Source organism: Pseudomonas sp. WS 5411, from assembly GCF_012985595.1.
GTDB lineage: Bacteria > Pseudomonadota > Gammaproteobacteria > Pseudomonadales > Pseudomonadaceae > Aquipseudomonas > Aquipseudomonas shahriarae.
Window position 1 is genome coordinate 167,070 of the sequence record NZ_JAARMC010000003.1, and the last position, 56,321, is coordinate 223,390.

Genomic DNA, 56,321 nt, shown 5'->3' on the forward strand with positions numbered 1-56,321 from the left:
CTACAACACCCTGGGCCTGGGCGTCGAAGGCACCGACATGCCGTCGTTCGCCGACCAGTTGGATGACCGGCAGCGCTGGGACCTGGCCACCTACATCGCCGGCTTTACTGCCGACCCGGCCGCCGCGAAAAGCGAAAAATCCTTCAACCTGGCCGACCTGGCACGCCAGACCCCGGAAGAAGTGCTGGCCGCCGAGGGGCCGGACGCGGTCCGGGTGTTCCGCGCCCAGCGCGCCCAGCCGCCCCAGGTCCAGCGTGGCCCGGCGCAGTTGCTGGAGTACACCGCTGCCACCTTGGACAAGAGCCTGGCAGCGTTCCGCAGCGGTGAGCACGAACAGGCCTACGACCTGTCGGTAGCGGCGTACCTGGAAGGCTTCGAGCTGGTGGAAAGCTCCCTGGACAACGTCGATGCCAACGTGCGCAAGGACACCGAGAAAGCCCTGATGGCGTATCGGCAGTCGTTGCAGGATGGCTTGCCGATCGAGCAGGTCCAGCAGCGCCTGGACGTGGCCAAGGGCAAACTCACTGAAGCGGCCGGCCTGTTGGGCGGCGACGGCCTGAGCTGGTCGTTGAGCTACATCTCGGGCTTGCTGATTCTGCTGCGTGAAGGGTTGGAAGCGATTCTGGTGCTGGCGGCAATCCTGGCCTTTTTGCGTAACACCGGCCAGCAATCGGCGGTGCGCAGTGTCAACGTCGGTTGGGCCCTGGCGTTGGTCGCCGGTGCGGCGACCTGGGCCCTGGCGGCGTATGTGATTGACGTCAGCGGCGCCCAGCGTGAACTGCTCGAAGGCTGTACGGCGCTGTTTGCCAGCGTGATGGTGCTGTGGCTCGGGGTGTGGATGCACGACCGGCGCCACGCGGCGGCCTGGCAGGACTACATCAAGAGCAGCCTGGTCGGCGGTGGTGGGCGTTTTGGGTTTGCGGTCCTGGCGTTCTTCTCGGTGTACCGCGAACTGTTCGAAGTGATCCTGTTCTACGAAACCCTGTGGCTGCAAGCCGGTCCTGCCGGGCATAACGCGGTACTGGCCGGTGGCGCCACGGCGCTGGTGCTGTTGATGGGCTTGGCGTGGATCATCCTGCGCGGCTCGGCGAAGCTGCCGTTGGCGCTGTTCTTCGGGATTAACGCGGCGTTGCTGTGCGCGCTGTCGGTGGTATTTGCCGGGCATGGCGTGAAGGCGTTGCAGGAAGCCGGCATCTTCGGCACCCGGCCGGTGGCGTTCTTTGACTTCGACTGGCTGGGCATCCATGCCGATGCGTATTCGTTGAGTGCCCAGGCCGTGGCGATCATTGCGATTGTGGTGCTGTACAGCCGCAGCCGGTTGGCCGATAAGCGCCGGGTGGCGGCTTCCTGAAGGTCCTGGCGGTCAAATCGTGGGAGCTGGCTTGTGTGGGCGCTGGCTCCCACACAAGCCAGCTCCCACATTTTTAATCGGTGTCGCCCATTCAGTCGCTCTCGTGGGTCAGCTCCAGCACCCGGTCCACCAGCTTGTTGATCCCCGATGCCACTTCGCTGATGTTTTTGCCCAGCATATAGGCCGGCGTGCTCACCAGCTTGCGCGCCTTGTCTTCGACGATTTCGTCTACCGCGCATTCCTGGTGGGTGGCGCCCATCTTGTCCAGGGCGGCCGCGGTGTCGGCGTCGTTGCCGATGGTGCAGGTCACGCCTGGGCCGTAGATTTTTGCCGCCAGGGCCGGCGAGATGCAGATCAGCCCCACGGGCTTGCCTGCTTCGGCAAAGGCTTCGGCCAGTGCCAGTACGTCCGGGTTGACGCTGCAACCGGCGCCTTCGATGGCAAAGTTCGACAGGTTCTTCGCCGCGCCAAAACCGCCGGGCACGACCAGCGCATCGAACTCTTCCACGCGGGCCTCGCGAATGTCTTTCACCTCGCCTCGGGCGATGCGCGCCGACTCCACCAATACATTGCGCGACTCGGGCATTTCTTCGCCCGTGAGGTGATTGATCACATGCAGCTGCGCGATGTCCGGGGCAAAGCACTGAACCTGAGCGCCGCGCTGATCCAGGCGCAGCAGCGTGATAACACTTTCATGGATTTCAGCGCCGTCGTACACGCCACAGCCGGAAAGGATCACTGCAATCTTTTTGCTCATGGGCATTTCTCCTGATTTATGGCGTTAAATGTCTACTTATTTGTCTCGCATTGCCATTGGGATATCCGGTCACTGGCCTAACCTTGATGTAACAATAATTGACCGGACTGGCCCATGGACTTCGTCCCTTACGCGGTACCGTTTTTCATTGCCTTGATTGTGGTCGAACTGTTGGCTGACCGTTGGCGCGGCGAGCGCAACTACCGGGTGGCCGACGCCATCAACAGCTTGAGCACCGGTGTATTGTCCACCACCACTGGGCTGCTGACCAAAGGCGTGGGCCTGCTGACCTACGCCTTCGCCCTCAAGCATTTGGCACTGTTCGAGCTGCCAGCCCAGAGCGCCTGGACCTGGGTGTTCGCCTTTGTCCTCTACGACTTCTGCTACTACTGGCTGCATCGCTGCGGCCACGAGCGCAATATTCTGTGGGCGGCGCACTCGGTGCATCACCAGAGCGAGGACTATAACCTCACCACCGCCTTGCGCCAGACCAGCACGGGCTTTTTGCTGAGCTGGATCTTCTATCTGCCACTGGCTGTCGTCGGCGTGCCGCTGCTGGTGTTTATCAGCGTGGCGTCGCTCAACCTGTTGTATCAATTCTGGGTGCATACCCGCCATGTGCCCAAGCTCGGTTGGTTTGAGTGGTTTTTCGTCACCCCGTCCAATCATCGGGCCCACCATGCACAGAACGCTCTCTACATGGATCGCAACTACGGCGGGGTGTTCATTATTTGGGACCGTTTGTTTGGCTCGTTCCAGGAAGAAGACGAAAACGAGCCGGTGATCTTTGGCGTGACCACGCCTCTGGCCAGTTGGAATCCGCTGTGGGCCAACCTGCAGTTCTATGCCCAGCTGTGGAGTGATGCCCGACGTACCGAAAGTGGGTGGGACAAACTGCGCATCTGGTTCATGCGCACCGGCTGGCGCCCGGCGGACGTCAAGGCCAAGTACCCACTGGCCAAGCCGGACTTGAGCCAGTTCCGTAAATTCGAGGTGCCCCTGGACGCGCGCCAGCAGATTTACATCGCCCTGCAATTTGCCGCGTATGTGGGTTTGGGCAGCTATCTGATGAATGTTGGCGAGGGCATGCCGACGGCTGCGCTGGTGCTGGGTTGGAGTGTGATGGCGCTGGGCCTGTTTACCCTGGGCGTGGCCCTGGAAAATCGCCCGTGGGCCTTGAAGGCCGAGCTGCTGCGGTTGGGGCTGAATGTGCCGCTGGTGTGGCTGGCGCCGCTGGTCGGGTTGTGGCCGGCCAGTGCGTTGGGCTGGCCGGGGCTGGCCAGCTATAGCCTGCTCAGTGTCATCGGCCTCTACTGTTGCAGGGGCCGGCTTACTCGATGGGTGTCGTAGGCTCGGGCTTTTTCGGCTCGGCCAGTTGCTCCTGCTCCAGCCGGGCTTTTTCGGCCGCGCAGTTTTCCCGGGTCAGGCGGGCGTTGCGGATGCGCCGGCGCAGCCACAAGCCCAGGCCGAGTACCAGCAAGGCACCCAGCACCCACAGCTCATATTTCTTGACGCTACCCAGCATGCCTTCGAGCACGGCGCCGAAGTGGTAGGCCGCCGCGCCCAGTGCTGCTGCCCAGATCGCCGCGCCGATGCCGTTGAGCAACAGGTAGCGCCCCGGCGGGTAGCCGGACAAGCCAATGGCCACGGGCATGACCGTGCGCAGGCCATAGACGAAGCGGAAACTCAGAACCCAGATATCGGGGTGTCGGCGGATATGCTCCAGTGCCCGATCGCCCAGCAGTTGCCAGCGTGGCCTGCGCGCCAACAATTTGCGCCCATGCTTGCGGCCCATGAAGTACCAGAGCTGGTCGCCGGCGTAGCTGCCGAAGAACGCCACCACCACCACCACGTTGATATCCATGTATCCGCGGAACGCAAGGAAGCCTGCGAGAACCAGGATGGTCTCACCTTCAAAGAACGTCCCCAGGAAGAGGGCAAAGTAGCCAAAGTCATTCAGAAATTGTTGGAGCATTGTCTGGGTGCTGGCGAAATGAACGCGCAGCCTACGCCTTCGTGAACATTCATGAAAGTATCGAGATGTGTCACGAAGTGAACATTTCCTACGGAAAGCATGAATGCGACTACAGGTCACATGCCGGTCGTATGAGTAAGCACAACTGTCATTCCTTCGTCATAATGGCCGCTTATAACTGTCACGCTCGCCCGTCAAGCCGGGCTCAGGAGTCTGCCGTGAGCTTTACCCCCGCCCAACGCCTGTTTCCCGCTACCCGCCTGCGCCGCAACCGTCGTGATGATTTTTCCCGTCGTCTGGTGCGTGAAAACGTCCTGACGGTGAATGATCTGATCCTGCCGGTGTTTGTGCTCGACGGTGAAAATCGTCGGGAAGCGGTGGCGTCGATGCCGGGTGTCGAGCGTTTGACCATTGATCTGCTGCTGCAAGAGGCGGCGCAGTGGGTTGAACTGGGTATCCCGGCGCTGGCGCTGTTCCCGGTCACACCCGCCGGGCTCAAGTCCCTGGACGCCGCCGAGGCCTGGAACCCCGAAGGCATTGCCCAGCGTGCGACCCGCGCCCTGCGCGAGCGTTTCCCGGAGCTTGGGGTGATTACCGACGTGGCGCTGGACCCGTTTACCACCCACGGGCAGGATGGCATCCTGGATGAAGAAGGCTATGTGCAGAACGACATCACCGTCGACGCACTGGTCAAGCAGGCGCTGTCCCATGCCGCTGCGGGCGCCCAGGTGGTGGCCCCGTCAGACATGATGGACGGCCGGATCCAGGCGATCCGCGAGGCGTTGGAACTGGCCGGGCACGTCAATGTGCGGATCATGGCCTATTCAGCCAAGTACGCCAGCGCCTACTACGGCCCGTTCCGCGATGCGGTCGGCTCGGCGCTGAACCTGGGCAAGGCCAACAAGGCCTCGTACCAGATGGACCCGGCCAACAGCCACGAAGCCCTGCACGAAGTGGCGGCGGACCTGGCTGAAGGCGCTGATATGGTGATGGTCAAGCCCGGTATGCCATACCTGGACATCCTTTATCGGGTCAAGGAGGAATTCAAGGTGCCGACCTTTGTCTATCAGGTCAGTGGTGAATACGCCATGCACATGGCTGCGATTCAAAATGGCTGGTTGAGTGAAGGCGTCATCCTGGAATCCCTTACCGCCTTTAAACGTGCGGGTGCCGATGGCATCCTGACTTACTTTGCCGCCCGTGCCGCCCAATTGCTTAGAGAGCAACAATAGCCCTCACAGGAACACTCGATGAATACCGAAGGACTCACAGAAGTTGCCGTAAAAGATGCGCACCCGGTAGTTGAACAGGTCGCCGAAACCCCGCCGGAGCTTGCGCCTGAGCAGCCTGCCGTGGTCGCGGAGCCGGTGGTGGTGGCACCGCCTATCGTGATTCCGAACCTGGATGACAGCAGCCTGTACATCCATCGCGAGCTGTCGCAACTGCAATTCAACATCCGCGTGTTGGAACAGGCGCTGGATGAGTCCTATCCGTTGCTGGAGCGTTTGAAGTTCCTGCTGATCTTCTCCAGCAACCTGGACGAGTTCTTCGAGATTCGTGTCGCCGGCCTCAAGAAACAGATCACCTTTGCCCGTGAACAGGCGGGCGCCGACGGCCTGCAGCCGCACCAGGCCCTGGCGCGCATCAGCGAGCTGGTGCATGGCCATGTGGATCGCCAATACGCCATCCTCAACGACATCCTGCTGCCGGAGCTGGAAAAGCACCAAGTGCGCTTCATCCGTCGCCGCAACTGGACCGTCAAGCTCAAGACCTGGGTCCGTCGCTATTTCCGTGACGAGATCGCGCCGATCATCACCCCGATTGGCCTGGACCCGACGCACCCGTTCCCGCTGCTGGTGAACAAGAGCCTGAACTTTATCGTCGAGCTCGAAGGGATCGATGCCTTCGGCCGTGATTCGGGCCTGGCGATCATCCCCGCACCGCGCCTGTTGCCACGCATCATCAAGGTACCGGAAGAGGTCGGGGGGGCTGGCGATAACTATGTATTCCTTTCGTCGATGATCCACGCCCACGCCGATGACCTGTTCCAGGGCATGAAGGTCAAGGGTTGCTACCAGTTCCGCCTGACCCGAAACGCCGACCTGGCGGTAGACACCGAAGACGTCGAAGACCTGGCCCGCGCCCTGCGTGGCGAGCTGTTCTCGCGGCGCTACGGTGACGCGGTGCGCCTGGAAGTGGCGGATACCTGCCCCAAACATTTGTCGGACTACCTGCTCAAGCAATTCAACCTGGCCGAGACCGAGCTGTACCAGGTCAACGGCCCGGTGAACCTGACGCGCCTGTTCAGCATCACCAGCCTGGACAGCCATCCGGAGCTGCAATACACGCCGTTCACCCCGCAGATTCCGAAACTGCTGCAAAACAGCGAAAACATCTTCAGCGTGGTCAGCAAGCAAGACATTCTGCTGCTGCACCCGTTCGAGTCGTTCACCCCGGTGGTCGATCTGTTGCGTCAGGCCGCCAAGGACCCCCATGTCCTGGCCGTGCGCCAGACCCTCTACCGCAGCGGTGCCAACTCGGAAATCGTCGATGCGCTGGTGGACGCCGCGCGTAACGGCAAGGAAGTCACGGTGGTGATCGAGCTGCGTGCGCGGTTCGACGAAGAGTCCAACCTGCAACTGGCCAGCCGCCTGCAAGCGGCCGGTGCGGTAGTGATCTATGGCGTGGTGGGCTTCAAGACCCACGCCAAGATGATGCTGATCCTGCGCCGCGAGGCCGGTGAGATCGTGCGTTACGCGCACCTGGGCACCGGTAACTATCACGCCGGCAACGCTAAGCTCTACACCGACTACAGCTTGCTGACTTCCGACGACGCGCTGTGCGAAGACGTCGGCAAACTGTTCAGCCAGTTGATCGGCATGGGCAAGACGCTGCGCATGAAAAAGCTGCTGCATGCGCCGTTCACCCTGAAGAAGGGCATGCTCGACATGATTGCCCGCGAGACCCAGTTCGCCCTCGACGGCAAGCCGGCGCACATCATCGCCAAGTTCAACTCGCTGACCGATCCGAAGATCATCCGCGCGCTGTACAAGGCCAGCCAGTCCGGCGTGCGTATCGACCTCGTGGTGCGTGGCATGTGCTGCCTGCGCCCGGGCATTGCCGGGGTGTCCCACAATATCCACGTGCGTTCGATCATCGGCCGCTTCCTGGAGCACACGCGGGTGTTCTACTTCCTCAATGGCGGTGAAGAGCAGATGTTCCTCTCCAGCGCCGACTGGATGGAGCGCAACCTCGACAAGCGTGTGGAGACCTGCTTCCCGGTGGAAGGCAAGAAGCTGATCATGCGGGTCAAGAAAGAGTTGGAGAGTTATCTGACCGATAACACCCACAGCTGGAGCCTGCAGTCCGATGGGCGCTACGTGCGCAACACCCCGACGGGCAACCAGAACCCGCGCAGTGCCCAGGCCACGTTGCTGGAGCGGTTGGGCAGCCCGTTGCTGGCGGTTCGCTGATATCGACTAGACCTACATCCCTCACTGGGAAATCGGACAGGACCGTCAGATTTCCCAGGTTGGGGATCCCATGCTCCCGTTCCTAGACTGACCTTGGGCTATCAGACGATAGCCTGTACAGGGCAGTTAAGGAGTTTTCGATGGTGGGATCAGGCATAGGTATCGGGTTCGGAACTGCGGGGCTATTCGAGGCGCTGGCCTTGCCGCCGAAGGGCTACCGCAGTGCACAGGCCATGGCGTCCGATATGGCTGGGGCGGTAGTCACTTCAGAGTCCCTGGTGCGGGACTCATTAAAAAGTATTGCCAACATCGATCAGGGTCTGCAGGGCGGCAATGCCTTTGTGCAGGTTAACCCCGATGCGCGTGAACAGGCTCGGGCGCGTGACCAGGAGCGAGCCAGCGGTACCGTGCGCGGTTTTTTGCACGGCGTGCCGATTGCCCTGAAAGATGTCTTCGAAACCAGTGGGAAAATGCACACCAGTGCCGGTTCCCGTGCGCTGGTCGGCTCACCGACGAGCAAAAACGCCAAGGTTGTGGATAACTTGCTCAAGGCCGGGGCCGTGATCGTGGGCAAGACCAATATGAGCGAACTGTCCAACTTCCGCTCCAGCGTGCCGGTGGATGGCTGGAGCTCCCGTGGTGGGCAAACGCTTAACCCCCATCGGCTGGGAGGGCAGGTGGCAGGGTCCAGTTCGGGATCGGCGGTGGCGGTCGCCCAGGGGCTTGTGCCGCTGGCATTGGGCATCGAGACCAATGGCTCGGTGATTGCTCCGGCGGCCTACAACGGCGTGGTCGGTTTGAAAACCACGGCCGGGCTGGTGAGTACCGAAGGGGTGATGACCAGTTCAAAACTGGACGCGGTGGGCACCTTTACGCGCAACGTGCGCGATGCTGGCGAAGCACTCAATGCCATGACCGAAACAACGGCCTACACCGCCGGGCTCACACCGGATGCCTTGCAGGGCAAGCGCATTGGCTACACGCCGCTGCCGGTGCTGTCGCCTGAAGACGCCAGGGACCCGGCCCTGCGTGCGGACCGGAAGCACTTCGAAGACGCGATCGCGATGCTCAGGGTCAAGGGGGCAGTCATGGTGCCGATAGGCAGGCTGGACGCGGGTGTCTCACGTGAGGCTTACGATCAATACAGTGACGCGCTGCTGGCCGGGATCAAGCAAAACCTGGACAGCTACCTGGCCGCCCGGGAAGGGCTGCCAGTGAAGTCGCTGGCTGAACTGATTGCCTTCAACGAGCGCGACAAGCAAGCCGGGGAACCGGACCAGGCGTTGCTGGAGCACATCAACAGCCTGGACGTGACGGATGAGCAGCGCGAGCAACTGTGGGCGGCCGTTCTGCCGATTTTCAAAGGCACCCTCGACAAGCCGCTGAGCGAACACCGCCTCGATGCCATCGTGTCGAACTTTCGCGCCGACAGTTACTACTTTGCCGCCGCCGCCGGTTACCCCGGCATCTCGGTGCCCTCGGGCATGGATGATGAGGGTATGCCGACCGCGCTGCACTTTTACGGTACGGGCAACAGTGAAGCCACACTGCTCTCGGTCGCCTATGGTTATGAACAGGCCACGCAGGCTATTCGTGAGCCGGCGTTCCTGCCGGGGGCGCCGGTGCCGTCCGAGAGCGTCTAGGGGTTAGTGCACATTCAGGCTGAAGCCCACTCGCGTCAGCCACTCGGCTTCCTGGGCGAAATCCGCCTGGGTCAGTTGGTTCTCATCCAGCCAGCCTTTAGGGAACACCACATCCAGGCTGTCGCCGTTGGCGCGCAGGGTGACTTGCGGCATCTGCTGAGTGCCGCGAATGTGGTGGAACAGGATCGCAAAGCGCAGCAGGGCACACAGGCGAATCAGCTTGATGCCCTCGGCGCCGAATTCGGCGAACTTGTCCCTGGGGATGTTACGGCGATGGCCGCGCACCAGCAGCGCCAGCATCTGCTGGTCCTCGCGGGAAAACCCTGCCAGGTCGGAGTGCTCGATCAGGTACGCACCGTGTTTGTGGTAATGGTAGTGGGCGATATCCAGCCCTACTTCATGGACCTTGGCGGCCCAGCCCAGCAGTTCACGCCAGACCCCGTCTTCCAGTTCCCAATCTGCAGCGACCTGGTCGAAGGCATGCAACGCTTTGCGCTCGACCCGCGCCGCCTGTTCCAGGTCGACGTGGTAACGCTCCATCAGCGAGCCCAGGGTGCGTTCACGCACGTCTTCGTGGTGATGGCGACCCAGCAGGTCGTAGAGCACGCCTTCACGCAGGGCGCCATCGCAATGGTCCATGCGTTGCAGTTCGAGGGCGTCGAAGATGGCTTCGAGGATTGCCAGGCCTGCAGGGAAGATGGCCCGGCGGTCGGGCTTGATGCCGTCGAAGTCGATTTTTTCGGCATCCCCGAGCTTGAACAGTTTGCGCTTGAGCCAGGCCAGGCCTTCGGCATTCACCTCACCGGTGCCATGGCCGCCGGCCTTCAGGGCCAGGCCGATGGCGCGGATAGTGCCGGATGAGCCGATGGCTTCATCCCAGGTCAGGCGGTGCAGGGCGTGTTCGATGCTCATGATCTCCAGCCGCGCCGCCGTGTACGCCTGGGCGTAGCGGGCCGGGGTGATCTTGCCGTCCTTGAAATAGCGCTGGGTGTAGCTGACGCAGCCCATTTGCAGGCTTTCGCGCAGCAACGGCTCGAAGCGCTGGCCGATGATGAACTCGGTGCTGCCGCCGCCAATGTCGGCCACCAGGCGCTTACCGGGGGTATCGGCCAGGGTGTGGGAGACGCCGAGGTAGATCAGGCGTGCTTCTTCACGGCCGGAAATCACTTCTACCGGGTGCCCGAGGATCTCCTCGGCGCGGCGGATGAATTCGCCGCGGTTACGCGCTTCGCGCAACGCGTTGGTGCCAACGATGCGCACGGCGCCCTGGGGCATGCCGTTGATCAGTTGGGCAAAACGCTTGAGGCAATCGAGCCCGCGCTGCATGGATTCTTCGTTGAGCTTGCGCTCGTCGTCGATTCCGGCAGCCAGTTGTACCTTTTCGCCGAGCCGCTCAAGGATGCGGATCTCACCGTTCTGGGCCTTGGCCACGACCATGTGAAAGCTGTTGGAGCCCAGGTCGATGGCGGCGATCAGGGACAGATTCTTGGCTTGGGATTGCGGCATGGGTAGGGGATCTCGGTCGATAACCTCGCCATCGTGCCACGATCAAACGCTGACGCCAACGCGTAGTGCGCAGAGGAGTTCTCCTACGGAGGTTCGGGACACAGGTTTGTAGGGAATGTAGGGGGGCTCCATTGGTTCCTTGTAATTATTCCGTAGGATCTATGGGAAACAGTAGAATTTCAAAGTTTGGAAACTTCTCTTGATTTAACCTACATCTTAAGATCAGTTATACCCATTGGTTATTTGTTTGGTACTACTCTTGAGTTGGGTTAAGGCGACGATTGTTTTTTATTGTTCTGACAGTAATCAGGGTATTGTCTTATTCTTTAGTGGGGTGCATGCGGGAGAGACTGTCACTCGGCAATTCTGCCTTGGTGTTATTTATTTACAGCTCATTTGTCACGGATGGCGGGATGTTGGGCAATGCAATTGCCCGGGTAGGAATAAAGGCACCTGATAACTTCTAGTGACAGGTTCAGCATGAAAAAAATATCTGGTTTGGTAATGGGTGTTGTCTGTTTGGCCGCAAGCGTGGTTGCACACGCCGATACAAGTGGTTCGGGGAACTTGAGGGTCATTGGTACTATCAAGCCAGCGCCCTGCACTGTCAGTATCAGCAGCGGCGTCATTGATTATGGTCAGATCAGTGCAGCTTCTATCTTGCCAAATGCTTTCAACCCCTTGCAGGAGAAAACCCTGCCGCTGTCCGTGAACTGCGGCACCGCGGCTACGCAGATGGCGCTGTCGGTATCTGACACGCAGGCGGCCAGCACCGTTGCGGGTATCCTGGGAACCGGCTTCGCTGAATCCCAGAACTTTGGCCTGGGTGCGGTGGATGGCCGGCGTACCGGTGGCTATTCGGTCAGGCTTTCGAACCTGTCCAGCGCCGGTGCCAGCCTGCTACCGCTCAAAAGGACCAGCTCTGTCGCAGCCTGGATGTATAGCGCCGATGGCCGGGTCGACAAGTTCCCGTACCAGCACTCCTGGAGCCGCACCACCAGCCCGGTTCCAGCACTGGTCAACGTTGTCAGCGGCACGATCAACGTCAAGGCCGTCATCAACCGGGGCAGCGCCCTGGACCTGAGCAAGGATGTTCCTTTGAACGGCCTTGCCACCTTAGTCGTTACTCGTATCTAAACAGGTAGTAAATCCGCACTGCAGTCGTAACTAGCTGTTGCGACTGCGTGCGGGCTGCTTACAGTTCTGGGTGTATTGACGGTCTCTTAAATTGTGTGTGGGTAGAACTTGATGAGTTTTCTTTTCAATACAGTTGCTGCCCTGCTAGGGGGCGTAAGTCTTTCTCTGCTACTACATGGCAACGTACTGGCTGACGGTATGGAGCCTGAAACATCTGTTGTAATTCTTTATGAAGAAAATGGCGAAGCGACTATTAATGTCAAGAATACCGATGCCGGTCCGGCTTTATTACATTCGGTCATTCAAAATCTTGCTGAAGACCCGGAACCATTATTGATTGTTACGCCGCCGATTGCGCGCGTGGAACCTGGCGAAACACAACTAGTGCGCTTTATCGCAACACTCAAGGAACCACTCAAGACTCAACGCTTGAAGCGGGTCACTTTTGAAGGGATTCCCCAGGCCAGGGCCGAAGGGCGTGCGACCATTGGTATCACCATTCGCCAGGACCTGCCGCTGATCCTGCACCCCCAGGGTTTGCCGCGGCTTGAAGATCCCTGGAAGTTGCTCAAGTGGACCCTGCAAGGCAATCGCCTGGCCGTGCAGAACGACAGTGCCTACGTTGTCCGCTTGGGTTTACAGGTGCAGCTGCTGCCGGCCAAGCGCCCGGCAATATTGTCGCGCACCTATGTGCTGCCTGGCGAAACGCTTTGGACCACGGTCGAGGGCAATGTCGCAGGGGTCAATGCCGTCGAGATTCAACCGGCGACGGTCTACGGCTATTCGACCTCCGTCTACCAGGCTCCCGTTGTTGTCGAGGCGGGTTGATCGAGCTATGAGAACTGTCGACAAAGCCGGTTGTTTCAATCAGTCCGCATCGTTCTTCCGGGCCCCGGGCTCCCTGGCGTATGGCTCGGGCATTGTCATCGGGCTGGCCTCACTGTGCAGCGGGCCTGCCCATGCCTTGGAGCTGGGAGAGGGGTTTGATCTTGCCGTACTCTCTGCGAACGGTATTGACCCGAAGGTTGCCCATTATTTTCGCAGTGCGGCGCGCTTTCGCGAGGGCGTCCATGTGGTCGGGTTGAGGGTCAACGGCAACCCACTGGGCTTGGTGGAAGCGCGTTTCGACTATGAAGGGCAGCTGTGTTTCACCCCCGGCCTGCTGGAAAAGGCCGGGCTGCGCGTCCCGGCGACCGTCACTCGGCAGGGCATCGCGCGCGATCAGGCGTGCCATGATTTTGTCGGTGAGTACCCGGCGACCCTTGTGCGGCTGAGCCCTGGTAGCGATGAAGTCTCCCTGGTGGTGCCCACCCAGTCGATGCGCGAATTTGAATGGGGCGGGGGCAATGCTTCCCAGGGTGGCATGGCGGCCTTGTTCAACTACGACGTGCAGGGTTTTGAGGATCATTTCAACAGTGGCTCTTCTCGCTCCGTCTCCGCCTATACCGAGGCGGGGTTCAACCTGGGCAACTGGATTGTGCGCAGTCGCCAGTTTTATATCTCCGATAATGGCAAGGCCAGCAGCGAGCATGTGAACGCCTACGCCCAGCGTGATTTCGCGGGCCTGCGCTCGACCTTCCAGGTGGGTCAGATCTCCAGCAACAACCCGGTGTTCGGCGGGCTGCAGCTCTCCGGCCTGCAACTGTTCCCCGATGGGCAGTCGCGCGCGGCCGGCGGCAGCGCGGTGGTGGTCGAAGGGCTGGCTCGCAGCCCGTCCAGGGTTGAGGTGCGCCAGTCAGGGGTGTTGATCCATACCACCCTGGTACCGGAAGGCCCTTTTTCCCTGACTGACCTGCCGTTGCTCAATGGCACCAGCGACCTGGAGGTAAACGTGATTGGCACCCGTGGCGGTGGGCACAGCTTCAGGGTACCAGCGGCGTCCTTTGGCGCGAGTGTGCCGGTGGTGCCGGGCTACTTCTTTTCCATGGGCAAGGTGCGGGGCGCAACGCTGGACGAGCGGGAGCCCCCGGTGGTGGCGATGGCCAGTGGTACCTGGGGCCTTGGGCGCAGTTCTTCGCTGGGTTTTGGCCTATTGAGCACTGACGAGTACCAGGCCGCGGGCGGAACATGGAGCAGCGTTTTTTTCCAGCGGCTGGCAGTGGGCGGGCGTCACAACCTGTCTCGCGATGGTTCAGGCAATGTCAGCGGCGCTCGCAGCTCCATTTCATTGAGTAGCCCGCTGTCTGCCAGCCTTGAGGCCAACCTCAGCGCTACACGCCAGACGCGGGGGTATCGCGAAGTCACGGAGGCCGGGCTGTCGAGCGCCCGCGGCGACCTGGACGCGCGCTTCAAGAACCAATACACCCTGGGCCTGAGCTGGGCTGACCCGCTGCTGGGTGGCTTCTCCATCAGCTACTCGCACAGTGCGCAATTTGACGGGCAATCGGCTGAACATGTCTTTGCCTCCTGGAACCGAGACTTCAGTGGCACCCAGGTGTCGTTGATCGCCGACTCCCGGGTGGGTGGGGCTCGACCGCGCAAGGAGCGGAATATCCGCCGCCACGAGCGCAATGATGCTCTCGAGACAGGGCTGTCGCTGCGATTGCAAGTCACCATGCCATTTGGCGGCGAACGTCGTGTCACTTCCTATGCCAGCCGGCGCGGGGGCGAGGTGGAGTTCGGCAGCGCGTTCAGTGATCGGGTGAACGACTATGTGAATTATGAGGTGGGTGTTGCCCGGGAGCAGACGAGTGGTGATCAGTCGGTTCAAGGCCGGGTAAATGCCATACCGCGTTACACCCAGGTTGGCTTGGGCATGCGTCGCGACTCTTTCAGTACCAGCTACACCGGGCAATTGCAGGGCGGCGTGGTGGCCCATGAACGCGGTGTGACGTTCTCGCCCTACGCCGTCCAGGACACCTTTGGCATCGTCTCGGTGGGCGATGTTGGCGCGGTCAAGGTCGCGACCCCCCAGGGCCCGGTCTGGACCGATTATCGCGGGCAGGCGGTGATCGCCGGTTTGCCGGCCTACCTCAACAGTAACGTTGAGGTGCAGACCCGCTCCCTGCCCAGACGTGTCGACCTGAAAAACGGCACCAAGGCACTCACGGCGGGTCGTGGATCCTTCAATACCGTTGATTTCGAGGTGGTGAAAGTGCGCCGCCTGCTGCTGGAAGTGCGTGACGAGCAAGGGCGCCCCTTGCCTCAAGGGGCCTCGGTATTCGGCCCGGACAATGCCTTCCTGACCAGCGTGGTGGGTGAGGGCATGGTGTTCCTGAACAATCTGGACGAGTCGCAAACCCTGAGCGTCTCCCTGCCGGATTCAACCTCCTGTGTATTGCAACTCAACCCTGAGCCAGAAACCGATGACGACAAACTCTACGAAACAGGTTCGGCAGTCTGCCGTGCGCAGTGAATCCCTGAACCGCCTTGGGCCTGGCCTCGCTCTGTGCAGCGTGCTGCTGTGGGCGGGGCTGATGCCGGGGGAAGCGCTGGCGGGTGAATGCCGTATGTCCTTGAGCCAGCCCCGGGTCGACTACGGTTTGATCCGCAGCGCGGAGCGGGCGGGAGACCAGTTGGCCCTGGGGAAACGCACGTTGCAACTGAACATCGCCTGTGCCGAGTCGGCACCCATGGCCCTGCGTTTCACGGGGGTGTCTGCCGGGTCGAAAGGCTTTCGGTTCGGCCGCCAAGGCTATTTCACCCTGAGCCTGCAGCATCCTCAGGTGGATGGGCAGGCGGTGGAGTTGCGGGTGTCGGGAGAGCCGCCAAGCGGACAGTTGTTGCCCGGCCAGACGCTGGTCGCACGGGCAGGCGGCGCCCCGATACACGGGCGCCGATTTACAGCGCTGGTGAATATCGAGACCTTTGTGCCAGCGGTCGGGCTGGCAGTGCGTGACGAAACGGCCTTCGAGGGGCAGGGCAGTTTCGAATGGGTACCCGGCGCCTGAAGCCTCAGCCTGGTTGTTCCACCGAGCCTATAAAGTTAGCCAATTCGGGCGTGCGCGGTTGGGCAAACAGGACGTTCGGGTCGCCGACTTCATGCACCTTGCCCTGATGCATGAACACCAGCTTGTCGCCGACCTCACGGGCAAAGCGCATTTCATGGGTGACCATGATCAGGGTCATGCCGTCCTTGGCCAGTTGGCGCACCACGCTGAGGACTTCATTGACCAGTTCAGGGTCCAGCGCCGAGGTGATTTCATCGCACAGCAACACCTTGGGCGACATCGCCAGCGCGCGGGCGATCGCCACCCGTTGCTGCTGGCCGCCGGACAGGCGATCGGGGAATGCATCGAACTTTTCCCCCAGGCCGACCCGTTCCAACATCTGCCGGGCCAGCTCCGCAGCCTTGGCCTTGGCGACTTTTTGCACGACCTGGGGCGCGAGCATGACGTTTTCACCCACGGTCAAATGGGGGAACAGGTTGAATTGCTGGAACACCATGCCGACTTTTTGCCGCAGGCTGCGCAGGTCGGCGCGGGCCGCGTCGAGGTATTCGCCGTCGACCTCAATCACCCCGTCATTGATCGACTCCAGGCCGTTGAGGGTGCGCAGCAGCGTGGATTTTCCCGAGCCGCTGCGGCCGATGATTGCCACCACCTGGCCTTCCTCGATACTCAAGTCGATGCCCTTGAGCACATGGTGATCGCCGTAATACTTATGCAGCGCGGATATTCTAAGCAGAGGCATGCAGTCTCCTTTCCAGGTAGCGGGCACTGAGGGACAAGGGGTAGCAGAGCAGGAAGTAACCGAGCGCCACCAGGCCGTAGACCATGAAGGGCTCGAAGGTGGCATTGGCGAGCATGCCGCCGGTCTTGGTCAGTTCGGTGAAGCCGATGATCGAGGTCACCGCTGTGCCCTTGACCACCTGCACCGAGAACCCCACCGTCGGCGCCACGGCAATTCGCAGGGCCTGGGGCAATATCACGTAGCGCAGTTGCTCATAAGGGTTGAGGGCCAGGCTGGCGGAGGCTTCCCACTGCCCGTGGGCGATGGAGTCGACACAGCCGCGCCAGATCTCGGCCAGGTAGGCACTGGTAAACAGGGTCAGGGCAATCGCGGCGGCCAGCCACGGCGAGATATCAATCCCCAGCAAGGCGATGCCGAAAAACACCAGGAACAGTTGCATCAGCAGCGGTGTGCCCTGGAACAGTTCGATATAGGTCCGGGCAATATTGCGCGGTAGCGCCTTTTTGCTGATGCGCAGGGTCATTACCAGCAGGCCAATCAGCCCGCCGCCGACAAACGCCACCAGCGACAGCAGCAGGGTCCATTGCAGGCCGGTCAGCAGGTTGCGCACGATGTCCCAGAACGAAAAATCACTCATCGACTGTTCCTCATCACATAGCGGCGACCGATCCAATTGAGCAACTGGCGGATCATCAACGCCATGCACAGGTACACCAGCGTGGTCAGGGCATAGGTTTCAAAGGCGCGGAAATTGCGCGATTGAATAAAGTTGGCGGCAAAACTCAACTCTTCAGTGGCGATCTGCGAGCACACCGCCGAGCCGAGCATCACGATGATGATCTGGCTGCTCAGGGCCGGCCAGACCTTGCCCAGCGCCGGCAGCAGCACCACATGGCGGAACGCTTCGAAGCGGGTCATCGCCAGCGCTGCCGCGGCCTCCAGCTGCCCACGAGGGATCGCCTGGATCCCGGCGCGGATGATCTCCGTGGAATAGGCCCCCAGGTTGATCACCATCGCCAGTACTGCGGCCTGCCATTCGGAAATCTGTACTCCCAGTGAAGGCAGGCCGAAGAAGATAAAGAACAACTGCACCAGAAACGGCGTGTTGCGAATCAACTCGACATACACCCCGAAGAGCCAGCAGAACGGCTGGATTTTCCATGCCCGCACCACGGCGCCGACGATGCCCAGGGCCACGCCGAGGAGGGCGCCGATGGCTGTCAGCTCCAGGGTGAACAGCGCGCCGCGCAACAACAGGTCGGTATTGGCCAGCACCGGCACAAAGTCGAATTGATAGGCCATCAATCAGCTCCGCTTCAGAGATCGGCAGGCAATGGTTCTTTGAGCCACTGCAGCGCGTTCTTTTGCAGGCTGCCGTCAGCCTTGGCGGCGACCAGGATCTGGTTGACCTTCTCCAGCAGTGCCGGCTCGTTTTTGTTCACGCCGACATACACCGGCGAATCCTTGAGTTTGACTTTCAACGCCGGCACCCGCTTGGGGTTGCGCTCGCTGATCGCCACCATCACCACGTTGCCACTGGCGATCAGGTCCACCTGGCCGGCGAGGTAGGCGGCGATGGTCGAGTTGTTATCCTCGAAGCGCTTGATCGTGGCTTCCTTGGGGGCGACGGCGCTCAACTCGATATCTTCGATGGCACCGCGGGTCACGCTGATGGTCTTGCCCTTGAGATCGTCCAGGGTCGCAATCGCCGCCTCAGGCGGGCCGAACACGGCGAGATAGAACGGCGCGTAGGCCTTGGAGAAGTCGATGACCTTCTCGCGATCCGGGTTCTTGCCCAGGCTGGAAATCACCAGGTCCACTTTGCCGGTGGTCAGGAACGGGATGCGGTTGGTGCTGTTGACCGGGGTCAGTTCCAGTTTGACCTTGAGCTGCTCGGCCAGCAGTTTTGCGGTGTCGATGTCCAGGCCGCGCGGCTTCATATCGGGGCCGACCGAGCCGAAGGGCGGGAAGTCCTGGGGCACTGCGACCTTGAGGGTGCCACGGGCGACGATATCGTCCAGGCCATTGGCCTGGGCTGGCGTCTGGCTGAGCATCAGGCTGGCAAACAAGGCAGTGAGCAGGGTGCTGCAATGCTTGGTCATGGCAACTCTCCGAAAAGGGCGAAGGGATTTTCTGAGTTTTGCCAGTGCACAGCCCATGCCATGCCGCGCCAAAGCGGCTGCAAGGCAGGGTTTTACAGGTGTACAGCGGTCTTACTGGTCTGAACAGTCAGAAGCGATTGCGCACCCTTTTCGAGCGCCCGCAAAACCCGGCGAGCCCCTTTGGGGCGTGGCTTGCCGGCCAGCGAGAATAGATTTAAAACTAGCCTCACTGTTGACCGAAATCTTGAGTTTTTTATGAATTCCATCGCCCAAGCCGTACCGGAAGCGGCTTTGCAAGCCATCCGCAAACTGATCAAGCAACGGGGCTTCGGGCCAGGTGATGCACTGCCTTCCCAGCGCGACCTGGCATTGCAGTTGGGGGTCAGTCGGGCCTCGTTGCGCGAGGCCTTGTCTTCGCTCAGTGCACTGGGGCTGGTCAGCGTGCAGCCGGGCAAAGGCGTGTTTGTGCAAGCGCCACCGACGGCCGACATGAGCGGGGTGGCCTGGCCCTTTACGGCGCAGGCCAGCCCCCTGGATATCTTCCAATTGCGTTATGCCCTGGAGGGCTTTGCGGCGGGGCTGGCGGCCATGACCCTGACCACCGAGGAACTGGATGGGCTCGAAGACAATGTCCAGGCCATGCGCCGGGAACTCAAGGCCGGGGATTTCGAGGCCGCTGCGCGGCTGGACTTCGCGTTCCACCAGCGTATCCTGTTGGCCAGTGGCAATCAGGCGATGATGAGCATCCTCAGCGCCAGTGCCGAGGTGTTTCTGGAAAGTCAGAAGCTACCGTTCATCCGACCGGAACGGGCGATGGAAACCTGGCAGGAGCATCGCAAGATCCTCCGGGCCCTGGCCCGGCGCAGCAGCGCGGCGGCGCACAAAGCTATGCAGGAACACGTGCGTAACGCTGCGTTGCGCACGGGAATAGCCTTTGTGACTCCGACGGCCTCTTGAACCCGCCATATCCAAAATGATGACGCTCCATAGCAAGAGTCAATCAGCAGCGGCTTCCTGAACGCAGGAAGGGCGGCTATGATGGGCAACGTTTTTTTTGCTTACAACCCGGAGACATCCATGAGCAACGATCTTATCAAGCACGTCACCGACGCGACCTTTGAGGCCGAAGTACTGCAGGCCCAGGGCCCGGTGCTGGTTGACTACTGGGCTGAGTGGTGCGGTCCTTGCAAAATGATCGCTCCGGTCCTGGACGACATCGCAACCACCTACGAAGGCAAACTGACCATTGCCAAGCTGAACATCGACGAGAACCAGGAAACCCCGGCCAAGCATGGCGTGCGTGGTATCCCGACGCTGATGCTGTTCAAGAACGGCAACGTCGAAGCGACCAAGGTCGGCGCACTGTCCAAGTCGCAATTGGCTGCATTCCTCGACGCCAACATCTAAGCGTCGTCAAAAAGCCCCGCAAATTGCGGGGCTTTTTCGTAAAGCAGGGCTAGACGCTCTGAAATTCAGGTGGTACATTCGGCCCCGCACTGGTTTCTCCACTGCCCCCTGCAAGCCGTCGCCGACGCATTCCTTTCGATTAGTACGCGATCCTGTCGCCTTCTCTGCGGCGCGGCCTCATTAAGCCAAAAGCTTAATTCCCCCCCTCTATAAATGATTACGTCATTCCTATATGAATCTGACTGAACTCAAGCAAAAGCCGATTACCGACCTGCTCCAACTGGCCGAAGAAATGGGCATAGAAAATATGGCCCGTTCGCGCAAGCAGGACGTGATTTTCTCCCTGCTGAAAAAGCACGCGAAAAGCGGCGAGGAAATCTCCGGTGATGGCGTGCTGGAGATTCTCCAGGACGGCTTCGGCTTCCTTCGCTCTGCAGACGCGTCCTATCTCGCCGGCCCAGACGATATCTACGTCTCGCCGAGCCAGATCCGTCGCTTCAACTTGCGCACCGGTGACACCATCGTTGGCAAGATCCGTCCTCCAAAGGAAGGCGAGCGTTATTTCGCCCTGCTCAAGGTCGACACGATCAACTTCGATCGTCCTGAGAACGCGAAGAACAAGATTCTCTTCGAGAACCTGACGCCGCTGTTCCCGACCGTGCGCATGAAGATGGAAGCCGGTAACGGTTCCACCGAAGACCTGACCGGTCGTGTGATCGACCTGTGCGCCCCGATCGGCAAAGGCCAGCGTGGCCTGATCGTCGCACCGCCGAAAGCCGGTAAGACCATCATGCTGCAGAACATTGCAGCGAACATCGCGCGTAACAATCCTGAAGTTCACCTGATCGTGCTGCTGATCGATGAGCGTCCGGAAGAAGTCACCGAAATGCAGCGCACCGTGCGCGGCGAAGTGGTTGCCTCGACGTTCGATGAACCGCCAACCCGCCACGTGCAGGTTGCCGAAATGGTGATCGAGAAGGCCAAGCGCCTGGTCGAACACAAGAAGGACGTGGTGATCCTGCTCGACTCCATCACCCGTCTGGCCCGTGCCTACAACACCGTGATCCCGAGCTCCGGCAAGGTATTGACCGGTGGTGTCGATGCCCACGCCCTGGAGAAGCCGAAACGTTTCTTCGGTGCCGCGCGTAACATCGAAGAAGGCGGCTCGCTGACCATTATCGCCACCGCGCTGGTTGAAACCGGCTCGAAGATGGACGAAGTGATCTACGAAGAGTTCAAGGGTACCGGCAACATGGAACTGCCTTTGGACCGTCGCATCGCTGAAAAGCGTGTGTTCCCGGCCATCAACATCAACCGTTCCGGCACCCGCCGCGAAGAGTTGCTGACCGCCGACGACGAACTGCAGCGCATGTGGATCCTGCGCAAGCTGCTGCACCCGATGGACGAAGTGGCAGCCATCGAGTTCCTGATCGACAAGCTGAAAACCACCAAGACCAACGACGAGTTCTTCCTGTCGATGAAACGTAAGTAATACGACGTTTCAGGTCCGAAAGAATGGCGCCCCCAGGGGCGCCATTTTTTTTGCCTGAAATCTTTAACCACAGCTGGTGGGCAATTGCGCCGTCGATAGGGCTGCCAGCCGCCCTCAGAGCAGGTACGATGTACGCCTATTTTACGGGTGGCATGGTTAATGAAATTCAAGGATCTTCGGGATTTCGTGCAGCAACTTGAGCAGCGCGGAGAGTTGAAACGTATTCAGGTGCCGGTTTCCCCGGTCCTGGAAATGACTGAGATTTGCGACCGCACCCTGCGTAACAAGGGGCCGGCGCTGCTGTTCGAAAACCCCACAGGCTTTGATATCCCCGTGCTGGGCAACCTGTTCGGCACGCCCGACCGGGTGGCGTTCGGCATGGGGGCCGAGTCGGTCAGCGAACTGCGCGAGATCGGCAAGCTGCTGGCCTTCCTCAAGGAGCCCGAGCCGCCCAAAGGCCTGAAGGACGCGTGGTCGAAGCTGCCGATCTTCCGCAAGATCATTGCCATGGCGCCCAAGGTGGTCAAGGACGCGGTCTGCCAGGAAGTGGTCATCGAAGGTGATGATGTCGACCTGGCGATGCTCCCGGTGCAGACCTGCTGGCCCGGCGACGTCGGCCCGCTGATCACCTGGGGCCTGACCGTCACCAAAGGCCCGAACAAGGACCGCCAGAACCTGGGGATCTACCGTCAGCAAGTGATTGGCCGCAACAAGGTGATCATGCGCTGGCTGAGCCACCGTGGCGGCGCCCTCGACTTCCGTGAGTGGTGCGAGAAGCACCCCGGCCAGCCGTTCCCGGTTTCCGTGGCCCTGGGGGCCGACCCGGCCACCATCCTCGGCGCCGTGACGCCGGTGCCCGACAGCCTGTCCGAATACGCCTTCGCCGGCCTGTTGCGCGGCAATCGCACCGAACTGGTGAAATGCCGTGGCAACGACCTGCAAGTGCCGGCCACCGCCGAAATCATCCTCGAAGGCGTGATTCATCCGGGCGAGATGGCCGATGAAGGCCCTTACGGCGATCACACCGGCTACTACAATGAAGTCGACAGCTTCCCGGTGTTCACCGTCGAGCGCATCACCCACCGGGTCAAACCGATCTACCACAGCACCTACACCGGCCGGCCGCCGGATGAGCCGGCGATTCTCGGCGTGGCGCTGAACGAGGTATTCGTACCGATCCTGCAGAAGCAGTTCCCGGAAATCACCGACTTCTACCTGCCGCCCGAGGGCTGCTCGTACCGCATGGCCATCGTGACCATGAAGAAGTCGTATCCGGGCCATGCCAAGCGCGTGATGCTCGGTGTGTGGTCGTTTTTGCGACAGTTCATGTACACCAAGTTCGTTATTGTCACCGACGACGACATCAACGCCCGGGACTGGAACGACGTGATCTGGGCGATTACCACGCGCATGGACCCCAAGCGCGATACGGTGATGATTGATAACACACCCATCGACTACCTCGACTTCGCCTCGCCGGTGTCGGGCCTGGGTTCGAAGATGGGCCTGGATGCCACCCATAAATGGCCGGGTGAAACCACCCGTGAGTGGGGCCGGGTGATCGTCAAGGATGAAGCCGTGACGGCGCGTGTCGATGCGATGTGGAAAGAATTGGGAATAGATTGATGCGTGTAACCCTGCAACCTTCCGGCGCGGTCCTCGACTTGCAGCCGGGCGAGCGGATTCTTGAAGGTGCGCGGCGCCTGGGCTACGACTGCCCGCAGGCGTGCCGTAACGGTGTGTGCCATGTGTGCGCGGCGCTGTTGGTCGAGGGCCGGGTGCAACAGGCCGGCGAGGTGCGTGACCATGGCGAGTTCTACACCTGCATCGCCGAGCCGCTGGAGGATTGCATCGTGCTGTGGGATGGCGTGCTGGCGCCGGGGGAGTTGCCGGTGCGCACGCTGGCCTGCCAGTTGAGCGAGTGCGTGGAGCTGGGTGGCGATGTGTGGCGCGTGCGCCTGCGGGCCCCGGCCGGCAAAGCGGTGCGTTACCACGCTGGCCAGTACCTGATGATCGAGCGCGAAAACGGCGAGAAGTCGGCGTTTTCCCTGGCCTCGGCGCCCCACGCCGGGCGCGAGCTGGAATTGCATGTGCTGGTACGCGAAGACAGCGCCCGCAGCCTGATCGAGCAGTTGCAGCGTAACCAGATGGCGCGGGTCGAGCTGCCGTTTGGCGATACCCACCTGGCCGAGCTACCCGACGGCCCGCTGGTACTGATCGCGGCCGGCACCGGCATGGCGCAGATGCACAGCCTGATCGAACATTGCCGGGCCACGGGGTTCAAGTATCCGGTGCATCTGTACTGGGGCGTGCGTCGTCCTGAGGATTTTTACCAGGTTGAACATTGGGAACAATGGCAGCAATTGCCCAATCTGTTCCTGCACAAAGTGGTCAGCGACCTGTGTGGTTGGGAAGGGCGCTGTGGCTTGTTGCACGAGGCGGTGTGCGAAGACATAACCGACCTCAAGGCCGTGCATGTGTATGCCAGCGGATCGCCGGCGATGATCTACGGCACGCTGGACGCGCTGGTGAATGCCGGGATGGATGCGCACCAGATGCGCGCTGACGTATTTGCCTACGCCCCTCGCTCCTGACCGCTACGAAAACATTCTCGTAAGCCGATCAAACTGTGGGAGCGGGCTTGCCCGCGATAGCGGAGTGTCAGCCAACAAATCTGGCACTGTTACACCGCCATCGCGGGCAAGCCCGCTCCCACATTGAACTGTGTCTACTCAGGTGTGCGGCGTCAGAACCGCACGCCCGTGGTCACCATCGCCGCATTGAACCCCAGCAACACAAACTCCGCCGCCACCGGCCCGTAGTGCGCACCCACCGACGGAATGATCACCGGTGCCACGCCGTAGCGGTTCAGCGGGATCTTGTCGCGGTACTTGCCGCGATAGCCCTGGATCGCCCCGCCGGTCAGTTTCAGATACACCGGATAGTCGGCCATGTCGAAGCGCTTGCCGGCGTAGGCGTAGTACGAGCGTTGGCGAAACGAGTTGCGAAAGGTCGCACCGCCATACACCCACCCCGCAGCGTCATTGCGCTCCAGGCCGATCAGGTCTTGATGGTTATTGTGCTCGGGGTCCGGCGCAAAGTGCCGGGTGTAGACGCTGGTCTGGGCGTACCAGAAGCCTTTGTCGTCGTTGGCCGGCGCTTCGGCGGCCAGGGCGGTGGTGGCCTGCGCCAGGAGCAGCAGGCCGGAAAGTCGGTTTTTCATGGTGCGACCTCGATAGTCGGTGAATGCGCGGCTAAGTGGGTCGTGACGTGACGCTATTTTGAGGTCCCGTCGGGCATAAAGGCTGAACGGGCGCTGAAAATAGCGCGGTTTTGCGCGGCAAACCTGACGAATGGGGCCTATTGCTCATGCTTTTTCATATTTTTAAAAGGTATTGATTGCAAGGGGAGCGGTATGGGGAGCGGTCGACATAGTGAAATGCTGCGCGAGGGTGCGTCGGCCCGCTACGGGTCTGACGCGGTGGCCGGGGTGATCAACCGCCAGCAGTGGCGGCAACCTGGCCCATAGTACTTTTTCGCCTTACGGTTACAGCGGTGCGTTCTATTACGGTAAAGTCACCTATAACTGGTAGTACACAGGAGACCTAAGCGATCTGCCATGACCGTTCTCGAATCCGAACTTCTGCAATTGGCTTACCCGCCGCGGCTTGATCTGGGGCCGCAACTCACTCACGAACAATTGATGAGCTCGATGCAGGCCACCATGGGTCTGCACAAGGGTGGGCCGGTCTGGCTGTTTGCCTATGGCTCGCTGATCTGGCGCCCTGAGTGTTCGGCAACCCAGCGCCTGCGCGCCCGGGTCCATGGCTATCATCGAGGCCTGTACCTGTGGTCCCACGAGCACCGGGGTACGCCGGAGTTACCGGGGCTGGTGTTTGGCCTGGATCGCGGCGGCTCGTGCAGCGGCTTTGCTTACCGCCTGCCGGAAGATCAACTGGAGGCCTCGCTCTATGCCTTGTGGCAGCGCGAGATGCCTTACCCATCCTATCGGCCACACTGGCTCAGTTGCCGGCTTGAAGACGGCAATCAGGTGCAGGCATTGGGTTTTGTGCTGGAGCGACACCTGCCCAGCTATGCCGGTAACTTGCCCGACAGTGTGCTGAACCAGGTGTTTGCCAGCGCTTGCGGGCGTTACGGTACCACTCGCGATTATGTCGAGCAGACCGTCAACGCCCTGCGTAGCCACGCCATGCCAGACAAGAATCTGGAGGCGCGGCTCAAGCGATGTGCCAAAGGCATCGCGGCGATTAACGTGCCGAGCTGACGCTATTGGTGTGCCACAGGGTTGGGATCAGGAACGCGATGGCCAGCAGGCACGCGCCGATCAGCAGCACAAAGCCGCCGTCCCAGCCGAAGTGGTCCACGGTGTAGCCCATGGCTGCACTGGCTGCTACCGATCCACCCAGGTAACCGAACAGGCCGGTAAAACCTGCGGCTGTACCTGCGGCTTTCTTCGGCGCCAGTTCCAGGGCCTGCAGGCCGATCAGCATCACCGGGCCGTAGATCAAAAAGCCAATGGAGAACAGCGCGATCATGTCGACCATCGGGTTGCCTGGCGGGTTGAGCCAGTACACCAGGGTCGCCACGGTCACCAGAGCCATGAACACAATGCCGGTCAGGCCACGGTTGCCACGGAAGATCTTGTCCGACATCCAGCCGCACAGCAGCGTACCGGGGATCCCCGCCCACTCGTAGAAGAAGTACGCCCAGGACGACTTGTCGACGGTGAAGTGCTTGGCTTCCTTGAGGTAGGTCGGTGCCCAGTCCAGCACGCCGTAGCGCAGCAGGTAGACGAACACGTTGGCGAAGGCGATGTACCACAGCATTTTGTTGCGCAGCACATACTTGACGAAGATTTCCTTGGCGCTGAATTCGTCTTCGTGGCTGGCGTCGTAGCCTTCCGGGTAGTCGTTCTTGTACTTCTCGATCGGCGGCAGGCCCACCGATTGCGGGGTGTCGCGCATGGTGATGAAGGCAAACGCCGCCACTGCCAAGGCCACGGTGGCCGGGACGTAGAACGCTGCGTGCCAGTCGTTGAACCAGGCCATGCCCAGCAGGAACAGCGGGCCGATCAGACCGCCGCCGACGTTATGCGCCACGTTCCACACCGACACCACGCCGCCGCGTTCTTTCTGCGACCACCAGTGCACCATGGTCCGCCCACTTGGCGGCCAGCCCATGCCCTGGGCCCAGCCGTTGATGAACAACAGAATGAACATCATGGTCACGCTGGAGGTTGCCCAAGGCGCGAAACCGAAAATGAACATCACCCCGGCCGATACCAGCAAGCCAAACGGCAGGAAGTAGCGCGGGTTGGAGCGGTCGGACACCAGGCCCATGAGGAACTTGGACAGGCCGTAGGCAATGGCGATTGCCGACATGGCCAGGCCCAGTTGACCACGGGTATAACCCTCGTCGATCAGGTACGGCATGGCCAGGGAGAAGTTTTTGCGCAGCAGGTAGTAACCCGCGTAGCCAAAGAAAATACCGGCGAAGATCTGCCAGCGCAGTCGTCGGTAGGTACTGTCGATCTTTTCTTCAGGCAGGGGTGCCTGGTGGGGGGCAGGACGAAAGAAAGCAAACATTCAAGAGCTCCAAATTTCTTGTTTTGACTGCGGATGCGAATGTTACAGTTTCGTTACCGAAAATAGCATCGCCTCTTATCTGCAAACACAGGAAACGGGAGTAATTGCATGTTCTTTTACGAACATGTCGCGAATAGATAAGTATAGGGCGTGATCAGATTCCTCACGGCACTTGAGATCAAATGTGGGAGCTGGCTTGCCTGCGATGGCGGTGGACCAGTTACCAAAGACGTAGCTGACCCACCGCCATCGCAGGCAAGCCAGCTCCTACACTAATTGCATTTCAAATCACTGGCGGACCTGCACGACCACCTTGCCCACTGCCTTGCGCTGCCCCAGGTCATTGATCGCCTGCGCCGCGTTGTCCAGCGGATACACCTGCGACACCAGCGGCTTCAACTTCCCCTCGGCATACCAACCAAACAGCTGCTGGAAATTCGCCGCGTTATCCTGCGGCTGGCGCTGGGCAAACGAGCCCCAGAACACCCCGACCACCGCTGCGCCCTTGAGCAGCGCCAGGTTCACCGGCAGGTCGGGGATACGCCCGCTGGCAAACCCCACCACCAACAGACGGCCGTTCCAGGCAATGGCGCGGATGGCCTGGTCAAACAGGTCGCCCCCTACCGGGTCATAGATCACATCGGCACCGTTGCCATCGGTCAGGCGCTTGATCTCATCCTTGAGGTTGCTTTCGCTGTAGTTGATCAACTCATCGGCGCCCGCCGCCTTGGCCACGGCCAGCTTGTCGGCACTGCTGGCGGCGGCAATCACCCGGGCACCCATGGCCTTGCCGATCTCCACGGCAGCCAGGCCCACGCCACCGGACGCGCCCAGTACCAGCAGGGTCTCGCCAGCGGCCAGGTGGCCACGCTGCTTGAGGGCGTGCATCGAGGTGCCGTAGGTCATGCTGAAGGCGGCAGCGGTGTTGAAATCCATGCTCGGCGGAATCGGCAGCACGTTATAGCCCGGTACCGCGACCTGCTCGGCAAAGCTGCCCCAGCCGGTCAGCGCCATGACCCGGTCGCCGACCTTCAGGTGGCTGACCTTTTCCCCGACTTCGCTGACCACCCCAGCCGCTTCGCCGCCCGGCGAGAACGGGAAGGGCGGTTTGAACTGGTACTTGCCCTCGATGATCAGCGTGTCCGGGAAATTCACCCCGGCGGCATGGACGTCCAGCAGGATCTCGTTCTTCTTGATCGCCGGGCTTTCGACGTCTTCCAACACCAGGGTTTCGGCAGGGCCGAAGGCTTTGCACAGCACGGCTTTCATCGGACTATTCCTTTTGGCGTATTGGCCGATAAGTGTAGGTGGGTAAGGTCACGGGTCAACGAGCATGCCCCGGCCTGATAAGTCGCCATAAGCTTGTGCTCTGCCTTGCTAGCGTTATGCTACTGGCAACCGAATGTGAGGAATGAACTGTGAAAGCGTGGATCCTGTTGATGCTGGCCCTGACGTTGCCGATGGCAGCCCATGCCGAAGAAGCCAAGGAAGGCGAAGCGCCGAAGGTCAGCTATTACAGCCTGACGCCGCCTTTTGTGGGCAACTATGCCCTGGATGGCGGCCCGAAACTTCGGGTGTACAAAGCGGATGTGGCCCTGCGCGTGACCGGCCCCGAAGCGGCGGCGGCGATCAAGGCCAATGAGCCATTGATCCGCAACCAACTGGTGGCGTTGTTTACCCAGCAGACTGTCGAGAGCATGGGCAGTGTCGAGGGTAAGGAAAAGTTGCGTCAGGAAGCGTTGAAGCAGACGCAGCAAGTGATGAATGACGAGACGGGCAAGCCGGTGGTTGAAGATTTGTTGTTTAACAATCTGATTATCCAGTAACGCCCATCCTGTGGGCGTCGGCTTGTTGGCGATGGGGCCTTGAAGCTATCGACGCTCACAAGACCGTCACCGTCAGCAACCCGAACTTTGGCGCCAACCTCAGGAGGGGTAACGCCTCTGCACGATGATGATAAAGATTCAGAGGCTCGGTTGGTTTCTATTGTGGAGGTTTTTCTATCGCAAACGTTATGCTTTTGGAGACGGAAATTGTGGGGCCTCCGCCTGATCCAGGATTATCGAATATAAAAGTAAAACGATAAGTTGTTCCTTTTGAAATATGGGTATCCTCGGAGGATATCCAGCTGTGCCAATTACCGCCCTTTATAGGTACTCTTGCCAGTACCACCCCACTGGGGCATATAACTTCAAATATCGGATTTCTGCTTTGGTTGAGTCCACTAAATTTATACTGGATCGTGGAGACAAGTCCGGATGGGCGGGAGTTCAATGAGTTTGGAAAACCAGCAACTAAGTTGCTGGTTATAATAGGGCTTATATATAGATTTTCACTCTTTTTCTATCCGTTCGCCATACCCCATCGGGGGGCGCGTCGAAGACAAAGTAGAACTCGAATGTGTCTACTGTGTTAGATGTTGTGTATTTTGTTGACGACCCCCAAACGCGCCATTGGCCATCTTGTGGAGGGTGGACTGCTAGTATCGGGCCGCCGAAGGTAACAGAGTGAATCTCGAAACGCGGGTTTTTTCCCGTCACCGCACCTCGCTCAAACATATAGCGGAGCGCATGTATGATGTAAATGCCATTACTCCAAGTGGCTTCAACCTCGATTGCTCCTTTGTATCCATGTAATGAATATTCCCCTCTCACTGTTGTTACGCTGGTGGGGTTATTTCGGTCGACCTTAATCTCTATTGTTTCTGAGGGGGCTTCGTCGCTGGAGCCCTTCTTGTCTGAGTCTGATATGTCGCTCATTTTTTGCTCTCCCGAGAGTCTCGATGCAATGAATTTGCGGTCGATTGTTATAGTTAATAACGAGAGATAAACGCCGGCTACTGTCAGAATTGACAGTTTTTCATTTTGTTTTTTAATAAGCTCAGTGATTTTTATAAGTGAAAGTTCAAGAGGCCAGACTCTTCCTGAACCGCGCCAACGCCACCGCAAAAAACAACAAGCCAATCCCCGCCAGCGCCAGCAAATCCGGCCACACCACGCTCACCCCCGCATCGCGAAACAGAATCGCCGCACTCAAACTCACAAAATGTGTGGATGGCGAGCCCTGCATCACCCATTGCAACCATTCGGGCATGCTGTCCAGCGGCGTACTGCCGCCTGACAACAGCAGCATCGGAATAATCACCGGGATCGCCAGCAAGCCAAACTGCGGCGTCGAGCGGGCGAGGGTAGCGAGGAAGATGCCCAGGGCAGTGCTGGCAAACAGATACAGCGCGGTTACCAGCAGGAACAGACTCAATGAGCCGGCCAGCGGCACGCCGAGCATGCCCTTGACCACCACTTCCAGTGACAGCCAGGTACACAGCACCACCACCAGCATGTTGCTCCAGATTTTTGCCAGCATGATTTCCAGGGCGGTCAGCGGCAGCACCAGCAAATGGTCGAGGGTGCCATGTTCGCGTTCGCGCAGCAGCGCGGTGCCGGTCAGGACGATGGCGAGGATGGTGATGTTGTTGACGATCTGGATCACCGCCAGGAACCAGCCGCCTTCCAGGTTGGTGTTGAACAATGCCCGGGTGGTGAGGGTCGCCGGTGCGCGCTGGCTGGTGTCGGCCTGGCCGCTGTAGGTCAGCAATTCACGCTGGAAGATCCGCCCGATATAGCCCGCGCCCATAAAGGCCTGGCTCATCGCCGTGGCATCCACATTGACCTGCACGCTCGGCTGGCGGCCGGCCAGCAGGTCGGCCTGGAAATTGGCCGGCACGTTGATCACGAAAGTGTACTGGCCGCTGTCCATGACCCTATCCAACTGGTCGTAGGCCAGTGGCACGGCGGGCTGGAATTCCGGTGGTTGCAGGGCTTCGGCCAACTGGCGTGACAATTGGCCATGGTCTTCATCGACAAAGGCCACGCTGGCGTTATGCACGCCAATCACTGAACCGGCCGCTGGCATATAAATGGCGACGGTGAAGGCGTAGAACAGAAACAGCAGCAACACGCTGTCGTGGCGCAGGCTGGTGAGCTCTTTGATTCCCAGGCGCAGGATATGGGCGAACTTATGCATCAGGCCTCCTGCTTCTTGAGCATCACCAGGCTCAGCCCGGTGAACCCCAGGAAAAACCCGAACAGCGCCAGGCACTGTGGCCACAGCTGGCGCAGGTCCAGGGCTTTGGTAAAGGTGCCGACGGCGACATCCAGGAAGTAGCCGGCGGGAAACAGCATGCCCATCAGCGCGGCCGCCCCTTCCAGCGAGGAGCGCGGCACGATCAGCCCGGAGAACTGGATGGTCGGCAGGCTGGTGATGATCATGGTGCCGAGAATCGCCGCGATCTGGGTGCGGGTGAACGCAGAAATCAGCAGGCCCATGCTGGTGGTGGCCAGCACATACAGCAGGCCGCCAAACGCCAGGGTCACGCCACTGCCCTTGAACGGCACGCCGAACAGCCAGCGGTTCATCGCCACCAGCAGCGCCAGGTTGATCAGGCTGATAACCAGATACGGCGCCTGCTTGCCGAGGAGAAACTCCAGGCGGGTCAGCGGTGTGGCGTAGAAGTTAGTGATCGACCCCAGCTCCTTCTCGCGCACGATGCCCAGGGCGGTGAGCATGGCCGGGATAAACGCCAGGATCAGTGCCATCACGCCGGGGCCGATGGCATTTACGCTGACCACGTCCTGGTTATAGCGAAAGCGCGTCTCCAGTCTGGCGGCGGCGGGCTGGGCTCGCGGGGAGCTGTTGAGTTCCGCCAACTGCTGCAGATTGGCCTGGTGTACCGCTTCGACATAGTTGCGGCTGGTCTCGGCGCGAAACGGCATGCCGCCATCCAGCCAGGCGGCCACTGCCGGTTGGCGCCCGGCGTACAGGTCGCGGCCAAATCCGGGAGGAATCTCCAAGGCGAGTTTGATTTCCGAGCGTTGCAGGCGCCGGTGCAGCTCGGCCGAATCGCTGATCGGCGGCTGTTCGGCGAAGTAGCGCGAACTGCGAAAGGCCTCCAGGTAGGCGCGGCTTTGTGGGGTCTGGTCCTGGTCATACACGGCGAAGGCGAGCTTCTCCACGTCCAGGGAAATGCCGTAGCCGAAGATCACCATCATGAAAATCGCCCCGAGCAGGGCAAAGGCCATGCGCACTTTGTCGCGCAACAACTCCTTGCCTTCGCGACTGGCCACTGCCAGCAGGCGGACCAGGCTGAAGCCGCGCTTGCTGACCGGCGGCGTGGTCGGTGTGCTGACGGTTGCGCTGGGCGCGGCGGCCTCTGGGGCTTCCTGGGCTTGTTCCAGACAGGTGACAAATGCGGCTTCCAGGGTCTCGCCGTGGAAGTGTTGCTGCAGGGCGTCCGGAGTGTCGCAGGCCAGCACCTTGCCGGCGTGCATCAACGAGATGCGGTCGCAGCGCTGGGCTTCGTTCATAAAGTGGGTGGAGAGAAAAATCGTCACCCCTTGCTCGCGGGACAACTCCACCAGCAAACGCCAGAAATCGTCGCGCGCAGCGGGGTCCACACCGGACGTGGGTTCGTCGAGGATCAGCACTTCCGGGCGATGCAACACCGCCACGGCCAGGGACAGGCGCTGGCGCAAACCCAGGGGCAGCTCGCCGGAGGGTTGTTCGGCGACACTGCCCAGGTCAAAACGCTGAATCAATTCTTCGATGCGCGGGCCGCTGTCGGCCTTGGGCAGGTCGAACAGCTGTGCGTGCAGCACCAGGTTCTGGCGCACGCTGAGCTCACCGTACAGCGAGAAGCTCTGGGACATAAAGCCCACGCGTTTGCGGGTCGCCAGGTCCTTGGCATTTACCGGGTTGCCCAGCAGTGTGGCGCTGCCTTCACTGGCCGGCATCAGCCCGGTGAGGACTTTCATGGTGGTGGTCTTGCCGCAGCCGTTGGAGCCGAGAAAGCCGAAGATCTCGCCACGGCCAATGGCGAAGCTGACCTTGTTGACTGCCGTAAAGTCGCCAAAGCGCAGGGTCAGGTCGTGGGCTTCGATGGCGATGTCGGTGTTGTCGTTTGCCCGAGGAGGGATCACCAGCGGCTGGTTGTTGTGCGCGCTGTCGCCCTGGAAATGGGTGAAGGCCTCATCCAGCTTGCCGCTGGGCGTGACCGCAGCCAGTTCGCGGCTCAGGCCATCGGCGATCAGCTTGCCGCGGTCGAGCATCAGGCAGTGCTCGAACTGCTCGGCTTCTTCCATGTAGGCCGTGGCCACCAGCAGCGTCAGTTGCGGGCGTTCGCTGCGTACGGTTTCTACCAGTTCCCAGAAGCGCCGGCGTGACAAAGGGTCGACGCCGGTGGTGGGTTCATCGAGGATCAGCAAGTCCGGGTCGTGGATCAGCGCGCAGCACAGCCCCAGTTTTTGCTTCATCCCGCCCGACAGTTTGCCCGCCGGCCGGTCGGCGAAGCGTGCCAGGTCGGTGGCCAGCAGCAGGTTGTGCATGCGCTGCTCGCAATCGGCTTTGGACAGGCCAAACAGGGTGGCGAAAAAACGGATGTTCTCGCTGATGGACAGCTCGGGGTAGAGGTTGCCGCCCAGGCCCTGGGGCATAAACGCGATCAACGGGTACAGGCTGTTGCGGTGGCGGCGGTCTTCGATGGAGCCGCCCAGCACCTGCAAGTCACCGTCCTGCAGTTTTTTCACGCCGGCGATCAAGCCCAGCAGGCTCGACTTGCCCGCGCCATCCGGGCCGATCAACCCGCAGCGGGTACCGGCCGGCAGGCTGAAGGCGATGTCGATCAGCGCCTGTTGCTTGCCGTAGCGGTGGTTGATGCCCGTGGCCTGCAGCGCCAGCCCGGTCATTGCAGGTTGGCCGGCCAGTCCAGGTCGGCGGTGCGCACATAGCCGGCGCCGGGCATGCCGGGCTTGGCCTGGGGCACGGCGCTCGGTTGAGTCAGGCGCAGTTTGACGCGGAACACCAGTTTCTGGCGCTCGTCGCGGGTTTCCACTTCTTTGGGGGTGAACTGCGACTTGGCGGCGACAAAGCTGATCTTCGCTGGCAGGGGTTGATCCGGCAGCGCATCGAGCACGATCCGCGCTTCACTGCCCACGGTCAGGCGACCGGTGACGGAGGCGGGCAGGTAGAGGTTCATGTACTGGTCATTCGGATCTATCAGCAGCAACACGCGCCCGCCGGCACCGAGCACTTCGCCAGGTTCGGCCAGGCGCAACTGGATGATGCCGTCGATGGGCGCGCGCAGGCTGCTGTCTTCGATCTCGCTGGTCAGTTGTGCCACTTGGGCCTGGGCCGCACCGATGGCGGCCTTGACCGCATTGACCTGGGCCTGGGCTGCCGTCACCGCCGCATTGCCGGTGTTCTGCCGTGCCTGTTGCTGGTCGATCAGCTGTGCGCTGGCGAAGCCGCGGCGGTACAGCTCCTGGGTGCGCTTGAGTTCCTGGCTGGCCAGCAGGTTTTCGCTCTGGCGCAATTGCACGTTGGCTTCGGCGGCGGCGAAGTTCTCCTTGGCGCGCAGCACTTCGGCCTCGGCCTGGGAACGCTGGGCTTCGAGGGTGCGGGTGTCGATACGCGCCAGCAGTTGGCCCTTGAGCACTTTGTCGCCTTCATCGACCCGCACTTCAGCCAGGCGGCCGGGGATCTTGGTGGCGATCTGCACTTCGGTGGATTCCAGCCGGCCATTGCCCATGTTCAAACCTTCCGGCAGGCGGTCCAGGGTGGACTTCCAATAGCCGAAGCCACCGGCGGCCACCAGCAATAGAATCAGGAGAAAGGCAAAGAAGTGCGAACTGCGATGTGACGTCGACATGGGTGCATCCTGCGGTGTTAGCGTCCTAGTTTGCCGGGATCGTAACCGATAGCCGTTGATACCGGTCAAATGAATACCGTTAGGCGTTAACGCAGGGCCATTACCGCCGCCCATTGCTGGGCCGTCACCGGCATCACCGACAAACGACTGCCTTTTTGCACCAGCGGCAGTTCGGCCAGGGCCGTCTGTTGTTTGAGGTAGCCCAGCCCGAGAACGTTGGGGAAGGTCTCGACATGCGCCACTGTAATGGCGCTCCATGGATTTTTTTCCGGGGTGGCCTTGGCATCGAAGTAATGGCTGTCAGCTTCCAGCGCTGTCGGGTCCGGATAAGCCGCCTCAATGATTTTCCCTACGCCGGCAATCCCCGGTTCGGGGCAACTGGAGTGGTAAAAGAAGAACGCGTCACCCACGGCCATGGCCCGCAGGAAGTTGCGTGCCTGGTAATTGCGCACGCCATCCCAGCGCGCCTCGCCGAGTTTCTCCAGGCCCTTGATGGACAGCTCATCGGGCTCGGACTTCATCAGCCAATAGGCCATGGTTTTGCTCCTTTGCAGGGGATTGGGCAGGTTGTCTGTCAATTTCATGACAAACCGACGGTCGGTTGACGTCAAGGTTTGCGTGTTGGTTCACGTTACCGCAGAATGCCGGGATTTTAAGCTTGACGCAGCTGGAACGGACTACTTTGGAACGTTGCTGTCATCGTGTGTGATAGGCCTGAAGGGGGGCAATCGATGAAACGCAAACCGGATTTACTATGGATTTTGGTTATTTTGTTCGGTCTGGGCGTCGTGACCACCGGGTATGCGCAAAGCCTGTGGTCGAACAAGACCGAAGCCCCGGTTGAATTTGCACAGCAGCAGCCACAAACCTTCAAGCGTTGATGCTATTTCGGCGCCGTTGATTCCAGCGGCGTCCCCTCTGCGATATACCACTTCTTATCGGTAACGGTGCCATTCAATGGCACGTCCCAGCTGGCCTGCGCCAGTCGTTTGACTTTCTGGCACTCATGGGCCAGGCCCAGCAGCGTCGGCTTGCGCCACGACGAGCGGCGCGCCAGGTACGCCAGGCTGCGATCGTAAAAGCCGCCGCCCATGCCCAGCCGCCCGCCCGCATCATCGAAACCCACCAATGGCAGCAGCACCAGGTCCAGGGCCCAGACCTTGCGCTGGCGCCCGATATTGACCCGTGGCTCAAGAATGCCGAAGCGATTGGGCGCAAGTTTTTCCCGGGGACGTACCCGTTGGAACACCATCTTGGTCCGTGGCCAGGCGCTGAGCACCGGCAGGTAGGTGGCCTTGCCCCGGCGCTGGGCAGCGCGCAGCAGCAAGCGCGGATCGATTTCGCCATCCGTTGGTAGGTATAAAGCAATATGTTTGGCCCGGCGAAACAGCGGGTGCTGTGCCAGTTGCCGATACAGGCCAAGAGCTGCCTGGCGCTGCTCGCCCGGCGTCAGGGCGCGGCGGGCATTGCGCAACATGCGTCGAAGTTGCGGACGGGAAAGCGGCGCAGGTTCGGTCATGGTGTTCGGCTCATAAAACAATGCCAGTCCGGGGACTGGCATTGAGTTTGGGAATTCAGGCTCCCCGACAGAACCGCTGTCGACTAAGCCCTTGAACCCGAAAGTTCAAGGTGGAAGAAGCAGTAGGCTTTAAGGCTTTCCGTCTAGCGGACATGCACACCAGCCCAACGTGCAACTTCCAGGGTAGTGCGAATCGGCTCCGGGACATCGCCGACTGGCAAGCACGCCAGGGAGTGGGGCGAGTATACCCCAAACAGACTCGGCAATCAGCCCTTGGGTGCGTCTGAATCGCTGGAAAGCACCAGATCCACACGTTCCAGCAGGTCACGCACCTGCTCGCGTGTCGAGCCGCTGGCCTGTACGTCAGGGCGCTCCTGCTTATGCAGCAAGTCGTGGGTAATGTTCAGGGCGGCCATCACGGCGATACGGTCGGCACCGATGACTTTGCCGCTGCTGCGGATTTCACGCATCTTGCCATCCAGGTAGCGGGCGGCGCTCACCAGGTTGCTGCGCTCTTCCTGGGGGCAGATGATCGAATACTCTTTGTCGAGAATCTGCACGGTGACGCTATTGCTTGAACTCATGAGTCTTGCTCCAGGGCCTTCAGGCGCGAAATCATCGACTCGACCTTACGCCGGGCGATTTCGTTTTTTTCAATGAGGTGAGCGCGTTCCTCGCGCCAGGTCTTTTCCTGAGCTAATAGGAGTCCGTTTTGACTCTTTAGTTGCTCGACCCGGGTAATTAGCAATTCGAGTCTGGCCATCAGCGCTTGCAAGTCGGCGTCTTCCATAGGGTTCCACTGGATTTGTCTGATGAATGGCAACTGCAGGATAAACGATCTGACGCCCTTGATAGTCGGGTGCGTCTGCCGGTGCTAGGATACAGCGCTTCATTCTAGACATCGCGCCGCCTGGCGCCTAGCTCATCATGCCTATTCAGAATTCCCCGTACGACGCTTTTTCCAAACTGCTGAGCTCCAGCGGTCACCCTTGCTCGCCTGCCGAACTGCATGGCGTGCTGCTGGGCCGTAGCTGCACCGGTGTCGGCTTTGACGCCGACAACTGGCTGGCCGACGTCGCCGAGCTGCTGGAAACCGAGCCTACCGAAAACGTGCGCAACGCGTTGATCGGCTTGCAAGAAATGGTTAAAGGCGAGCTGACCGGTGATGACGTCACCGTAGTCCTGCTGCTGCCAACCGATGATGCGCCGCTCACCGAGCGTGCTGCTGCACTGGGTCAATGGTGCCAGGGCTTCCTCCATGGCTTTGGCGTGAACGCCGGCGGCCTGGAGCTGAGCACCGACGCCAAGGAAGTGTTGCAGGACCTGGCAGCCATCTCCCAGGTGCAAGACGCCCTGGAAGAGTCCGAAGACGGCGAAGGCGACTATATGGAAGTCATGGAATACCTGCGCGTCGCGCCGCTGCTGCTGTTCACCGAGACCAAAAAGTCTGCTGAACCCGCAGCAGTCAAGCCGTCGCTGCACTAAGAGAGGGAACCCACCTGCCCATGATCCATATCCCCAAAGCGGAATACACCCGCCGCCGCAAGGCGCTCATGGCGCAGATGGAACCCAACAGCATCGCGATCCTGCCGGCCGCCGCCGTGGCGATCCGCAACCGTGATGTCGAACACGTCTACCGCCAGGACAGCGACTTCCAGTACCTGAGCGGCTTCCCCGAGCCCCAGGCAGTGATTGTGTTGATGCCTGGGCGCATTCACGGCGAGTACGTGCTGTTCTGCCGTGAACGCAATGCCGAGCGCGAATTGTGGGACGGCCTGCGCGCCGGTACCGAAGGCGCGATTCGCGAATACGGCGCCGACGATGCCTTCCCGATCACCGATATCGACGACATCCTGCCCGGCCTGATCGAAGGTCGCGACCGGGTGTATTCGGCCATGGGCAGCAATGCCGAGTTCGACCGGCACCTGATGGAGTGGATCAACGTGATCCGCTCCAAGGCGCACCTCGGTGCGCAGCCGCCGAACGAATTCGTTGCCCTGGATCATCTGCTGCACGACATGCGCCTGTATAAATCCGCCGCAGAAGTGAAGGTCATGCGCGAAGCCGCACGGATTTCCTGCGCGGCCCATATCCGGGCAATGCAGGCCAGCCGCCCGGGGTTGCATGAATTCAGCCTGGAAGCCGAGCTGGACTACGAGTTCCGCCGGGGCGGGGCGAAGATGCCGGCCTATGGCTCCATCGTCGCTTCGGGGCGCAACAGCTGCATCCTGCACTACCAGCAGAATGATGCGGTGCTCAAGGACGGTGACCTGGTGCTGATCGACGCCGGTTGTGAAATCGACTGCTATGCCAGCGATATCACCCGTACCTGGCCGGTCAACGGCAAGTTTTCCGCCGAGCAGAAGGCGATCTACGAAGTGGTGCTGGCCTCCCAGGAAGCCGCCTTTGCGCAGATCGCGCCGAACAAACACTGGAACCAGGCCCATGAGGCGACGGTGCACGTCATCACCGCCGGGCTGGTGAAGCTGGGCTTGTTGCAAGGTGACGTGGACGAGTTGATCGCCAGCGAAGCCTACAAGGCGTTCTATATGCACCGCGCCGGGCACTGGCTGGGCATGGATGTGCATGATGTGGGCGAGTACAAGGTCGGCGGCGAGTGGCGGGTGCTGGAAGTGGGCATGGCCCTGACCGTGGAGCCGGGCATCTACATTGCCCCGGATAACCAGAACGTGGCAAAGAAATGGCGTGGCATAGGCGTGCGCATCGAGGATGACGTGGTGGTGACCAAGCAAGGCTGTGAAATTCTGACCGGTGGTGTGCCCAAGACCGTGGACGAGATTGAAGCACTGATGGCGGCCGCCCGATGAGCCGGGTCAACCTGGCGATTATCGGTGGCGGCCTGGTGGGCGCCAGTTTGGCGCTGGCGTTGCAGGCCGGGGCCAAGGCTCGCGGTTGGAAGATCGTGCTGATCGAGCCCTTTGCCCCCGGCGACAGCTACCAGCCGAGCTACGACGCACGTTCCTCGGCGCTGTCCTTTGGCGCGCGACAGATCTACCAGCGCCTGGGTGTGTGGCAAGACATTTCCCGGCGCGCCGAGCCGATCAAGCAGATCCATGTTTCCGACCGTGGGCGCTTCTCTACCGCGCGCTTGTCGGCGCTCGAAGAGGGCGTACCGGCCCTGGGCTATGTGGTGGAAAACGCCTGGCTCGGGCAGTGCCTGTGGCAAGGCCTGGACAAGGACGTGATCAGTTGGCGTTGCCCTGCAGAAGTCAGCCGCATGGAACCGCTGGCCGACGGCTACCGCCTGACCCTCAACGATGAAACTGTCATCGAGTGTGATCTCGTGGTACTGGCCGATGGTGGCCGCTCCGGCCTGCGCGAACAGTTGGGTATTGGCGTCAAGCAACGGCCTTACAACCAGAGCGCCCTGATCGCCAACATCACCCCCAGCGAAGCCCATAACGGCGAGGCTTTCGAGCGTTTCACCGACGAAGGCCCGATGGCCTTGCTGCCGCTGGCAGACAACCGTTGCGCACTGGTCTGGACCCGCGTCGGCATGGACGCCCAGCGCTTGGCGCAACTGGATGAACGCAGTTTTCTCAGCGAGTTGCAGGGCGTGTTTGGTTATCGCCTGGGCACCTTGAAACAGGTTGGCGCGCGGCACTTGTATCCGCTGACCCTGGTGGAGGCCGAGGAGCAAGTGCGCTCGCACCTGGTGATCCTCGGCAATGCCGCCCACAGCTTGCACCCGATTGCCGGCCAGGGTTTCAACCTGTCGCTGCGCGATGCCTATGCGCTGGCCGAGGCCCTGTTGGCCGGGCCGCAAGTGCCGGGCGACCTGGCGACCTTGCAGGCCTACCGCGAACGCCAGCGCCTGGACCAGCAATTGACCGTGGGCTTCTCCGACCAGGTCACCCGCCTGTTTGGCAGCGGCCAGCCGCTGGTCGCCATGGGTCGCAACCTCGGCCTGTTGGGCCTGGACCTGTTGCCGCCGGCCAAGCGCTGGTTCGCCCGGCAGGCCATGGGCCTGGGCACGCGTCCCGATGCGTAAGTGGCTGACGGAGCGCCTGGGCAAGGCACGGTTGTTGCGCTGGATCATGACCCTGTATCCGCCGTATCTGGGCGCAGGCGTCCGTGTGCAGCACATGAGCGCTGATTTTCGTCAGGTGAAGGTGCGCATGGGCCTGGGCTGGTACAACCGCAATTACGTCGGTACGCAATTTGGCGGCAGCCTGTACTCGATGGTCGACCCGTTCTACATGCTGATGCTGATGGAGAACCTGGGGCGCGACTACATCGTCTGGGACAAGGCCGCGACCATTGATTTCATCTCGCCGGGCAAAGGCCCGGTGTTTGCCGAATTCTCCATCGACCAGGCCTTGCTCGATGAGGTGCGACGGCAGACCGAGGGCGGCGAGAAATACTTGCCGCACCTCAAGGTGCAGATTCACGACGGCTCCGGCACCCTGGTGGCGCGAGTCGACAAAACCCTTTACGTGCGGCGCAAGCCGCCAGCGAGACAGGCATAAAGCATGGACATGCGCGCAGATGTGCTGATTGTCGGGGCCGGAATGGTCGGAAGCGCCCTGGCGCTGGCGTTGCAGGGCAGTGGCCTGCAGGTGCTGCTGCTCGACGGCAGCCCAATGAGCGTCAAGCCATTCGACGCCGATGCGCCGTTTGAACCGCGGGTGAGCGCCTTGTCGGCCGCCAGCCAGCGCATCCTCGACCGCCTGGGTGTGTGGGATGGCATCGCCAGCCGCCGCGCCAGCCCCTACGGCGAGATGCAGGTGTGGGATGGCAGCGGCACCGGGCAGATCCACTTTTCGGCGGCCAGTGTGCATGCCGAGGTGCTGGGGCATATCGTCGAAAACCGCGTGGTCCAGGACGCCCTGCTTGAGCGCCTGCACGACTGCGACCTGGGCCTGCTGGCCAATGCACGCCTGGAGCAGATGCGCCGCTCCGGCGATGACTGGCTGCTGACCCTGGCCGATGGCCGCACTTTGCGCGCGCCGCTGGTGATCGCCGCCGACGGCGCCAACTCGGCTGTGCGCCGCCTGACCGGCACCGCCACCCGCGAATGGGATTACCTGCACCACGCCATCGTCACCAGCGTACGCAGCAGCCAGCCGCACCAGCGTACCGCCTGGCAGCGCTTCACCGACCATGGTCCGCTGGCGTTCCTGCCGCTGGTACGCGATGGCCAGGAAGATTGGTGCTCGATCGTCTGGTCGACCACGCCAAGTGAGTCCGAACGCCTGATGGCCCTGGACGACGACAGCTTCTGCCGCGAACTGGAGCGCGCTTTTGAAGGGCGCCTCGGCAGCGTGGTCAGCGCCGACCCGCGTCTGTGCGTACCGCTGCGCCAGCGCCACGCCAAGCGCTACGTCGCCGAAGGTCTGGCGCTGATTGGTGATGCTGCCCACGTTATCCACCCATTGGCGGGGCAGGGGGTGAATCTGGGGTTCCTCGATGCCGCCGTGTTGGCCGAGGTGCTGCTAAAGGCGTGCGAGCGCGGTGAGCGCTTGGCGGATGTGAAGGTGCTCAGTCGCTACGAGCGTCGGCGCATGCCGCACAACCTGGCGCTGATGGCGGCGATGGAGGGCTTTGAACGGTTGTTCCAGGCTGACCAGTTGCCATTGCGCTGGTTGCGCAATGCGGGGCTGAAGATGGTCGACCAGATGCCCGAGGCCAAGGCGCTGTTTGTGCGCCAGGCATTGGGCTTGACCGGAGACCTGCCGGATCTGGCCAAGGCCTGAGGCCATCTGTCGCACCTTAAATGGCACTCGTGCAACATCTCGTAACTCCTCCGGCCAGTGTTCGGTTGAGATGCTAAATGTGAGTCCTTATCATTTGCGCTCACTTTTCCTACGAGAGACCGCACCTATGTTGGCACCCAAGCGCCTCCTGACTGCCCTGGCACTCACCCTTATCGCCAGCACCACCGCCCAGGCGGCTGACGAAGTGGTGGTCTACTCCTCTCGTATCGACGAGTTGATCAAGCCGGTGTTCGACGCCTACACCAAGAAAACCGGGGTGCAGGTGAAGTTCATCACCGACAAGGAAGCGCCGCTGATGCAGCGCATCAAGGCCGAAGGCCAGAACGCCACCGCCGACCTGCTGCTGACCGTCGATGCTGGCAACCTCTGGCAAGCCGAGCAGATGGGCATCCTGCAGCCGTTCACTTCCAAGGTGATCGACGCCAACATCCCCGCGCAATATCGCGCTTCCAGCCACGCCTGGACCGGCTTGAGCCTGCGGGCGCGGACCATCGCGTACTCCACCGACCGCGTGAAGCCGGCAGAGCTGACCACCTACGAAGCCCTGGCTGACAAGCAATGGGAAGGCCGCCTGTGCCTGCGCACCGCGAAAAAGGTCTACAACCAGTCGCTGACCGCCACCCTGATCGAGACCCATGGCGCAGAAAAGACCGAAGAACTCATCAAGGGCTGGGTCAATAACCTGTCCACCGATGTCTTCTCCGATGACGTCGCGGTATTGCAGGCAATCAACGCCGGGCAGTGCGACGTGGGGATCGTCAACACTTACTACTACGGCCGCCTGCACAAGCAGGACCCGAAGCTGGCAGTCAAATTGTTCTGGCCGAACCAGGGCGACCGTGGCGTGCACGTCAACCTGTCGGGCATTGGCCTGACCAAGTACGCCCCGCACCCGGAAGCCGCCAAGGCTCTGGTGGAGTGGATGACTACGCCTGAGGCGCAGAAGATCTTTGCCGACGTCAACCAGGAGTTCCCGGCCAACCCGGCGGTAGAACCCTCGGCTGAAGTGGCGAGCTGGGGCAAGTTCAAGGCTGACACCCTGCCGGTGGAAGTGGCGGGCAAGCGCCAGGCCGAGGCGATTCGCCTGATGGATCGTGCGGGCTGGAACTGAGTACAATTTGTAGGACGCCGCAGTTCTAGTGTGGGAGCGGCTTGTGTGGGAGCTGGCTTGCCTGCGATAGCATCACCCCGGTATCGCTGATAAACCGAGGTGTCTGCATCGCAGGCAAGCCAGCTCCCACACAAGCCCGCTCCCACAGTGCTTTGTGCAGGTTTCCACATCATCCACTGCTTGAGAATTCCTTTTGGCCCACCCCGCCCAACGCCGCTGGTACCTGCCAGTCTTCACTGTCGCCGCCCTGGTGCTGCTGCCGTTGAGCGTGTTGTTGCTGTCCTGGCAAAGCATCGACACGCAAATCTGGTCGCACCTGTGGGACACCCAGATGCCGCGTCTGCTGGGCAACACCTTGACCCTGGTGCTGGGCGTCGGGGTCGGTGTAACGGTGCTGGGCGTGAGCCTGGCGTGGCTGACCAGCCTCTGTGAGTTCCCCGGCCGGCGTTGGCTGGACTGGGCGTTGATGCTGCCGTTTGCCATCCCGGCCTATGTCCTGGCGTTTGTCTTCGTCGGCCTGCTGGACTTCTCCGGGCCGGTACAAACCCTGCTGCGCGAGTGGTTCGGCACGGGCCTGCGCCTGCCGCGCGTGCGCTCCACCAGTGGCGTGATCATCGTGCTGGTGCTGGTGTTCTATCCCTACGTCTACCTGCTGGCGCGCACCGCCTTTCTGGCCCAGGGCAAGGGGTTGATGGAAGCGGCGCGGGTGTTGGGCCAATCACCCTGGCAGGCATTCTGGCGGGTGGCCCTGCCCATGGCGCGCCCGGCCATCGGCGCCGGCGTGGCCCTGGCGTTGATGGAAACCCTGGCGGATTTCGGCGCAGTGTCAGTGTTCAATTTCGACACGTTCACCACCGCCATCTACAAGACCTGGTATGGCTTTTTCAGCCTGTCCAGCGCCGCGCAACTGGCGAGCCTGCTGCTGTTGGTGGTGATGCTGGTGCTCTACGGCGAGCGCCGGGCCCGTGGCGCCAGCCGCCCGAGCAACGAGCGACCGCGGGGCAAGGCGCTGTATCACCTGAGTGGCTTCAAGGCCGCCGCCGCCACTGGCTGGTGCGCCCTGGTGTTTGCCTGCGCCTTTGTCATCCCGATGCTTCAACTGCTGGCCTGGTTCTGGCAGCGCGGGCGTTTCGATCTCGACGAGCGCTACGCCGGGCTGATCGTGCATACCCTTTACCTGGGTGGCATGGCCGCGTTGATCACCGTCAGCGTGGCGTTGCTGCTGGCGTTTGCCAACCGCCTGGCGCCGACCCGCGCCATCCGCGCCGGGGTCAGCCTGGGCAACCTGGGCTATGCCTTGCCGGGTTCGGTATTGGCGGTGTCGATCATGCTGGCGTTCAGCTATTTGGATCGCGAGTTGGTGATCCCTGTGTCCAGTTGGTTGGGCGGTGCTGGCAAGCCGTTGCTGTTGGGCAGCCTGTCGGCGCTGCTGATGGCCTATCTGGTGCGCTTCCTGGCCGTGGCCTACGGCCCATTGGAAAACAGCCTGGCGCGCATCCGCCCGTCCTTGCCGGAAGCAGCGCGCAGCCTGGGGGTCAGTGGGCCACGACTGTTTTGCAAAGTGTATCTGCCACTTTTGTTGCCCGGCACCTTGAGCGCCGCGCTGCTGGTGTTTGTCGATGTGCTCAAGGAAATGCCCGCGACCCTGCTGATGCGCCCGTTCGGCTGGGATACGCTGGCGGTACGCATCTTTGAGATGACCAGCGAAGGCGAGTGGGCGCGTGCCTCCTTGCCCGCCCTGACCCTGGTGTTGGTCGGCCTGTTGCCGGTCATCGGCTTGATCCGACGTTCGGCGCGACGAATCGGTTAGGTGTCAGTCCTACGGCTTGAGGCTACAATGCGCGGCATTCGGTGCGGCCCGTCTTTCGGGTTGGGTTGCTGATTGTGGCTGCAAGCCTTGTATTTCAAGGTGTGTAGCCCGAACAGCAACCGTCCGCACCTTCGCCACGCCCGGAAGGAGAAACCCATGGGACAGCGTACGCCTCTGTATGACCTGCATCTCGCCCTTGGCGCGAAAATGGTCGATTTTGGCGGTTGGGATATGCCTCTGCACTACGGCTCGCAAGTCGAGGAGCACCATCAGGTGCGCCGTGACTGCGGGGTGTTTGATGTTTCCCACATGACCGTGATCGATATCTCGGGCCTGCAGGCCAGGGAATGGCTGCAGTACCTGTTGGCCAATGATGTCGATCGTTTGCATGGCTGCGGCCATGCGCTGTACAGCGCCATGCTCAACGAGCAGGGCGGGGTGGTGGACGACATGATTGTCTACCGCACCGAAGAGGGTTACCGGCTGGTGGTCAATGCGGCCACCCGCGACCAGGATATCGCCTGGATGCAGAGCCAGTTGGGCAGCTACCAGGTGCTGATGCGCGAACGCCCGGACCTGGCCATGCTGGCGATCCAGGGCCCCCAGGCCCGGCACAAGATTGCCGAGTTGGTCACCCAGTCTCGCGGCGTGTTGATCCAACAGCTCAAGCCTTTCGAGGGGCGTGCCGACGGTGACTGGTTTATCGCGCGCACGGGCTATACCGGCGAAGATGGCCTGGAAATCGTCCTGCCTGCCGATCAGGCCCCGGGGTTTTTCAACGACCTGGTAGGCGCGGGCATCTCGCCCATCGGCCTCGGTGCTCGCGATACCCTGCGCCTGGAGGCCGGCATGAACCTCTACGGCCAGGATATCCACCTGAATGTGTCACCGTTGGCCGCCAACATGGCCTGGAGCATCGCCTGGGAACCCGTCAGCCGCGATTTCATCGGGCGCGCCGCCCTGGAAGCCGAGCGTGCGGCCGGGGTGCAGCTCAAACTGGTAGGCCTGGTGCTGGAAGAACGCGGGGTTTTGCGCGCTCATCAAGTGGTTCGTATCGCCAATGTTGGCGAAGGAGAGATCACCAGTGGTAGTTTCTCTCCTACGCTAAGCAAATCCATTGCCCTGGCGCGTGTACCGATGGCAACCGCCGACCGTGCCGAGGTAGAAATTCGCGGTAAGTGGTACCCGGTGCGAGTGGTCAAACCGACCTTCGTGCGCCATGGTAAAACCTTGATCTAATCTTTTCCGGGCCAATGGCCGCTGACATTTCTTTTTGAGGACACAGACTATGAGCGATATCCCTGCCGCACTACGTTTTGCCGAAAGCCACGAATGGGCACGCCTGGAAGCTGACGGCAGTGTGACCGTCGGGATCTCCGATCACGCCCAGGAAGCATTGGGTGATGTGGTTTTTGTTGAGTTGGCTGAGGTGGGCAAAGTGTTCGCTGCAGGCGACGCAGCAGGTGTTGTGGAGTCGGTGAAGGCTGCTTCGGATATTTATTCGCCAGTGTCGGGCGAAGTGATTGCGGTCAACGAGGCCTTGGCCGATGCCCCTGAGTCGCTCAATGACAAGCCGTACGAAGCCTGGATCTTCAAGGTCAAGCCAAGCAATGCCGCCGAACTGGACAAGCTGCTGGATGCCGCTGGCTATAAAGCCGCCATCGGCGAGTAACACCGCCCCCTGTAGGAGCCGGCAAGCCGGCTCCTGCAAAGGTCAGGGCTTGAGCGCCTGCTTCACCGCTGCGACAGCACGCTCCACATCCGCCTTGGTCATCGCCGTAAACATCGGCAACGACACAATCAAACGCCCGACTTTTTCCGCTACCGGGAACATGCCTTCCCTGAATCCCTGTGCCCGATACAAACTCAGCAAGTGGATCGGTGGGTAGTGATAGCCGATGCCCACACCCTGAGCCTGCATGCGCTCCATAAACGTGGCGCGGGCCGGCAGGCCATCCCCACGCTCAGGCAGTACCAGTTGGAACAGGTGCCAGTTGCTGTTTTCAAAGTCCGCGGGCGGTAATTGCGCGCCGTACGTTGTCTCGAAGTCGCTGCCAAAACACTCGAAATAATGCCGGGCCAGCGCTTGGCGATGGGCAGTTATCTGCTCGATATGGGCAAACTGGCCCAGGCCAATGGCGGCGGCGATATCGGTCATGTTGAACTTGCCGCCCAATACATCCACGTCCAGGCCATCAAACCCGCTGCGGGTCACGCCTTGCAGGCGGTACTTCTCCGCCAGGCGCGCTTCCTCAGCATTGTTCAAAACCAGGCAACCGCCTTCGGAACAGGTGATGTTCTTGTTCGCCTGGAAACTGAACGAGACAAAATCCCCGGTGGCGCCAATGCGCTGGCCATCCCAACGGGAGCCCAGCGCCTGGGCGGCATCCTCGATGATCCGCAGACCGTACTTGTTGGCCAGCGCGTAAAGCATCGGCATGTCCAGCGGCAGGCCGGCCAGGTACACCGGAATGATCGCCTTGGTGCGCGGCGTAATAGCCGCTTCCAGTCGGGCCAGGTCGATATTGCGGGTCACCGGATCAATATCGGCAAACACCGGCGTGGCGCCCACCTCCAGAATCACATTGGCCGTTGCCACCCAGGAAATCGGCGTGGTGATCACTTCATCCCCCGGCCCGACACCGGCGATGCGCAAGGCAATCTCCATGGTGCAGGTGCCGGAGTTGAAGGTGCGTACCGGCCGGCCGCCAAAATATTCCGACAGCTGCGTTTCGAACGCCTGCACCTTGGGCCCGCTGGTGATCCAGCCGGAACGCAACACATCACCGACCGCCGCGATGGTGGCTTCATCAATGGTAGGCTTTGAAAACGGCAGGAAGGGCAGTTGGCTCATGACGTTGAAGGCATCCGTTTTAAGAAGAACTAAGAATAAAAGCTCATATCAACCCCGGTATCGTCGCACGGGGCAACTGAATATAGCCTGTCGTCCGTGAACGAATCGTCGAACGACGAGCGCAAAAAAGCCGCTTCACAAGCGGCTTTTTTGCGTGTCGTGTATTACTCGGCGGCGATGGCGTTCTTCGCCAGGATGGCGTTGGCCAGTTCCATGTCAGTGGCCTTCAGGCCGGGGTTGTCGGCACGCACTTTCTGCATGGCGGCTTCCAGGTAAGGGCCACGGATGCCGCCGTCGCTGGCGACGAAGCTACCGGCGTCGTCCTGGGCGGCGACTACCAGCTTGTGGTCCTTGAAGGTCAGGTACGTGGAGCCGGTGGTGGCGCCCGATGAGATGACATTACGCCAGAAGCTATCGGCCATGGCCGATCCAACTGGGAGAGAGAGCACGGCGAGGGTGGCGACAGCATATTTGAGACGCATGATGGGTGACTCCGACTGGGTTATCTGAACGGTTTGATTGTAGATAACCCAGCCTAGTTCCATGACTGACTAAACAGTTTCGATCCGTAAAATCACGCCGTCCTGACCAATCACCCGTACTTGAGCCCCTACAGGCGCATCGGGGCCGGTGACCATCCAGACGCCGTCACCGACCTTGATCTTGCCCCGACCGTCGATAATTGCCTGATGCACCACAAAGGTGCGGCCAACCAGCTCCGATCCGCGCATATTCAGCCCTGGCTGGTCGCTGGCCTTGGCACTGCTGCGCTGGCGCTTCCACCAGTACACCGCCGTCAGTATGGACAGCACGGCAAACAGCAGCAGTTGCAGTTCCAGCCCAAGCCCCGGAATCAGGAACTTGAGTACGCCAACGGCCGCCGCCGCGATCCCCATCCACAGCAGATAACCGCCGGCACCAAACACTTCAAGAATCAACAGCACCGTGCCCAGCGCCAGCCAATCCCAGAACGACAGGTGTTGCAGGAATTCCCACATGGTGCCGGCCTCAGGCTTTCTTGTTGTCGAAGGTAGCCTTGACGATTTCGCCGATGCCGCCCACCGCACCGATGACCTGGCTGGCCTCCAGCGGCATCAGAATCACTTTGCTGTTGTTGGCCGAAGCCAGCTTGCCCAGGGCATCAATGTATTTCTGCGCGACAAAGTAGTTGATGGCCTGCACGTTACCGGTGGCAATCGCTTCCGACACGACCTGCGTAGCGCGGGCTTCCGCCTCGGCCTGACGTTCACGGGCTTCGGATTCGAGGAACGCGGCCTGACGACCCCCTTCAGCCTCGAGGATCTGCGCCTGTTTCTTGCCTTCAGCGGTCAGGATTGCAGAAGCCCGCAGGCCTTCGGCTTCGAGGATCTGGGCACGCTTGATCCGCTCGGCCTTCATCTGACCGGACATGGCAGCCATCAAGTCGGCAGGCGGGCTGATGTCCTTGATCTCGATACGGGTGATCTTGATGCCCCAGGGAGCAGTGGCTTCATCGACCGTGCGCAGCAGCTTCTCGTTGATGCCGTCGCGCTGGCTGAGCATGGCGTCCAGCTCCATGGAGCCGAGCACCGTACGGATATTGGTTTGCAGCAGGTTGCGGATCGCATGTTCGAGGTTGTTCACCTCGTACGCCGCCTGGGCGGTGTTCACCACCTGGAAGAAACACACTGCGTCGATCTGCACCGTGGCGTTATCGGCGGTGATCACTTCCTGAGGTGGAATATCCAGCACGCTTTCCATGACGTTGATCTTGCGACCGATGCGGTCCATCACCGGAATGATGATATTCAGGCCCGGCTTAAGCGTATTGGTGTAGCGGCCGAAGCGCTCCACTGTCCACTGGTAGCCCTGGGGTACGACCTTGAAGCCCATGAACAGGATGGCGATGGCCAAGCCTACGAAGAGAAGAAGCACTGTTCCGATCTGCATAACGATTCCTTGTCTGGTGGTGGCGGTAACGCGAGGTCTGTCGATTGTAACGGGCTTGTCGCAGATAAGAACGGTTTACTCGTTCGCAGGCGTGACCCTTAACACTTCTTCCAGGGTGGTCAGCCCCGCCGCAACCTTGTGGGCGCCCGACAATCGCAGGCTGTGCATGCCGCCCTTGAGCGCCTCGCGACGCAATGCCTGCAGATCGGTATCGGCGCTGACCAGGGCCTTCGCCGCGTCATTCATCAGCATGATCTCGTAGACCCCGATGCGTCCACGATAGCCACTTTCCCGACACTCTGCGCATCCGTTGGCCCGGTATACGCTGGCGGGGGGCGGCGTGCAGGACTGGGTGACGCTGCGCCAATCGTCCTGGTTCAGTGCCACCGGGCCTTTACAGTGCGGGCACAACCGGCGCACCAGACGCTGGGCCATGACCCCAATTAATGTGGCCTTGATCAAGTAATGGGGGATGCCCAGTTCCAGCAGGCGACTGATCGCGCTGGGGGCGTCGTTGGTGTGCAGGGTCGACAGCACCAGGTGGCCGGTCAATGCCGCCTGGATCGCCATTTCAGCGGTTTCCAGGTCGCGGATCTCGCCGATCATGATGATGTCCGGATCCTGGCGCATCAGCGCGCGGATGCCGCTGGCAAAGGTCAGGTCGATATTGTGCTGGACCTGCATCTGGTTGAAGGCGGGCTCCACCATCTCGATCGGATCTTCCACCGTACACAGGTTGACCGTGCGGGTCGCCAGCTGTCGCAGGGTGGTATAGAGCGTGCTGGTCTTGCCTGATCCGGTGGGGCCTGTGACCAGGATGATACCGTTGGCCTGGCCGGTCATATGTTGCCAGCGCTGCAGGTCATCGGCCGACAGTCCCAACTGCGGGAAGTCCTGAAGCAGCACCTGGGGATCGAAAATCCGCATCACCAGCTTCTCGCCGAAGGCCGTGGGCAGGGTCGCAAGGCGCAGTTCCACTTCGATACCCGTGGGCGTCTTGGTCTTGACCCGGCCGTCCTGGGGTTTGCGCTTCTCGGCGACATTCATCCGGCCGAGGCTTTTCAGGCGGCTGACCACGGCGGTCGTGACCTGGGGCGGAAACTGATAGACATCGTGCAGCAACCCATCAATACGGAAGCGCACGCGGCCCTGGTCGCCGCCGGGTTCGATATGGATATCGCTGGCGCGCTGGCCAAAGGCAAATTGCAGCAACCAGTCGACAATGTTGACGATGTGCGCATCGTTGGCATCGGGCTCCTGGTCGCCGGCACCCAGGTGCAGCAGTTGTTCGGCAGGGACCGCCGTGGGGGTGGTCTGGTCGGCCCCGCTGACCGACCGGGCCAGCCGGAAGAACTCCTGGGTACAACTGCGGATCGTCTGGGGGTTGGCCAGTACGCGCTTGATCGAGCGTTTCAACACGTGGGCCAGGCCGGCCTCCCACTCTCGCAGGTACGGTTCGGCACTGGCCACCGTCACGCTGTCGCGATCAAGGGCGACGGCAAGGATATGGTGGCGCTGGGCGAAGGCGTGGGACATCAGGGGCACCATGCTTGCTACGTCGATTTTCAGCGGGTCGATGCGCAGATAGGGTTGCCCCACATGACTGGCGAGCCATTGCGTCAGTTGCTCCAGGGACAGCGCCATGCCGGGCCGGGCGGGATCGGGCAGTGACTGGTTGGCAAGCAATTCCAGCGGGTGCAAGCCATTGCCCGGGGTGCGCCGCAAGCGCTCGGCCAGGGCGTTGTCGAGCATGCCGTGGGCGGTGAGGGCGGGCAGCAGTTCGTCGAGGCAAAGCCTGCGATCCTGAAGTTCTGGCGCAGCGGGCATGGTGGTTTCCTGGGCGGTTTCAAGTGGTAGCGCCCAGGCTAGTCCGGTCCTGGTTGCTGTCGCCCCGAGGGTTGTTGCCGCTTTTTACTGCGCCACTGCCTGTACGGTTTGCAGCCTCGTGGATTCAACGGGTTGCAGTTCGAGCGAGCACACGCTGATCAGGTTACGAAGTTTTTCGCCGATCACCTGGGCGCGGTGCCAGCTCAGGCCATCCATCACCACGTCGATGTTCAGCAGGTCTTCGTCGCGTGTCACGCTCACCTGTTGTGGCACCAAAAACTGCAAGGCGAAGTAATTGAGGATCCGACACAGCACATCGGGTTCAGCCTCGGCGAGGATCTGATAGCGCGCCTGGCAATGGCTGTTGCTGACTGCCCAGGCGTCGAGGCGCGTGGCTGGGCTGGCGGGGACTGAATGCATGGCCGTTCTCCGAGTTTGACTGGAGAAATTTTTACATGGGCTGTGGGGTATTTCTTATCTATGTTGGAGTGATATGCCTTATAAATGAATCAGGCAATTCGCAGAATATGGATTGAAAGGTATTTTTATGCACAGTGAGTTGGATATCTACGACCGCCGGATTCTGGCGCTGCTCCAGGAAGACGCATCGCTCTCCAGCGCGCAGATTGCCGAACAGGTCGGCCTGTCGCAGTCGCCCTGCTGGCGACGGATCCAGCGGCTCAAGGAGGAGGGGGTGATTCGAGGCCAGGTGACGTTGCTCGACCGCAAGAAAATCGGCCTTAACACGCAGATCTTTGCCGAGGTCAAACTCAACGCCCACGGGCGTTCCAACTTCACGGAATTCACCGAGGCGATTCGCGGGTTCCCGCAAGTGCTGGAGTGTTATGTGCTGATGGGGTCGGTGGATTTTCTACTGCGCATTGTCACCTCGGATATCGAGGCATATGAGCGTTTCTTCTTCGAGAAACTGTCGATGGTGCCGGGGATACAGGAGGTCAACTCGATTGTGGCACTGTCGGAGATCAAGTCTACTACCAGTCTGCCAGTGTTGCGGTGAGAGGGCGGGTGTCATCGCGGGCAAGCCCACCTTCAAACCGGTCTACTTTAGAAAGCTCGGTCAAATGTGTGTGGGCTTGCCCGCGAAAGCAATCTTACATGCGCAACAAGGTCTTCCAGGCACGGTTCTGATACACCGCAATCACCTGATGCATCCGCGCATCCAGCGACTCATCGGTGATCGGCTGGTTGGCCAGTGCCGCCAACTTGTTCAGTTCACCGTACAAGCGATCCAGTTCTGGAACCTCCAGCAGGTGACGGGCATGGTGCAGCCAGGCCTGCAGACGCTCGATGCGCGGCAGTTGCTCGGCCAGGTCTTCCGGCTGTTGCTGGTAGCGCGGCAGGCGCAGGGCGACGGCTTCGTCGGCCAGCAGACGTGGCAGCCAGTTGGCGACCTGGGCCGCACCTTGGCGGTTGCCGCGCACATTGCGCTCCAGGGTCCAGGTGCGGGCCAGCAGCCAGCGGGACGTGTTCAGTGAGAACAGGCCCCAGCGCACGTCGGTCAATTCTTCGAGGAACTGTTCCGGCGCGGCCTTGCGCACGTCTTCATCGTCTTCACCGGCCTGGACCAGCGGGCGCCAGTCTTCCAGCAGGGCGTCGAGGGCGCTACGCAGTTCGCTGGTGGATTGGCGTGGCGCGGCCTGGCCAAGGCTGCCGATCAGGGCGCGCATTTCGGCGAGGTTGTCTACCCAGTCCTGCAACAGGCGCCAGTGCCCGTTGAAACGGTACTGTTCGGCCAGGCGCTGGCTGCTGCCCAGCAAATGCCAGGTCAGCGCGGCGAAGGCGTCGTCCAGGGGCATTTCTGGTTGCAGTTGCGGGGCCGGCAGGCTCAGGGAATAGCTGTTGGCGTCGAACAGGCGATAACCGCGCTCGGCCTTGCTGATATCGCAGGGCATCAGCGCCAGGGTCTGGGCCAGTTCGGCAGCCAGTTCCAGCAGGGCGGCAGGTTCGCCTTCGCGCAGCTCCAGCTCCAGCTCGCAGATTTCTTCCTTCTGCTTGCCGGCAATCACATGGCCCAGGTCCAGGGCGGCTTCGATCACCACCTTGGCCTTGCCACGGCCCCAGGCGATCTCGGCACGTTCGCGCACGAAGTCGGTGGTGAAGATCGGCTTGAGGGTCTTTTTGTCCAGCTCGGCCAGTTGCTCGGGCCAGCATTCGCCGTCGAGTTTCTTCACGTCGAGCTTGGCCTTGGCCAGTTTCCAGTCGTATTCATTACGCTCCGACAAGCCGGCAACGCTGTGGCCGCGGGTCTTGAGGGTCTGGATCACTTCGTCGCCATCCTTGCGCAGGCGCAGGGCAACCTTGGCCTGGGCCAGGTCGCGCTCGGGGGTGTCGAAGTACTGGTTCATCAACTCACGGCGTTCCCAGCCACTTTTGTTGCGTTTTTTCAGGAGCGGGTGCTCACGCAGCGCGGCGAGGGTCTCGCGGCTGACGCGGAGCTTGATTTCGGTTTCTTTTTGCATGGCCGGAACATCCAGGATCGGGAGTGCAGCCGGGAGAATAGGTGGCTGCCAAGGTCGTGCAGTGTACAGGACTGAGCCGGGCAACGTGCCGCAACGGGTTTATTGTGCAGCGCAGATGGTTCTATGATGGGTTTCATCTGTGGAAGTTGAGAGACAGCGCATGCCTTTACCGTCCATGAAAGAACAATTTGCCGCCCTGATTGCCGCGCCCTCTGTCAGTTGTACCCAAGCGTCTCTCGACCAGACCAACCGCCCGGTGATCGACTTGCTTGCCACCTGGCTCGGCGACCTGGGTTTTGCCTGCGATATCCAGCAAGTCAGCCCCGGCAAATTCAATCTGTTGGCCAGCTTCGGCAGCGGCCCCGGTGGCCTGGTGCTGGCGGGGCACAGCGATACGGTGCCGTACGACGAAGCGCTGTGGCAGACCGATCCGCTGAAGCTGACGGAAGTCGACGGCCGTTGGGTAGGGCTGGGTAGTTGCGACATGAAGGGGTTTTTCGCGCTGGCCATCGAAGCGGTCCTGCCGCTGTTGGATCAACCGTTCAAGCAGCCGCTGCTGATTCTCGCCACCTGTGATGAAGAAAGCTCCATGGCCGGCGCCCGCGCCCTGGCTGCAGCCGGACGCCCGCTGGGGCGTGCCGCGGTGATTGGCGAGCCCACAGGCCTCAAGCCGATCCGCCTGCACAAAGGCGTGATGATGGAACGCATTGATATCCTCGGCCGCAGCGGCCATTCGTCGGACCCGAGCCTGGGCCACAGCGCCCTCGAAGCCATGCATGACGCCATGGGCGAGCTGCGCGGCCTGCGCCTGGCCTGGCAACGGGAGTACCGCAACCCACAGTTCAGTGTGCCCCAGCCGACCTTGAATTTCGGCTGCATCCACGGTGGCGATAACCCCAATCGCATTTGCGGCCAGTGCTCCCTGGAGTTCGACCTGCGGCCCTTGCCCGGCATGGATCCCCAGGTGTTGCGCGAGGCTATCCGCCAGAAACTGCGGCCCATCGCCGAGCGCCATCAGGTGCAGATCGACTACGCGCCGCTGTTCCCCGAAGTGCCGCCCTTCGAGCAGCCTGAAGACGCCGAACTGGTGCGGGTCGCGGAACGATTGACCGGTCATCGTGCCGAAGCAGTAGCGTTCGGCACTGAAGCGCCTTATCTTCAGCGCCTTGGTTGTGAAACCCTGGTACTCGGCCCTGGGGACATCGCCTGCGCCCACCAGCCGGGCGAGTACCTTGAAATGTCACGCTTGACGCCTACAGTGCGTCTATTGCGGGAATTGATTGAACATTACTGCCTCAAGCCTGCATAAATTAACCCCATTGCATCCCGTACTTAAAAGGAGAGCGAGCGTGTCGCCAAGCCTGTTCCGACGATAACCATCAGCCCGCTGTGCGTTTAGCGATTCATCCTTTTTTGGCTGCTTTTTATTACAGGCCCAGGTTTTATGCCCGAATACGTCAATTGGCTTCGTCACGCTTCGCCCTACATCAATGCCCACCGTGACTGCACCTTTGTGGTCATGCTGCCGGGTGATGGTGTGGATCACCCCAACTTCGGCAATATCGTCCATGACCTGGTGCTGCTGCACAGCCTCGGCGTGCGCCTGGTACTGGTGCATGGTTCGCGCCCGCAAATCGAAACCCGCCTCGCCGCTCGCGGCCTGACCCCGCATTACCACGATGGGATGCGCATCACCGATGCCGCGACCCTGGAGTGCGTGATCGACGCGGTCGGCCACCTGCGTATCGCTATCGAAGCGCGGCTGTCCATGGACATGGCGTCCTCGCCGATGCAGGGCTCGCGCCTGCGGGTGGCCAGCGGCAACCTGGTGACCGCGCGGCCTATCGGCGTGCTGGACGGCATCGACTACCACCATACCGGCGAAGTGCGCCGGGTCGACCGCAAGGGTATCAATCGCCTGCTCGACGAACGCTCCATCGTCGTTCTTTCGCCCCTGGGCTATTCGCCGACCGGGGAGATTTTCAACCTGGCCTGTGAAGATGTGGCCACCCGCGCTGCCATCGACCTGGGCGCCGACAAGTTGCTGCTGTTTGGCGCAGACCTGGGCCTGATCGACGAAAACGGCCGGCTGGTCCGCGAACTGCGTCCCCAACAAGTACCGGCGCACCTGCAGCGCCTGGGCAACAATTACCAGGCCGAACTGCTGGATGCGGCGGCCGAGGCCTGTCGTGGGGGCGTAGGGCGCAGCCATATCGTCAGTTATGTCGAGGACGGTGCGCTGTTGACCGAGCTTTTTACCCGCGACGGCG

Annotated in this window: 53 protein-coding genes and 1 other RNA gene (2 of these 54 cut by a window edge); 29 read left to right on the top strand and 25 right to left on the bottom strand. The window is 61.1% G+C overall.

Annotation, left to right across the window (positions count from 1 at the left end; translation table 11 throughout):
* Positions 1-1,351: the 3' portion of an FTR1 family protein gene (locus tag HBR93_RS07385; protein WP_057960962.1), read on the top strand. 548 nt of this gene lie to the left of the window's left edge; 1,351 of the gene's 1,899 nt are visible here — the last part of the coding sequence; the start codon falls outside the window, past its left edge; the stop codon is at positions 1,349-1,351.
* Positions 1,352-1,442: 91 nt separating this feature from the next.
* On the opposite strand, the gene elbB is transcribed toward HBR93_RS07385, so the two are convergent.
* Positions 1,443-2,108, bottom strand: a complete 666-nt coding sequence (elbB, locus tag HBR93_RS07390; protein WP_057440464.1) for an isoprenoid biosynthesis glyoxalase ElbB — start codon at positions 2,106-2,108, stop codon at positions 1,443-1,445.
* A 114-nt stretch (positions 2,109-2,222) separates the two neighbouring features.
* On the opposite strand from elbB, the gene HBR93_RS07395 reads away from it, so the two are divergent.
* Positions 2,223-3,458, top strand: a complete 1,236-nt coding sequence (locus HBR93_RS07395; protein WP_169960080.1) for a sterol desaturase family protein — start codon at positions 2,223-2,225, stop codon at positions 3,456-3,458.
* Here HBR93_RS07395 and HBR93_RS07400 read toward each other — a convergent pair.
* A complete protein-coding gene (locus tag HBR93_RS07400; RefSeq protein ID WP_057960959.1) occupies positions 3,439-4,083 on the bottom strand; it encodes a DedA family protein in 645 nt (214 codons plus the stop codon). The two genes, HBR93_RS07395 and HBR93_RS07400, sit on opposite strands and share 20 nt — an antisense overlap.
* A gap of 218 nt (positions 4,084-4,301) precedes the next feature.
* On the opposite strand from HBR93_RS07400, the gene hemB reads away from it, so the two are divergent.
* The 3 genes from hemB (at position 4,302) to HBR93_RS07415 (ending at position 9,199) form a co-directional block, all read left to right on the top strand.
* A complete protein-coding gene (gene hemB / locus HBR93_RS07405; RefSeq protein ID WP_057960958.1) occupies positions 4,302-5,315 on the top strand; it encodes a porphobilinogen synthase in 1,014 nt (337 codons plus the stop codon).
* A gap of 18 nt (positions 5,316-5,333) precedes the next feature.
* Positions 5,334-7,556, top strand: a complete 2,223-nt coding sequence (gene ppk1 / locus HBR93_RS07410) for a polyphosphate kinase 1 (RefSeq protein ID WP_169960081.1) — start codon at positions 5,334-5,336, stop codon at positions 7,554-7,556.
* A 140-nt stretch (positions 7,557-7,696) separates the two neighbouring features.
* The gene (locus HBR93_RS07415; protein ID WP_262377268.1) at positions 7,697-9,199 is read left to right on the top strand and encodes an amidase family protein; all 1,503 of its coding nucleotides are present in this window, start codon (positions 7,697-7,699) and stop codon (positions 9,197-9,199) included.
* Positions 9,200-9,202: 3 nt separating this feature from the next.
* Here the strand turns inward: HBR93_RS07415 and ppx are convergent, their stop codons facing one another.
* Positions 9,203-10,705: an exopolyphosphatase gene (gene ppx, locus HBR93_RS07420; protein WP_057440461.1), complete on the bottom strand. Its 1,503-nt coding sequence runs from the start codon at positions 10,703-10,705 to the stop codon at positions 9,203-9,205.
* Between the two features lie 480 nt (positions 10,706-11,185).
* Here ppx and HBR93_RS07425 point away from each other — a divergent pair, with 480 nt between their 5' ends.
* The 4 genes from HBR93_RS07425 (at position 11,186) to HBR93_RS07440 (ending at position 15,732) form a co-directional block, all read left to right on the top strand.
* Entirely contained in the window at positions 11,186-11,842 is a 657-nt protein-coding gene (locus HBR93_RS07425; RefSeq protein ID WP_057440460.1) for a DUF1120 domain-containing protein, read from the top strand.
* 111 nt (positions 11,843-11,953) lie between these two features.
* The gene (locus HBR93_RS07430; protein WP_115129253.1) at positions 11,954-12,670 is read left to right on the top strand and encodes a fimbria/pilus chaperone family protein; all 717 of its coding nucleotides are present in this window, start codon (positions 11,954-11,956) and stop codon (positions 12,668-12,670) included.
* A 7-nt stretch (positions 12,671-12,677) separates the two neighbouring features.
* Positions 12,678-15,197, top strand: coding sequence for a fimbria/pilus outer membrane usher protein (locus tag HBR93_RS07435; protein WP_169960082.1), 2,520 nt, complete (start codon positions 12,678-12,680; stop codon positions 15,195-15,197).
* Complete coding sequence (locus tag HBR93_RS07440) at positions 15,187-15,732, top strand: hypothetical protein (RefSeq protein WP_271043703.1); 546 nt, start codon at positions 15,187-15,189, stop codon at positions 15,730-15,732. Before HBR93_RS07435 ends, HBR93_RS07440 begins: the two co-directional genes overlap by 11 nt.
* Before the next feature lie 4 nt (positions 15,733-15,736).
* On the opposite strand, the gene HBR93_RS07445 is transcribed toward HBR93_RS07440, so the two are convergent.
* Genes HBR93_RS07445 through HBR93_RS07460 form a run of 4 tightly spaced genes read right to left on the bottom strand, consistent with a single transcriptional unit; the run spans position 15,737 to position 18,576 of the window.
* The gene (locus HBR93_RS07445; RefSeq protein ID WP_057440457.1) at positions 15,737-16,474 is read right to left on the bottom strand and encodes an amino acid ABC transporter ATP-binding protein; all 738 of its coding nucleotides are present in this window, start codon (positions 16,472-16,474) and stop codon (positions 15,737-15,739) included.
* Positions 16,461-17,111: an amino acid ABC transporter permease gene (locus tag HBR93_RS07450; protein ID WP_057960952.1), complete on the bottom strand. Its 651-nt coding sequence runs from the start codon at positions 17,109-17,111 to the stop codon at positions 16,461-16,463. The genes HBR93_RS07445 and HBR93_RS07450 overlap by 14 nt, the downstream gene beginning before the upstream one ends.
* A complete protein-coding gene (locus HBR93_RS07455) occupies positions 17,108-17,776 on the bottom strand; it encodes an amino acid ABC transporter permease (RefSeq protein ID WP_057960951.1) in 669 nt (222 codons plus the stop codon). The genes HBR93_RS07450 and HBR93_RS07455 overlap by 4 nt, the downstream gene beginning before the upstream one ends.
* Before the next feature lie 14 nt (positions 17,777-17,790).
* On the bottom strand, positions 17,791-18,576 hold the full coding sequence (locus HBR93_RS07460; RefSeq protein ID WP_169960083.1) for a transporter substrate-binding domain-containing protein: 786 nt from the start codon (positions 18,574-18,576) through the stop codon (positions 17,791-17,793).
* 255 nt (positions 18,577-18,831) lie between these two features.
* On the opposite strand from HBR93_RS07460, the gene HBR93_RS07465 reads away from it, so the two are divergent.
* From HBR93_RS07465 to HBR93_RS07485, 5 genes are all read left to right on the top strand, one after another.
* Positions 18,832-19,533, top strand: coding sequence for an FCD domain-containing protein (locus HBR93_RS07465; RefSeq protein WP_057440453.1), 702 nt, complete (start codon positions 18,832-18,834; stop codon positions 19,531-19,533).
* Between the two features lie 120 nt (positions 19,534-19,653).
* The gene (gene trxA / locus HBR93_RS07470; protein WP_029289563.1) at positions 19,654-19,983 is read left to right on the top strand and encodes a thioredoxin TrxA; all 330 of its coding nucleotides are present in this window, start codon (positions 19,654-19,656) and stop codon (positions 19,981-19,983) included.
* Between the two features lie 232 nt (positions 19,984-20,215).
* Positions 20,216-21,475 carry a transcription termination factor Rho gene (gene rho / locus HBR93_RS07475; RefSeq protein WP_003176825.1) on the top strand — a complete coding sequence of 420 codons (1,260 nt, stop codon included), beginning with the start codon at positions 20,216-20,218 and terminating at the stop codon, positions 21,473-21,475.
* Positions 21,476-21,634: 159 nt separating this feature from the next.
* The gene (gene ubiD, locus HBR93_RS07480; protein WP_029289556.1) at positions 21,635-23,101 is read left to right on the top strand and encodes a 4-hydroxy-3-polyprenylbenzoate decarboxylase; all 1,467 of its coding nucleotides are present in this window, start codon (positions 21,635-21,637) and stop codon (positions 23,099-23,101) included.
* Positions 23,101-24,069 (top strand): CDP-6-deoxy-delta-3,4-glucoseen reductase, encoded by a 969-nt coding sequence (locus HBR93_RS07485; RefSeq protein ID WP_057960948.1) that lies wholly within the window; start codon positions 23,101-23,103, stop codon positions 24,067-24,069. The genes ubiD and HBR93_RS07485 overlap by 1 nt, the downstream gene beginning before the upstream one ends.
* 152 nt (positions 24,070-24,221) lie before the next feature.
* Here the strand turns inward: HBR93_RS07485 and HBR93_RS07490 are convergent, their stop codons facing one another.
* The gene (locus HBR93_RS07490) at positions 24,222-24,698 is read right to left on the bottom strand and encodes a hypothetical protein (RefSeq protein ID WP_057440452.1); all 477 of its coding nucleotides are present in this window, start codon (positions 24,696-24,698) and stop codon (positions 24,222-24,224) included.
* 396 nt (positions 24,699-25,094) lie between these two features.
* On the opposite strand from HBR93_RS07490, the gene HBR93_RS07495 reads away from it, so the two are divergent.
* Positions 25,095-25,760, top strand: coding sequence for a gamma-glutamylcyclotransferase (locus HBR93_RS07495; RefSeq protein WP_057440451.1), 666 nt, complete (start codon positions 25,095-25,097; stop codon positions 25,758-25,760).
* On the opposite strand, the gene glpT is transcribed toward HBR93_RS07495, so the two are convergent.
* Positions 25,744-27,081 (bottom strand): glycerol-3-phosphate transporter, encoded by a 1,338-nt coding sequence (gene glpT / locus HBR93_RS07500; RefSeq protein ID WP_057440450.1) that lies wholly within the window; start codon positions 27,079-27,081, stop codon positions 25,744-25,746. The two genes, HBR93_RS07495 and glpT, sit on opposite strands and share 17 nt — an antisense overlap.
* A 288-nt stretch (positions 27,082-27,369) precedes the next feature.
* On the bottom strand, positions 27,370-28,350 hold the full coding sequence (locus HBR93_RS07505) for an NADPH:quinone oxidoreductase family protein (RefSeq protein ID WP_057440449.1): 981 nt from the start codon (positions 28,348-28,350) through the stop codon (positions 27,370-27,372).
* Between the two features lie 149 nt (positions 28,351-28,499).
* On the opposite strand from HBR93_RS07505, the gene HBR93_RS07510 reads away from it, so the two are divergent.
* Positions 28,500-28,907: a flagellar basal body-associated protein FliL gene (locus tag HBR93_RS07510; protein ID WP_029289542.1), complete on the top strand. Its 408-nt coding sequence runs from the start codon at positions 28,500-28,502 to the stop codon at positions 28,905-28,907.
* A 1,078-nt stretch (positions 28,908-29,985) separates the two neighbouring features.
* Here the strand turns inward: HBR93_RS07510 and HBR93_RS07515 are convergent.
* From HBR93_RS07515 to HBR93_RS07530, 4 genes are all read right to left on the bottom strand, one after another.
* Positions 29,986-31,104 carry an ABC transporter permease gene (locus HBR93_RS07515; RefSeq protein ID WP_169960084.1) on the bottom strand — a complete coding sequence of 373 codons (1,119 nt, stop codon included), beginning with the start codon at positions 31,102-31,104 and terminating at the stop codon, positions 29,986-29,988.
* Positions 31,104-33,821, bottom strand: coding sequence for a ribosome-associated ATPase/putative transporter RbbA (gene rbbA, locus HBR93_RS07520; protein ID WP_057440448.1), 2,718 nt, complete (start codon positions 33,819-33,821; stop codon positions 31,104-31,106). The genes HBR93_RS07515 and rbbA overlap by 1 nt, the downstream gene beginning before the upstream one ends.
* Entirely contained in the window at positions 33,818-34,783 is a 966-nt protein-coding gene (locus HBR93_RS07525) for an HlyD family efflux transporter periplasmic adaptor subunit (RefSeq protein WP_057440447.1), read from the bottom strand. Before HBR93_RS07525 ends, rbbA begins: the two co-directional genes overlap by 4 nt.
* Positions 34,784-34,869: 86 nt before the next feature.
* A complete protein-coding gene (locus tag HBR93_RS07530) occupies positions 34,870-35,319 on the bottom strand; it encodes an EVE domain-containing protein (protein WP_057960942.1) in 450 nt (149 codons plus the stop codon).
* 195 nt (positions 35,320-35,514) lie between these two features.
* Between HBR93_RS07530 and HBR93_RS07535 the strand changes: the two genes are divergently transcribed.
* Positions 35,515-35,664: a hypothetical protein gene (locus HBR93_RS07535; protein WP_143110453.1), complete on the top strand. Its 150-nt coding sequence runs from the start codon at positions 35,515-35,517 to the stop codon at positions 35,662-35,664.
* Positions 35,665-35,666: 2 nt separating this feature from the next.
* Here the strand turns inward: HBR93_RS07535 and HBR93_RS07540 are convergent, their stop codons facing one another.
* The 4 genes from HBR93_RS07540 to HBR93_RS07555 all read right to left on the bottom strand — a co-directional run bounded on the left by HBR93_RS07540 (position 35,667) and on the right by HBR93_RS07555 (position 37,092).
* The gene (locus HBR93_RS07540) at positions 35,667-36,302 is read right to left on the bottom strand and encodes a 5-formyltetrahydrofolate cyclo-ligase (protein ID WP_057440445.1); all 636 of its coding nucleotides are present in this window, start codon (positions 36,300-36,302) and stop codon (positions 35,667-35,669) included.
* Positions 36,303-36,359: 57 nt separating this feature from the next.
* Positions 36,360-36,538, bottom strand: a non-coding RNA gene (gene ssrS, locus HBR93_RS07545) — 6S RNA.
* A gap of 30 nt (positions 36,539-36,568) precedes the next feature.
* A complete protein-coding gene (locus HBR93_RS07550; RefSeq protein WP_010207385.1) occupies positions 36,569-36,886 on the bottom strand; it encodes a cell division protein ZapA in 318 nt (105 codons plus the stop codon).
* Positions 36,883-37,092, bottom strand: a complete 210-nt coding sequence (locus tag HBR93_RS07555; RefSeq protein WP_057440444.1) for a TIGR02449 family protein — start codon at positions 37,090-37,092, stop codon at positions 36,883-36,885. The genes HBR93_RS07550 and HBR93_RS07555 overlap by 4 nt, the downstream gene beginning before the upstream one ends.
* Before the next feature lie 137 nt (positions 37,093-37,229).
* Here HBR93_RS07555 and HBR93_RS07560 point away from each other — a divergent pair, with 137 nt between their 5' ends.
* The 9 genes from HBR93_RS07560 to gcvH all read left to right on the top strand — a co-directional run bounded on the left by HBR93_RS07560 (position 37,230) and on the right by gcvH (position 46,633).
* On the top strand, positions 37,230-37,787 hold the full coding sequence (locus tag HBR93_RS07560) for a YecA family protein (protein WP_057440443.1): 558 nt from the start codon (positions 37,230-37,232) through the stop codon (positions 37,785-37,787).
* A 20-nt stretch (positions 37,788-37,807) separates the two neighbouring features.
* Positions 37,808-39,130: a Xaa-Pro aminopeptidase gene (pepP, locus tag HBR93_RS07565; protein ID WP_169960085.1), complete on the top strand. Its 1,323-nt coding sequence runs from the start codon at positions 37,808-37,810 to the stop codon at positions 39,128-39,130.
* Positions 39,127-40,314: a 2-octaprenyl-6-methoxyphenyl hydroxylase gene (gene ubiH, locus HBR93_RS07570; protein ID WP_169960086.1), complete on the top strand. Its 1,188-nt coding sequence runs from the start codon at positions 39,127-39,129 to the stop codon at positions 40,312-40,314. The genes pepP and ubiH overlap by 4 nt, the downstream gene beginning before the upstream one ends.
* On the top strand, positions 40,307-40,792 hold the full coding sequence (locus HBR93_RS07575) for a DUF4442 domain-containing protein (RefSeq protein WP_057444198.1): 486 nt from the start codon (positions 40,307-40,309) through the stop codon (positions 40,790-40,792). Before ubiH ends, HBR93_RS07575 begins: the two co-directional genes overlap by 8 nt.
* 9 nt (positions 40,793-40,801) lie before the next feature.
* Complete coding sequence (locus tag HBR93_RS07580) at positions 40,802-42,019, top strand: 2-octaprenyl-3-methyl-6-methoxy-1,4-benzoquinol hydroxylase (protein WP_169960161.1); 1,218 nt, start codon at positions 40,802-40,804, stop codon at positions 42,017-42,019.
* Positions 42,020-42,146: 127 nt separating this feature from the next.
* Positions 42,147-43,151: an extracellular solute-binding protein gene (locus tag HBR93_RS07585; RefSeq protein WP_057440441.1), complete on the top strand. Its 1,005-nt coding sequence runs from the start codon at positions 42,147-42,149 to the stop codon at positions 43,149-43,151.
* A gap of 193 nt (positions 43,152-43,344) precedes the next feature.
* Complete coding sequence (locus HBR93_RS07590) at positions 43,345-44,961, top strand: iron ABC transporter permease (protein WP_057960937.1); 1,617 nt, start codon at positions 43,345-43,347, stop codon at positions 44,959-44,961.
* Positions 44,962-45,117: 156 nt separating this feature from the next.
* On the top strand, positions 45,118-46,200 hold the full coding sequence (gene gcvT, locus HBR93_RS07595; protein ID WP_057960936.1) for a glycine cleavage system aminomethyltransferase GcvT: 1,083 nt from the start codon (positions 45,118-45,120) through the stop codon (positions 46,198-46,200).
* A 49-nt stretch (positions 46,201-46,249) separates the two neighbouring features.
* A complete protein-coding gene (gene gcvH, locus HBR93_RS07600) occupies positions 46,250-46,633 on the top strand; it encodes a glycine cleavage system protein GcvH (RefSeq protein WP_057440440.1) in 384 nt (127 codons plus the stop codon).
* Between the two features lie 42 nt (positions 46,634-46,675).
* On the opposite strand, the gene HBR93_RS07605 is transcribed toward gcvH, so the two are convergent.
* The 6 genes from HBR93_RS07605 to HBR93_RS07630 all read right to left on the bottom strand — a co-directional run bounded on the left by HBR93_RS07605 (position 46,676) and on the right by HBR93_RS07630 (position 51,991).
* The gene (locus HBR93_RS07605) at positions 46,676-47,815 is read right to left on the bottom strand and encodes a DegT/DnrJ/EryC1/StrS aminotransferase family protein (RefSeq protein WP_057440439.1); all 1,140 of its coding nucleotides are present in this window, start codon (positions 47,813-47,815) and stop codon (positions 46,676-46,678) included.
* Positions 47,816-47,979: 164 nt separating this feature from the next.
* Positions 47,980-48,297: a DUF2388 domain-containing protein gene (locus HBR93_RS07610; protein WP_057440438.1), complete on the bottom strand. Its 318-nt coding sequence runs from the start codon at positions 48,295-48,297 to the stop codon at positions 47,980-47,982.
* A 69-nt stretch (positions 48,298-48,366) separates the two neighbouring features.
* On the bottom strand, positions 48,367-48,813 hold the full coding sequence (locus HBR93_RS07615) for an NfeD family protein (RefSeq protein WP_057440437.1): 447 nt from the start codon (positions 48,811-48,813) through the stop codon (positions 48,367-48,369).
* Between the two features lie 10 nt (positions 48,814-48,823).
* On the bottom strand, positions 48,824-49,744 hold the full coding sequence (locus HBR93_RS07620; RefSeq protein ID WP_027608388.1) for an SPFH domain-containing protein: 921 nt from the start codon (positions 49,742-49,744) through the stop codon (positions 48,824-48,826).
* 75 nt (positions 49,745-49,819) lie between these two features.
* The gene (locus HBR93_RS07625; protein WP_169960087.1) at positions 49,820-51,571 is read right to left on the bottom strand and encodes a GspE/PulE family protein; all 1,752 of its coding nucleotides are present in this window, start codon (positions 51,569-51,571) and stop codon (positions 49,820-49,822) included.
* Between the two features lie 84 nt (positions 51,572-51,655).
* A complete protein-coding gene (locus tag HBR93_RS07630) occupies positions 51,656-51,991 on the bottom strand; it encodes a hypothetical protein (protein ID WP_057960933.1) in 336 nt (111 codons plus the stop codon).
* Positions 51,992-52,118: 127 nt separating this feature from the next.
* Between HBR93_RS07630 and HBR93_RS07635 the strand changes: the two genes are divergently transcribed.
* Positions 52,119-52,589 carry an Lrp/AsnC family transcriptional regulator gene (locus HBR93_RS07635; RefSeq protein WP_057440435.1) on the top strand — a complete coding sequence of 157 codons (471 nt, stop codon included), beginning with the start codon at positions 52,119-52,121 and terminating at the stop codon, positions 52,587-52,589.
* A 94-nt stretch (positions 52,590-52,683) separates the two neighbouring features.
* On the opposite strand, the gene HBR93_RS07640 is transcribed toward HBR93_RS07635, so the two are convergent.
* Positions 52,684-54,051: a CYTH domain-containing protein gene (locus tag HBR93_RS07640; RefSeq protein ID WP_057960932.1), complete on the bottom strand. Its 1,368-nt coding sequence runs from the start codon at positions 54,049-54,051 to the stop codon at positions 52,684-52,686.
* Between the two features lie 160 nt (positions 54,052-54,211).
* Between HBR93_RS07640 and argE the strand changes: the two genes are divergently transcribed.
* Together argE and argA are read left to right on the top strand one after the other, a co-directional pair.
* Positions 54,212-55,360, top strand: coding sequence for an acetylornithine deacetylase (argE, locus tag HBR93_RS07645; protein ID WP_169960088.1), 1,149 nt, complete (start codon positions 54,212-54,214; stop codon positions 55,358-55,360).
* A gap of 135 nt (positions 55,361-55,495) precedes the next feature.
* Positions 55,496-56,321: the 5' portion of an amino-acid N-acetyltransferase gene (gene argA / locus HBR93_RS07650; protein ID WP_032858930.1), read on the top strand. Its footprint extends 473 nt past the window's final position; the window shows 826 of its 1,299 coding nt (coding positions 1-826); its start codon is at positions 55,496-55,498; the stop codon falls past the right edge of the window.

Bases quoted from the DNA above. Each gene is read 5' to 3' on its own strand.
- HBR93_RS07535 (WP_143110453.1), top strand. From the start codon at position 35,515: ATGAAACGCAAACCGGATTTACTATGGATTTTGGTTATTTTGTTCGGT.
- glpT (WP_057440450.1), bottom strand. From the start codon at position 27,081: ATGTTTGCTTTCTTTCGTCCTGCCCCCCACCAGGCACCCCTGCCTGAA.
- argE (WP_169960088.1), top strand. From the start codon at position 54,212: ATGCCTTTACCGTCCATGAAAGAACAATTTGCCGCCCTGATTGCCGCG.
- HBR93_RS07425 (WP_057440460.1), top strand. From the start codon at position 11,186: ATGAAAAAAATATCTGGTTTGGTAATGGGTGTTGTCTGTTTGGCCGCA.
- HBR93_RS07615 (WP_057440437.1), bottom strand. From the start codon at position 48,813: ATGTGGGAATTCCTGCAACACCTGTCGTTCTGGGATTGGCTGGCGCTG.
- HBR93_RS07485 (WP_057960948.1), top strand. From the start codon at position 23,101: ATGCGTGTAACCCTGCAACCTTCCGGCGCGGTCCTCGACTTGCAGCCG.
- HBR93_RS07445 (WP_057440457.1), bottom strand. From the start codon at position 16,474: ATGCCTCTGCTTAGAATATCCGCGCTGCATAAGTATTACGGCGATCAC.
- ubiH (WP_169960086.1), top strand. From the start codon at position 39,127: ATGAGCCGGGTCAACCTGGCGATTATCGGTGGCGGCCTGGTGGGCGCC.
- HBR93_RS07630 (WP_057960933.1), bottom strand. From the start codon at position 51,991: ATGCATTCAGTCCCCGCCAGCCCAGCCACGCGCCTCGACGCCTGGGCA.
- elbB (WP_057440464.1), bottom strand. From the start codon at position 2,108: ATGAGCAAAAAGATTGCAGTGATCCTTTCCGGCTGTGGCGTGTACGAC.
- rbbA (WP_057440448.1), bottom strand. From the start codon at position 33,821: ATGACCGGGCTGGCGCTGCAGGCCACGGGCATCAACCACCGCTACGGC.
- gcvH (WP_057440440.1), top strand. From the start codon at position 46,250: ATGAGCGATATCCCTGCCGCACTACGTTTTGCCGAAAGCCACGAATGG.
- HBR93_RS07515 (WP_169960084.1), bottom strand. From the start codon at position 31,104: ATGCATAAGTTCGCCCATATCCTGCGCCTGGGAATCAAAGAGCTCACC.
- HBR93_RS07495 (WP_057440451.1), top strand. From the start codon at position 25,095: ATGACCGTTCTCGAATCCGAACTTCTGCAATTGGCTTACCCGCCGCGG.
- HBR93_RS07490 (WP_057440452.1), bottom strand. From the start codon at position 24,698: ATGAAAAACCGACTTTCCGGCCTGCTGCTCCTGGCGCAGGCCACCACC.
- HBR93_RS07550 (WP_010207385.1), bottom strand. From the start codon at position 36,886: ATGAGTTCAAGCAATAGCGTCACCGTGCAGATTCTCGACAAAGAGTAT.
- HBR93_RS07435 (WP_169960082.1), top strand. From the start codon at position 12,678: ATGAGAACTGTCGACAAAGCCGGTTGTTTCAATCAGTCCGCATCGTTC.
- gcvT (WP_057960936.1), top strand. From the start codon at position 45,118: ATGGGACAGCGTACGCCTCTGTATGACCTGCATCTCGCCCTTGGCGCG.
- HBR93_RS07400 (WP_057960959.1), bottom strand. From the start codon at position 4,083: ATGCTCCAACAATTTCTGAATGACTTTGGCTACTTTGCCCTCTTCCTG.
- HBR93_RS07505 (WP_057440449.1), bottom strand. From the start codon at position 28,350: ATGAAAGCCGTGCTGTGCAAAGCCTTCGGCCCTGCCGAAACCCTGGTG.
- HBR93_RS07605 (WP_057440439.1), bottom strand. From the start codon at position 47,815: ATGAGCCAACTGCCCTTCCTGCCGTTTTCAAAGCCTACCATTGATGAA.
- HBR93_RS07430 (WP_115129253.1), top strand. From the start codon at position 11,954: ATGAGTTTTCTTTTCAATACAGTTGCTGCCCTGCTAGGGGGCGTAAGT.
- HBR93_RS07525 (WP_057440447.1), bottom strand. From the start codon at position 34,783: ATGTCGACGTCACATCGCAGTTCGCACTTCTTTGCCTTTCTCCTGATT.
- HBR93_RS07625 (WP_169960087.1), bottom strand. From the start codon at position 51,571: ATGCCCGCTGCGCCAGAACTTCAGGATCGCAGGCTTTGCCTCGACGAA.
- HBR93_RS07455 (WP_057960951.1), bottom strand. From the start codon at position 17,776: ATGGCCTATCAATTCGACTTTGTGCCGGTGCTGGCCAATACCGACCTG.
- rho (WP_003176825.1), top strand. From the start codon at position 20,216: ATGAATCTGACTGAACTCAAGCAAAAGCCGATTACCGACCTGCTCCAA.
- HBR93_RS07540 (WP_057440445.1), bottom strand. From the start codon at position 36,302: ATGACCGAACCTGCGCCGCTTTCCCGTCCGCAACTTCGACGCATGTTG.
- pepP (WP_169960085.1), top strand. From the start codon at position 37,808: ATGATCCATATCCCCAAAGCGGAATACACCCGCCGCCGCAAGGCGCTC.
- HBR93_RS07610 (WP_057440438.1), bottom strand. From the start codon at position 48,297: ATGCGTCTCAAATATGCTGTCGCCACCCTCGCCGTGCTCTCTCTCCCA.
- HBR93_RS07640 (WP_057960932.1), bottom strand. From the start codon at position 54,051: ATGCAAAAAGAAACCGAAATCAAGCTCCGCGTCAGCCGCGAGACCCTC.
- ppx (WP_057440461.1), bottom strand. From the start codon at position 10,705: ATGCCGCAATCCCAAGCCAAGAATCTGTCCCTGATCGCCGCCATCGAC.
- HBR93_RS07575 (WP_057444198.1), top strand. From the start codon at position 40,307: ATGCGTAAGTGGCTGACGGAGCGCCTGGGCAAGGCACGGTTGTTGCGC.
- HBR93_RS07530 (WP_057960942.1), bottom strand. From the start codon at position 35,319: ATGGCCTATTGGCTGATGAAGTCCGAGCCCGATGAGCTGTCCATCAAG.
- ubiD (WP_029289556.1), top strand. From the start codon at position 21,635: ATGAAATTCAAGGATCTTCGGGATTTCGTGCAGCAACTTGAGCAGCGC.
- HBR93_RS07450 (WP_057960952.1), bottom strand. From the start codon at position 17,111: ATGAGTGATTTTTCGTTCTGGGACATCGTGCGCAACCTGCTGACCGGC.
- HBR93_RS07620 (WP_027608388.1), bottom strand. From the start codon at position 49,744: ATGCAGATCGGAACAGTGCTTCTTCTCTTCGTAGGCTTGGCCATCGCC.
- HBR93_RS07580 (WP_169960161.1), top strand. From the start codon at position 40,802: ATGCGCGCAGATGTGCTGATTGTCGGGGCCGGAATGGTCGGAAGCGCC.
- HBR93_RS07560 (WP_057440443.1), top strand. From the start codon at position 37,230: ATGCCTATTCAGAATTCCCCGTACGACGCTTTTTCCAAACTGCTGAGC.
- ppk1 (WP_169960081.1), top strand. From the start codon at position 5,334: ATGAATACCGAAGGACTCACAGAAGTTGCCGTAAAAGATGCGCACCCG.
- trxA (WP_029289563.1), top strand. From the start codon at position 19,654: ATGAGCAACGATCTTATCAAGCACGTCACCGACGCGACCTTTGAGGCC.
- HBR93_RS07395 (WP_169960080.1), top strand. From the start codon at position 2,223: ATGGACTTCGTCCCTTACGCGGTACCGTTTTTCATTGCCTTGATTGTG.
- HBR93_RS07415 (WP_262377268.1), top strand. From the start codon at position 7,697: ATGGTGGGATCAGGCATAGGTATCGGGTTCGGAACTGCGGGGCTATTC.
- HBR93_RS07555 (WP_057440444.1), bottom strand. From the start codon at position 37,092: ATGGAAGACGCCGACTTGCAAGCGCTGATGGCCAGACTCGAATTGCTA.
- HBR93_RS07635 (WP_057440435.1), top strand. From the start codon at position 52,119: ATGCACAGTGAGTTGGATATCTACGACCGCCGGATTCTGGCGCTGCTC.
- HBR93_RS07585 (WP_057440441.1), top strand. From the start codon at position 42,147: ATGTTGGCACCCAAGCGCCTCCTGACTGCCCTGGCACTCACCCTTATC.
- HBR93_RS07460 (WP_169960083.1), bottom strand. From the start codon at position 18,576: ATGACCAAGCATTGCAGCACCCTGCTCACTGCCTTGTTTGCCAGCCTG.
- HBR93_RS07465 (WP_057440453.1), top strand. From the start codon at position 18,832: ATGAATTCCATCGCCCAAGCCGTACCGGAAGCGGCTTTGCAAGCCATC.